The following is a 57,671-nucleotide window of genomic DNA, read 5'->3' on the forward strand; positions in this document are numbered from 1 at the left end:
AACAATCTCGAGCGCCAGGAAGTAGCCGAAGGAAAAGCCGTACACGGCAATAATACCGAACGCCAGGATCAAAAACGCCGTCCAGTGCGAAAAACAGAAAATGTTGGACGGAACCAGCCTTGTCCATGTGGAAGCGGTAAGAAATACAAACATTGTCATGGTCGTCAAGAAGCCGCGCAATAATGCTGCTTGAAAAAAGGATTGCCTCATTAGTTTATGGTTGATGAATATCAGCCGAAGTACATGTAGATTCCTGCGGGAGAGATAAAAGCTAAAGGTCTTGCAGGGGACGGCTTTTGCTTAAGAAGAGGCAGAAGTGCTGCCCCGCGGAAAGTGAAGTGTATGTCAGCGGTGAAAAGTCTTTTGGGACATTTACACTGCTGGCATTAGTGAATCATTGGTGTCGTTAATAGGAAGCAGAAATTTATATACGTGCGCTCAAGGAAAGCATGAGAAAGCCGCCGGCAGCTGCTGATTAGAAATGCGGCATTCCGCTGCATTTAACGTGATTTTACACAAGAGGTGAGACATAATGGATATGGCAGACATTCGAAATGAACTTTCCAATATGGCTAAGCGTTTAGCGGATTTCAGGGGGTCTCTTTGACCTGGCAGAGAAGGAAGAACGCATTGCCGAGCTGGAAGAGAAAATGACCGAACCCGGTTTTTGGGATAAGCCGGATGAATCAAAAAAAATCATTGATGAATCGAATACGCTGAAGGAATCAGTAAATGGTTTCAAAGAAATGGCGAACATGTACGATGATTTAGAAGTGTCTTATGAGCTTGTCAAAGAAGAAGATGACGCAGATTTGCAGGAAGAACTCGAAGAAGGCGTAAAGACGTTACAAGACAAAATCAATGTCTTTGAGCTGCAAATGCTTCTTAGTGAACCTTATGATAAAAACAATGCGATTCTTGAGCTGCACCCAGGTGCAGGCGGAACGGAATCACAAGATTGGGCAGAGATGCTGTTACGTATGTACAAACGCTGGGCTGACCAAAAAGGGTTTGGGGTGGAAACACTTGACTTTCTGCCTGGTGATGAAGCAGGTGTGAAAAGTGTGACTCTTCATATTAAAGGGCACAATGCATACGGGTACTTAAAAGCAGAAAAAGGGGTTCATCGTTTAGTAAGAATTTCACCATTTGATTCATCCGGTCGTCGTCATACCTCGTTTGTTTCGTGTGATGTGATGCCGGAGATGGATGATAATGTGGAAGTGGAAATCAACAGTGAAGACTTGAAAATTGATACCTACCGCTCAAGTGGTGCAGGTGGACAGCATGTGAATACGACCGATTCTGCGGTGCGTATTACCCACCTTCCAACAAACACCGTCGTTACATGTCAAAACGAACGTTCGCAAATTAAAAACCGGGAACAAGCCATGAAAATGCTGCGTGCAAAGCTTTACCAAATGAAGATAGAAGAGCAGCAGCGCGAATTAAATGAAATCAAAGGGGAACAAAAGGAAATCGGCTGGGGAAGCCAAATTCGCTCTTACGTATTCCACCCTTATAATATGGTGAAAGATCACCGCACAAATCTTGAAATAGGGAACACATCGGCGGTGATGGATGGAAACATTAATCCGTTTATAGATGAATATTTACGTGCAACAATGAACAATTCATCCTAGATGGCGAAGTGTTTTTGTTTTTTCGTAACAACAACATGACAAGACGCAATGAAAACTTGGCGGCTCATCGCCAAGTTTTTTCAGCAGCATCTTGTTTGGAAAAATGATCCAAATGTGGAATGGTCATTCTGTTTAGGGGGATAATAATATGGATTTGGAATTAAAAGGAAAAGCCGTTGTTGTGTTAGCATCAAGCAAAGGGTTAGGGAAAGCTTCGGCCCGGGAGTTTGCGTTAGAAGGGGCTAAGGTGATGCTGTGTGGCAGAAATCAAGAGGTATTGGAAAAAGCAGCGAAAGAAATTGAGACAGAAAGCGGCAGTCCTGTTTTTTGGGAAGTGTGTGAGGTGTCAAATCAGGAAGACATCGAAGCACTAATGGAAGCTGCAATGGATAAAATGGGGCGGATTGATGTGCTTGTGAACAACGCTGGCGGCCCGCCTGCGGGGAAATTTGTCGATATGAAAGACAATGATTGGCAGCAAGCGTTTGAATTGACATTGTTTAGTTTTGTGCGAGCTATTCGTGCAGCACTTCCTGAATTAAAAAAGAACGAAGGGCGTATTGTTAATATTGCTTCCAGTTCAGTAAAAGAGCCGCTTGACAGCTTGATTTTGTCGAATACATTTCGGATGGGGATTGCTGGATTATCAAAAAGTTTAGCAAGAGAACTGGCACCCGACGGTGTATTAGTTAATACAATTGGTCCTGGTCGTATTGCGACGGATCGTACAAAAGACTTAGATGAAAAACGTGCAGAAAAAAACGGTGTTTCTTTTGAAAAGGCAAGACAAGAGGCAGAATCCATGATTCCAATAGGCCGTTACGGCGCTCCGGAAGAGTTTGCTAAACAAGTGGTATTTCTTGGTTCATTTGCTAATACGTACGTTACCGGGCAAACGCTGTTGGTAGAAGGCGGGCTTGTCAAAGCGTATTAAAACGGCTCATTGATAAACAGCATTGTAAGCCCCAGCAGCAGGAGGAATGGAGATGAGAAAAAAAGACAAACGAAGAGAAGTGATGTCCAAAAAACAGCAGATGACACTGAATGTTTTTTACATTTTGCTGGGGTCATCTGTTGTGGCGGTCTCATACAATGTATTTCTTCTTCCGAATCGGATTGCATCTGGAGGGTTAAGCGGCTTTGCCACGATTGTGTATGAAGTAGCTGGTATAGAGCCTGCCATTACGCTGTGGTCACTAAACATACCGCTGTTTGCAGCGGGAATCCTGCTTTTGGGCGGCTTAACATATGGAGGAAAAACATTAGCCGGTACGCTTTTTCTTCCATTTGTAGTATACTTAACTAGAAATATCCAACCCGCTGTTGAAGATCCGCTCCTTGCTGCGCTGTTTGGCGGCATTGGTGTTGGGATAGGCCTAGGTTTAGTTTTTCGCGCACATGCATCGACGGGCGGAACCGATTTAGCTGCGCAAATTATTAACAAGTATACAGGCATTTCACTGGGTGCTTGCGTTTTTGTGATGGATGGTTTCATCGTTGCTGCCTCAGCCTTTGTATTCAGCTTTGAGTTTGCTCTTTATGCGTTAATTGGCTTGTTTGTAACCGGCAAAACAATTGATATCGTTCAAACCGGCCTTGGTTATGCCAAAGTGGCTTATATTATTACCGATAAACAGGCCGATGTGCTGCCGCTTTTATTGAACCAAGTAGACCGCGGTGTGACCACCTTGCATGCTCACGGCGGTTACACCAATAGAGAGCGGCCGGTGTTAATGTGCGTTGTAAACCGAAATGAAGTGACGAAGCTAAAGCAAGCAGTTCAGTCGGCTGATTCGCATGCCTTTGTTATTGTCACTAGTGCAACGGAAGTTCTTGGAGAGGGTTTTAAAAAAGAGACAGCCGGGTATACTAAGTGAGCGATATTGGAAAAATCATCTTAATTCATTGAAGTAGGAGGTCACATCATGAAAAAGTTCTTGATGGCAATCGCTGGAAGTGCTGTACTCGTACTTGGTGCTTGTGGTGGCGGCGGTGAAGACGACGCTGGAGAAGCAGGCGGCGACGGCGGTGGTGACACCGGCGGTGAAACGTACGATGCAGCAGCTGCTGAAGAAACATATCAAGCCAACTGTGCACAATGCCACGGGGAAAACCTTGAAGGCGCCAGTGGCCCGGCATTGCCAGGCGGTAATTCCCAAGAAGACATTGTTAGTATGATTGAAAATGGCGGCAGCGGTATGCCACCCAATATTGTTGAAGGCGACGAAGCAGAAAATGTTGCTGCTTGGCTTGCTGACCAGTAAGACAGACAAGCATGGGCCGGTAAATCATCCGGCCCAGCCGCTTTTTTGGCATGGGGCAGGAAAGAATAACATATGAACATACATGAAACATGGGTATTATCAATACGCTTATGCTGCAAAAAACCTGTACATGCCACGGAAGTAATCGCCCGCACTGAAAATACGTACACCAGGTAAGCATAGAAGCTAGTGTTTTTAGATTGAATGGAAGTGCCCAGCCGCTTTGGCATGCTTTGTATGAATGGGTTCAGCAAGCTGCCTCAGGGAGTATTTTTCAAAGAAAACAGTGACTTCTGAATGCCCCAACTTAGCAGAAGATTCTTCCCCTTAATCAATCTTCCTTCTTCAGGAGCGTTTGTGCTTCTCTTGTGAACAATGTGTAGCTTTTCCCTTCTTCTAGTTACATTCCTTTTCTTGAATTTTCCTATTTTAACGGTATATATGTGCTTTTGTGATAGATTTTTAGGCTTTTGAAATCAAAATGTAACAACTTTATAGCATTCATTCATTTGAAAAGATGATATAATGTGTTGGTGGAAGATGACAGGAAAGTATTTTATTTTACTTTTTTCTACATTTCGTTTATCAATACAATATTTTCTTTTATAGAGAAAGTGGACAACCCTCGTGATCCAGCCCCGAAATTGCCAGCTTCAGGAAGTGATATAAGTGATAGAAATGACCGACGTGTCAAAAACGTATGCAAACGGTGTAAATGCGCTGAATAACATTGATGTTTTGATTGAAAAAGGCGAGTTTGTTTACATCGTCGGCCCAAGTGGTGCAGGGAAATCCACCTTTATTAAAATGATCTACCGCGAGGAAAAGCCCTCTGATGGAAGGATTATGATAAATGGACATGATTTAACGACACTAAAAGAGAAGCATGTCCCGTATTTGCGCCGTAATATCGGCGTTGTATTCCAGGATTTTAAATTACTTCCAAAGATGACGGTTTTTGAGAACGTTGCATTTGCGCTTGAAGTCATTGAAGAGCCGCGCTCAGAGATTAAAAAGCGTGTGATGGAAGTGCTTGACATTGTCAAATTAAAAAATAAAGCTCGTTTTTTTCCTGATGAATTATCAGGCGGCGAGCAGCAGCGTGTATCAATTGCACGTGCGATTGTCAATCGTCCGCAAGTGGTCATAGCAGATGAACCAACCGGCAATTTAGATCCGGATACGTCCTGGGAAATCATGGATGTTTTAGAAGAAATTAACAAAAGAGGAACGACGATTCTTATGGCTACCCATAACAGGAGTATTGTAAACACAATAAAAAAACGGGTCATCGCTATCGAATCCGGCCGCATTGTCCGCGACGAACTTAGGGGGGACTACGGCTATGAAAGGTAGAACGCTTGTCCGTCACGGAAAAGAAGGGCTGAAAAATCTTGGCCGCAATGGATGGATGAGCTTTGCGTCAATCAGTGCTGTGACGATTATGTTAATCGTTGTCGGTGTGTTTCTGGCACTCATATTAAACATGAACCACTTTATGTCTTCAGTAGAAGAAGACGTTGAGGTGCGTGTATATGTAGACTTAACAGCCACCGAAGAAGAACAGAAGGAATTAGAACAGCACCTGCATGATTTAGAGCAAGTAGAACGTGTTACATATTTGGACAAAGATGAAGGGCTTGATCAGCTGATTAATAGTTTAGCAGAAGAAGACCAAGAAGCCTTTGAGTCACTTCGGGATGAAAATCCGTTAAACGATGCGTTTATTTTAGAGGCAGAGGAGCCGCAGTTGACAGAGCATGTTGCTCAGCAAGCGGAACAATTACCTCATATTGACCGAGTTGACTATGGAGAACAAGTAGTCGAACAATTATTTAACGTGACGAGTGTGATGCGCACAATCGGTATTGTTCTTGTTATAGGTTTAATGTTTACATCTATGTTCTTGATATCGAACACGATAAAGCTTACAATTGTATCAAGGCAAAAAGAAATTCAAATTATGAAATTAGTCGGAGCGACGAACGGTTTTATCCGGTGGCCATTTTTTGTTGAAGGACTTCTGCTTGGAGTATTAGGTTCAGTTATTCCGATTGCGGCAGTAGTGAGTGGGTATTCTTACCTGTACACACAGTTTGGCGAACGTTTGTCGTTAGATTTTGCCGAACTGCTGCCTGCATATCCGCTAATGCTGCAAGTGTCGCTCGTTTTGCTTGGCATAGGGGCTTTGATTGGTGTTTGGGGAAGTCTTATGTCTGTTCGTAAGTTTTTGAAAGTATAGAGGCTAGTTTGGTGATCAGAGGAGGAAACTTGGGGATGCGAAAAACCGTGATCAAAGGTCTTGCAGCTTGTTTTATTGCAGCTGCAAGCTTTACATATACCGATATAAACACCGCTTCTGCAAATGCTGAGCTTCGCCAGAAGTTGAGTGAAATCGAAGAAAAGCGCAGTAATAATGACATAGAAGCAGAGGAAACGAAGCAGGAAATTGCTGAGCTTAAAGATGAAATTCAGACTGTACAAGATGAAATCCGTGAACTTGATGATAAAATGACTGAAACCAGTGAGAAAATCAGGGAGAAAGAAGACGAAATAGAAGAAACAGAAGAACGAATTGATGAGCTTAATGATGAAATTGCTGAACTGGAAAAACGGATTGCAGAACGAGATGAACTGTTAAAAGACCGCGTTCGTGCAATGTACCAAAACGGCGGTTCGGTTGACTACTTGGAAGTATTGCTTGGTGCGAAAAGTTTCGGTGATTTTCTTGACAGAGTTTCTGCGATGAATACCATTGCGGAACAAGACAGGGAGATTTTAGAGGCTCATATTGCAGATCAAGAAGCATTGAAGCAAGCTAAGTCGGATGTAGAAGAAGAACTATCATCGCTTGAAACGAGTTTACAAGAGTTAGAGGATTTAAAAGAAACGCAAGAAAAACAAAGAAAAGAAAAGAATAATATTCTCGGTGATTTAGAAGAAGAGAGTGAACTGTTAGAAGACGCCCTGTTATCGCTTGAAGATGAAGACGCTCTTTTAGCAAAGCAAGAACAAGCAGCCGAGCAGGAGTTGGAAGCCTATAAAAAGCGAAAGGCGGCTGCAAAGCAAAACAGTCAGAGTGATACAAACAGTGCAAGTACAGACGTTCCTGCTGACAGCGGCGGAACAATGATGAGGCCGGCTACAGGATCTGTAACCTCCGAATATGGACCGCGCTGGGGCAGGATACACCATGGTATCGATATTGGCCAAGGCGGCCGTTCCAATGTACCGGTAGTCGCTGCAGCTAATGGAACAGTTGTGCAAGCCACATACATGAACGGATACGGCAATACAGTGATGATTTCTCACCGTATTGATGGCAAGCAGGTGACAACACTTTATGCTCACTTATCCTCTTCCAGTGTGTCAGCTGGGGATAGTGTGTCTAAAGGAGATAACATTGGTATCATGGGGAATACAGGAGCCTCAAAAGGGCCGCACCTGCATTTTGAAGTGCACGAGGGGCCTTGGAATGGTGCAAAGTCCAACTCTGTCAATCCGCGTCAATATGTGAATTTTTAATATGGTAGAAATGGAGACGTCCCATTTTGGCTGAAAGAGCTGAGATGGGACATTTTTGCACATAAGAAATGTACCGCTTGGTATCCAATGACAAGAAAGGATACATATTGGCATGGATGAATCACTAGATTGGCCGCCTGTATCTAAAGGATTAACATCAGCTGTGTTCTCTTCGCATGTTAGGATGTGGAAAATCAGCATATGAAGAAAACAGCAGTTTGCGGCATAAATACGAAGAGATAGGCGAAGGTAGGCAGCTACAGTTCAATTTTGTTTCCTTTTGCGTATTTTCCTTGTTCTCCATATTGTTTGTTCGTTTCATATGTTCGCGCTTCTCCGCGTTTTCCCATGAAAATCCCTCCTTTGTATGAATTGGTTGTACATTACCCACAAAGGATGACGTTTAAACAAGCGAACATGCGAAAGCCGGGGCAGCTATTCCTGTAACTCCCGGCTGGCGGTTTCACTAATGTATATTATGTGCACTTGTGATTCTGCATGTTAGGACAGCACATATTTTAGTTTTTCTATAACCATATCAATGTCGCGTTTTTCAGAATAGCGTCCAAGGCTGAAGCGAATCGCTCCTTTTCCAGTTTCCTCATCAACACCCATTGCTTCTAATACGTTAGACAGCTGAACGGTGTCGGCATGACAGGCAGCACCAGTAGAAGCCGCTAGTTCAGGAATCGCTTGTAAAATATCTTGGCCGGTACAGCCGATAAAGCTTACGTTCAATGTGTTAGGCAGGCGCTTTTCAGGGTGTCCATTCAAGCGGACGCGTTCTCCAAATGCTTTTTGCAGTTCCTTCCAAAACAAATCTCTAAGTTGTTGGATGTGACCGCTTCGGTTATTTGTTGCTGCGATTTCGCATGCTTGGCCAAGTGCACCAGCGAGAATGATATTTTCAGTTCCAGCTCGTCGTCCATTTTCATGACCGGCACCATGCATAAAGGAAGGCAGTGGTTTGTTTTTTCGCATGAACAGCGCACCTATCCCCTTAGGAGCATATAGTTTGTGGCCGGCAACGGTTAGATAGTCCACTCCTAGTGCATCGACGTCGGCAGGGATTTTGCCCAGTGATTGTGATGCATCGGTGTGAAACGCGATATCGTGCTGTTTAGCAATAGAAGATATAGTTTTGATTGGCTGGATGGTGCCTGTTTCATTGTTCGCGTGCATGATAGAAATCAGCACCGTATTTTCAGTGACAGCTTGTTCGATTTCTTTAGGGTCAACGACTCCGTATGTATCGGTAGAGACATAGGTGATGGATATACCTTGTTCTTCCAGGTAGCGGCACGGCTCAAGAATAGCTGGATGTTCTGCTTTAGTTGTAATAATATGGGGGTGCTGCTGACGGTATTGCTCGATGATGCTTTTTAAGACGTGATTATTGGATTCTGTCCCTCCGCTCGTGAAAATAATTTCATCGGTGGCAGCACCAATAAAAGCAGCGACTTGGCTTCGTGCTTTCTCTACTGCTGCTTTGGCAGGTTCACCTGCCCAATGAGAAGCAGAAGGGTTGCCATAGACATAATCTGTTAGTTGATAGATGACTTGTTTTACTTCAGGCGCAAGTGGTGTACTTGCGTTATAGTCCATATAAATGTGTGTCATGTTCATTCATTCCCCCTTGTTGTTACTGTACATCACTTGTTTTTCTGTCCGCAACAAAAAGTCGTTGACATACGCTGTGCAAAGCGGTTCTCAGCTTTTTTCTCTCCTGTTTTTATTTGTTGCATGCTTTTTTCATGCTAGAATAAAAGATAGCAAACTACTTCCAATAAATAATTGCTTGAAATACAGGCGCAGTATGTATGGCTGGCGATGAAACAGAGCTGAGGTGAAAGAGTGATATGAAATGGAAAGTGAAAGTAGCAACTCTTGTCATCGGGGCGGTATTAATCGCTGGAGCTGGCGGTGTATTTGCAGGGATGTCTATCAATGACGATACCAGTGATACGCGCTATGCTTCGGATGGCAGTGAGCATTCAGGTGCTGACACTAATGAGGATACGCTGCAAGACGGATTTGACAAGATGGAACAAGTGTACCAGACGATTACAGAACAGTATGTAGAAGATGTGGATGAAAGCGAATTGATTGAAGGAGCACTAAAAGGCATGGTGGAAGAGTTAGATGACCCCCATTCTGCCTATATGGACCAAGAAACAGCTTCAGAATTCAGTCAGTCTCTTGAGTCTTCTTTTGAAGGGATTGGAGCGGAAGTGAGCATGGTTGATGACGCTGTAACCATTGTTGCTCCATTTAAAGATTCGCCAGCAGAAAAAGCAGGCTTGCAGCCAAGTGATCAAATTTTACAAGTGGACGGAGAAAGCACAGAAGGAGACTCATTGAACGAAACGGTGTTAAAGATCCGCGGAGAGAAAGGCTCGACTGTGACGCTGACGGTGCAGCGCGAAGGAACGTCTGAACCGTTCGATGTCGAAGTCGAGCGTGATGAAATACCAGTAGAAACAGTATATTCCGAGACTTTTGAAGAAAACGGGCAAACTATTGGTTATTTAGAGTTAACATCTTTTTCAGAGAATACGGCGGCAGAATTTGAAGAGCACTTAACAGAGTTAGAGGAGTCCGGGATAGATGGATTAATTGTGGATGTTCGCGGTAATCCAGGTGGATTTTTAAACAGTGTCGAAGAAATTGGGAATCTCATTATTCCTGGCAATGAAACGGTTGTACAAATAGAAGACCCAAATGGAGAAAGAGTACAATCGGTGTCGACATTAAGTAATAAAAAAGATTATCCGATTGTTGGGTTGATTAATGAAGGCAGTGTGTCGGCTTCTGAAATTTTAGCTGCTGCTTTAAAAGAAGCAGGTGGATATGACTTGGTTGGACAGACAACATTTGGTAAAGGGACGGTCCAGCAGTCAATGCAGCTTGGTGATGGGAGTGAACTCAAACTGTCGATGTTTAAATGGCTCACCTCAGATGGGAATTGGATTAACGAGGAAGGTGTCGAACCAACGGTGGAAGTGACACAGCCAGATTACTTTTATTCACCTGCTCTGTCGATTGAAGACTCTCTGCAGCAGGATAATAATGCAGAACAAGTGAAAACAGCGCAAGAAATGCTGAAAGGATTGGGGCATGACCCAGGCCGTACGGATGGGTATTTTGATGAGCAGACTGTCTCGGCCGTAGAATCTTTTCAGGCCGAGCAAGAAGGTCTTGATATCACTGGTGTGATTGATGAAGAAACTGCCGGACGCCTCAACCAAGCATTGTTAGAATTGATTCGTGATCCGGCAAACGATAGACAACTCCATGAAGCACTAGATTTAGTAAGTGAACAAGCATCTTCGTGATGTGAAGCATCCCTGTGAAAGCCTTCATGGGGCCATCTAAAAGGAAGAAAGGAACCGTCTGTCAAAGGAGATGCTGCTAGTGATTGATTTTGGCTTTGAATTGTTAAAAGGGATCGGGCGCTTGTTTGCCCATCCGCTTACATATTTTATCCCCTTTATTATGTTTCTTATGGGCGTGATGCGTGTAAAACGGGAGCGTCATGCGTTTCATACGAGCGTGCGCGGCGCATTATTTGATGTCACTGTGCCGCTTTTACCTGGTGTACTTGCCGGGATATGTTTATCTGTATTTATTTTAGTGGCGGGAGTAACCGTTCCTGCTGCTTTTGTTCATTTAGTAGGAGTCATTACCGCCGTGTTTCTTCTGTTCGGCAGAATACGCTGGCTCTCACCCTCGTACACCATTGGTCTTGCGATGATATTGGCATTTTTCCTGCCCTCGTTTGAAAGTGATTACACTTGGCTCGATGAATTTTTTACTGAACTGGGGCAGGGGGATTATCGTCCGGTTGTTGTTTTGCTTGCGGTAACGTTGTTTATCGAAGGGATTCTGCTTTTAAAAGATGGAAAACGCCATACGTCCCCGCTCATTGTAAAAAGTTCCCGCGGGAAATGGATTGGTGCGCACTTGCTGCAGCGTATTTGGTTTATTCCGGCATTCTTTGTTGTGCCGGGAAGTGCGGTAGAGGCGGTGAATTGGTGGCCGGTTATACCCGTGAATGAAAGCGGATTTGCCCTTTTTCTCATCCCATTTGTGATCGGGGCAAAGCAGCGAATGTTTTATGCACTGCCTGCTCAAACGTTACAGCCCGTTGGCAAGTTTGTTATACTATTGTCTCTATTCATTGCGGTATGTGCTGTGTTTGCGTATTACGAGCCGCTCATCATCATGTATGCAGCCGTTGTAGCTATGCTGTTTAGAAGTATCCTGATGCTGTGGAGCAGGCGACAAGAACAAAATCACCCTCCGCTTTTTGCACTTCGCGAGCGCGGCATTCGTATTTTAGGCATTCTGCCGGAGTCGCCGGCAGAAAAAATGGCTCTGCAGCCCGGAGAAATTATTATGAAAGTAAACGGCCAGGAGGTAAATAACGAAGCGGAATTTTATCAAGCTTTGCAGAAAAACTCAGCGTACTGCAAGTTAGAAGTTGAAGATGAACAAGGAGAAGTTCGCCATACACAGTCAACGGTATATGATAATGAACATTATGAGCTGGGGCTGTTGTTTGTAAAAGAAGAAGAAGAAATAGTAACGACGATGGAGGCATAATGGGAAAAGCGGCAACGGCCGCTTTTCTTTTTTTTATGATTCCCATCCAAACGTTGAGATGCATAAATGCTGTACTTTGACTGTATTTGGTAAATAATAGAATGAAAAGAAAAACAGCGAATTGCTCCATCAGGGCTCGGTCACAAGCCAAAGGTGTAGCAAGAATGGATTATCGTGCTAAACCAACTGTTTATTAAAATTTAGAAATGCATGATGGTGATTGCGTCTGGCGTCAGCTGTCGATATGACTATAAAGGCGATAACAAAATGTAACAAAGCCTTCCTATGAAAAAAGAACGTATATTCGCATATTCGTTTGAATTGACTTCATATGTGGTATAATGTATAAGCGGTAATACAAGATGATTAGTGATGTGTAGAAGCGAGGGATGGGCTCATGAATGAAACGTTTGAATTAGTTTCCAAATATGATCCACAAGGAGATCAGCCGGAAGCCATTAAAGCATTAGTACAAGGCATTAATGAAGGAAAACGACATCAAACCTTGCTTGGAGCTACAGGAACAGGAAAGACATTTACTGTGTCAAATGTCATTAAAGAAATAAATAAGCCAACCCTTGTTATTGCTCATAACAAAACATTAGCAGGCCAGCTGTACAGTGAGTTTAAAGAGTTGTTTCCTAATAACGCCGTGGAGTACTTTGTCAGTTATTACGACTATTATCAGCCGGAAGCATATATCCCGCAAAACGATACGTATATAGAAAAAGACGCCAGCATCAATGATGAAATTGACAAATTGCGTCACTCGGCAACGAGCGCGTTGTTTGAGAGAAATGATGTCATTATTGTCGCGAGTGTTTCTTGTATTTACGGCTTAGGTTCGCCGGAAGAATACCGTGACCTCGTGCTGTCATTAAGAACAGGCATGGAAATGGAAAGAGACCACGTTCTCCGTGAGCTCGTGGATATTCAGTATGAACGAAACGACATTAATTTTGTCCGCGGAACGTTTCGAGTCCGCGGAGATGTGGTGGAAATATTTCCAGCCTCACGCGATGAACACTGTATCCGCGTGGAGTTTTTTGGTGATGAAATAGACCGTATAACGGAAGTGGATGCTCTTACGGGTGAAATTCTCGGTGAGCGCAATCACGTCGCTGTTTTCCCAGCTTCTCACTTTGTCACAAGAGAAGAAAAAATGCAAAAAGCGATTAAAAACATTGAAAAAGAGTTAGAAGAACAGCTAGCTTATTTCCGGGAAAAAGGCAGAGAGCTGGAAGCACAGCGCTTGGAACAGCGCACGAACTACGATATTGAAATGATGAAAGAAATGGGGTTTTGTTCAGGGATTGAAAACTACTCCCGTCATTTAACGTTTCGAAAGCCGGGGGAATCCCCCTACACACTGCTTGATTTCTTTCCAGATGACTTTCTCATTGTTGTTGATGAATCACATGTTACTCTCCCCCAAGTACGAGGCATGTACAACGGAGACCAAGCCAGGAAAAACGTGTTAGTAGATCATGGTTTTCGGCTTCCTTCAGCAATGGACAACCGGCCGCTGCAGTTTACGGAGTTTGAACAACGTGTAAAGCAAGCCATCTATGTATCGGCAACACCTGGTCCGTATGAAGAAGAACATTCACCGGAAATGGTCGAACAGATTATCCGGCCGACTGGATTGCTTGATCCAACCATTGATGTACGTCCAATCGAGGGACAGATTGACGATTTAATTGGTGAAATTAATGAACGAAAAGATGAGAAGGAACGCATTCTCGTTACAACGTTAACGAAAAAAATGGCAGAAGATTTAACGGATTATTTAAAAGAAGTCGGTATTCGTGTGAAGTACTTACATTCCGATATAAAAACGCTCGAGCGAATTGAAATCGTCCGTCAGCTGAGAATGGGTGAATTTGATGTGTTAGTCGGCATTAACCTTCTTCGGGAAGGGCTTGATATTCCGGAAGTATCCTTGGTGGCGATTCTCGATGCCGATAAAGAAGGTTTTTTGCGTGCGGAACGCTCATTAATCCAAACGATGGGACGGGCGGCGCGCAATGCTAATGGGCACGTCATTATGTATGCTGATAAAATGACAGATTCTATGGAAACGGCCATTTCTGAAACGAATCGACGCCGTGACATTCAACAAGCATACAATGAAAAACACAATATCACCCCGCAAACGATCCAAAAAGATATACCAGACTTAATTCAGGCTACCGTCACTTCCGAAGAGACGGAGGATTTTGATAAGCCGGCACTGGATAAGATGAGTAAAAAGGAACGTCAAAAAGTAATCGATGAACTAGAGGAAGAAATGAAACAAGCAGCCAAAGATCTTCAGTTTGAACGGGCTGCAGAACTTCGTGATATGCTGCTTGAATTAAAAGCGGAAGGATGACCTGTATGGACCTTGATCATATACAAATTAAAGGCGCTCGTTCGCACAATTTACAAAACATCGACGTGGCCATCCCACGAGATCAGTTCGTAGTATTAACTGGGTTATCTGGTTCAGGGAAATCTTCGCTGGCCTTTGATACGATTTATGCCGAGGGGCAGCGCCGTTACATTGAGTCGTTGTCGGCTTATGCCAGACAATTTTTAGGACAAATGGATAAGCCGGATGTTGATTCGATTGAGGGATTGTCTCCAACGATTTCGATTGACCAAAAAACGACCAGCCGCAATCCTCGTTCGACGGTCGGCACGGTAACAGAGATTTTTGACTATTTAAGGTTATTGTTTGCCAGAATCGGCAAACCAATATGTCCAAAGCACAACGTAGAAATTGCTTCACAAACTGTCCAGCAGATGGTTGATCGAATGACGGCATATCCAGAACGAACAAAGATGCAGATTTTAGCCCCGCTCGTAACCGGCAGAAAAGGGGAGCACGTCAAAGTGCTGGAAGACTTGAAACAGCGCGGCTTTGTCCGGGCGCGTGTGGACGGAGAAATGCGTGAAGTGGCAGAAGAAATTTCCCTTGATAAGAATAAAAAACATCATATCGAAGCTGTCGTTGACCGTGTGGTGATAAAAGAGGGTGTAGAAAGCCGGCTGGCTGATTCATTAGAGACAGCGCTTGAATTAAGCGGTGGAAAAGCTCTCATTGATGTTGTTGGGGAGGAAGAACTTCTATTTAATCAACATCATGCTTGTCCTTACTGCGGCTTTACGATTGGAGAGCTCGAACCGCGTTTGTTTTCGTTTAACAGCCCGTTTGGTGCTTGTCCAACGTGTGATGGTATTGGAAGCAAGCTTGAAGTAGACAAGGAGTTAGTCATTCCAGACTGGGACCGGACACTACGTGATCACGCGATTGCAGCTTGGAAGCCGACGAGTTCGCAGTACTATCCGCAGTTGTTGGAGTCAGTGTGCAGCCACTTTGGCATTGATATGGATGTAGCAGTGAAAGAGCTGCCTAAACAGCAAATGGACATTCTTTTACATGGAAGTGGACAAGAACGAGTGGCGTTTCGTTATGAAAATGACCGAGGCGCTGTGAAAGAACGCCACATTTATTTTGAAGGGGTACTGCATAACATTGCACGGCGGTACCGTGAAACATCTTCAGATTTTATCCGTGAACAAATGGAACAGTACATGACACGCAGTGCCTGCTCCACTTGCAAAGGCTATCGGCTCCGTAAAGAAAGCCTTGCGGTAAAAGTGGACAGCTGTCATATTGGAGAATTGGCAGAGCTTTCCGTTAAAGATGCCAAAACATTTTTTGAAGACCTGGAATTAGATGAAAAAGATCTGGCGATTGCGAATTTAATTTTACGCGAGATCAAAGACAGGCTCGGGTTTTTAATAAATGTCGGACTTGATTACTTAACGCTCAGCCGTTCGGCAGGAACTCTTTCTGGCGGGGAAGCACAGCGAATCAGACTGGCTACTCAAATCGGATCATCTCTTATGGGAGTGCTCTACATTTTGGATGAGCCGTCTATCGGGCTTCACCAGCGTGACAACCACCGCTTAATCCAAACACTCGAGCGTATGCGCGACCTTGGGAACACGCTTATCGTCGTGGAGCACGATGAAGACACGATGCTTGCGGCTGACCATATTATTGACATCGGCCCTGGTGCGGGCATGCACGGTGGACACATCACTGCTCAAGGTTCCCCGGAAGAAATCAAAGTGGATGAAAACTCATTAACAGGCCAATATTTGGCCGGGAGAAAATTCATACCACTGCCGGCTGAGCGCAGAAAGCCGCAAAAACGCTGGCTGAAAATAAAGGGAGCAAACGAAAATAACTTGCACGACACAAGTGTTGATATTCCGCTCGGACTGTTTACGGCTGTCACAGGTGTGTCTGGTTCTGGAAAAAGTACATTAATTAATGACATTTTGTATAAGGCGCTGTCGCAAAAACTGCATCGCGGCAAAGAAAAGCCGGGCCGCCATAAAAAAATTGAAGGCATGGATCAGCTGGAAAAAGTCATTGATATTGACCAGTCACCGATTGGACGAACACCCCGGTCAAATCCAGCCACGTATACAGGGGTGTTTGATGACATACGCGATGTGTTTGCGATGACCAATGAAGCCAAAATGCGCGGCTATAAGAAAGGGCGTTTTAGCTTTAACGTGCGTGGCGGCCGTTGTGAAGCGTGTAAGGGCGATGGAATTATCCGTATTGAAATGCACTTTTTGCCGGATGTGTACGTCCCTTGTGAAGAATGCCATGGAAAAAGGTATAATCGTGATACGCTTGACATACGGTACAAAGGGAAGAATATCGCAGATGTGTTGGATATGACGGTTGAAGAGGCCTTGGCGTTTTTTGAAAATATCCCGAAAATAAAACGGAAAATCCAAACGCTGTTTGACGTTGGCCTTGGTTATGTGAAATTAGGACAGCCAGCTACAACTCTATCCGGCGGGGAAGCACAGCGCGTTAAATTAGCTAGTCAGCTGCACCGCCGCTCCACAGGAAAGTCTCTCTATATACTAGATGAGCCGACGACCGGTTTGCATGTTGACGATATTGACCGGCTGTTGACCGTGTTACAAAGGCTGGTGAGAAATGGCGATACGGTTCTTGTCATCGAGCATAATTTGGACGTCATCAAAACGGTAGACTATATTATTGACCTTGGTCCAGAAGGCGGTGATAAAGGCGGCAAGCTGGTGGCATCTGGTACACCGGAAGACATCAGCAGCGTGCGGGAGTCCTATACCGGCCACTATTTAGCACCTGTCTTAGCAAGAGAAAGAAAGCGCATGGAAGAAAAGTTATCACAAGCGGAACAAGTTGCAGAATCCTCTTCATAACACACCCACGATGCTGCCTTGGTGCACATGGAAGAAAGGGATAATACATCATGAAGTCCTTTGTCTTTGTATTCCTGTGCGCAGGCAGCTTTTTCTCACAAAAATAGATGAGTACAGCACGTTGGCATGAATGATTGGTGCCTGCAGCATGCGAAGGGGAAGTTTAGATAAGTGAAAAAGCCGGCATACTGCTGTCACGGAATGCTTCATGTTTATAAAGTTTTCCCTTACACTTTAGGACAGTTAAGGTGATTCAAGGATAAGGGAAGCGGCGGCTTCTGCCACAGGAATTTGGCGGCGTACTGCGCTTTTTGCATCATGTTTTCCATTGTTTGTTGAAACGTCTTGTGTTAGCCGTTCGTACATAAGGGATAAGGATAGCCCCCTTAGATTATACAAAAGGAAGGGATACACTGTGGAAGAAGAGCGCAAACTAATTTTAAAAATGGTGGAAGAAGGAAAGATTTCAGCAGATGAGGGAGCGAAGTTATTAAAAGCGCTGCAGCAAGAAACAAACGAAGATGTATCCAATAAAACAACCAGTTCGGTCTCTGCATCAGAACAAGCTGACTCCACGTATGACAGAGCAGATGTGTCACAGCCTGAAACAACAAACGGCAGCCTTTCAACAAAAGTCAATTGGGAAGAAGGCAACAAGCGCTACGATGAATGGGAAAAGGAAAAGCAAAAAAAATCAGAGGCAACGACAAGCTTTACGGACTTTATTGATAATGCCATTCAAAAAATAAGAGAGCTGGATCTTGATTTTAATTTTGGCACGTATGAAAACGTCCGCCATATTTTTCAACATAAAAATATGACGCAGACCGTATTGGATATATCGTTAGAAAATGGATCTGTCGAGTTAACGCCCTGGAATGAATCAGATATAAAGATTGTTTGTGATGCAAAAGTGTATAAAGGGAAAAATCAGGAAGAAGCCCGTCAGGAATTTTTAAAAGAGACAACGTTCGAAACGGATGGCACGCAGTTGAACTTCTATACGAAAACAAAAGCAATGAAAGTAAATGCTGTCGTATATATTCCAAAAAAGGCCTACGAACGCGTGCAGCTGTACACGTTTAATGGCCATTTGAAAGGGGAATCACTAATAGCAGACAGTTTCTCCGGCAAAGCTGTAAATGGAAGCTTGACGATTACATCGCCAAATCATTTGCGATTTAGCGGGGAAACGGTAAACGGCCCAATTAAAATTCACGGTGGAACATTAGACATTGCTGACATTAAAACAATGAATGGTACGATTGAACTGGATACAGACATTCGGGATGTAGAAGCAGAGTCGGTAAACGGAACAATTGACAGCAAACTAGCCATCAGCCAGGACGCACGTGCGAGCTTATCTGCAACGACGGGAAGCATCTTTATTACATTGCCAAGCGATATTCGCACAGATGGACAGCTTCGCACCAATGTGGGAAACTATAATTATGCGTTGAGTGATATGGAAATTACAGAAGAAAAGAAAGATTTCATTCAAAAATCGCTGCAATTTACGTCGAACCACAGTGCCTCTCCACGCTTACGTTTAGATGCTGCTACAAAAACAGGCTCTATTTCGCTAAAACCGAGGCATATGTAAGGAGGATATACAGATGAAAAAACTGTACCGCAGCAAGCAAAACCGCATGCTCGCAGGTGTGTGCGGGGGGATTGCCAATTATTTTAATGTTGACCCCACATTAATTCGTATTATTACAGTAGTTATAGCAATTATCACGTGGGGGCTGCCTGTACCATTAGCCTACATTGTGCTTGCGATTATTATGCCAAATGAAGGAGATCATGCAGAGTAATGGGCTGCGTTCTTCCCTTTATCGTAAATGCGGTGACATTAATGGTTGTGGCAGGATTCTTTGACGGTTTTTACTTAGAAGGAATTGGCGCTGCCATTATGGCAAGCATCATATTAACGCTGATTAATTTGTTAATCCGTCCGCTGCTCGTTGTTTTCACCCTGCCAATTACCGTATTTACGCTTGGTTTGTTTATTTTTATTATAAATGCTGCTCTCCTTATGCTGACAGCGGGATTGATGGGAGATGCGTTTTCCATTTCTGGATTTGGCATGGCGCTGTTGGCTGCTGTCATTATTGCGATTTTGAATGTTTTTATTAACAATGTGATTCTTGATATGTTTCAAAAAAAATAAATGCATGGGCACGCTGTCTCTAAGAAGGCAGCGTTTTTTGGTTTCATCAGGATTTATCAGCATGTTTTCTCTTTTGATTGGACAGCGCTTTAGATTCTTTAAGGGCTGCAGGGAGCTTTTTCACTTCTAAAGCAATTTTTTGCCGTCTGAGAGGCTGTTTTGCTGCGGCGTTTTTGAGTGCTTGTGCTTTTCTAATGGAAGCACCCCATTCTTGGAAGATTCCACATTGTTTAAAAATCGTGCTACAATGATAAAAGTGTAAAAATTATGATGTTTCCTTTTTCCAAAAAGTACTGGATAGAGGAAGTGGCAGGAGGGTGACCAATGCCAAAAGTAACTGCAAATGACCTTGTCGAACACTTTAACCTGGAAGTGCTGGCAGGAGAAGATGAAGTACATCGTGCCATTACTACAAGTGATATATCCCGCCCTGGTATAGAGATGGCCGGTTTTTTCACGTATTATCCGGCGAAGCGTCTGCAGCTGTTTGGTCGTACGGAACTTTCTTTTTTTCAACAATTAACTAATGATGAAAAACAGGAAAGAATGGAAAAACTATGTACATATGACACACCGGGAATTATTATTTCACGAGGGTTGTCTGCCCCAAAAGAATTAATTGAAAGTGCAGAAAAAACAGGCGTTCCAATTATGCGTTCTGACGTGACAACAACACGACTCAGCAGTCAGCTTACGAACTACCTGGAAGCAAAGCTGGCAAAAGCAACAGCTGTACATGGCGTACTGGTTGATATCTACGGTATCGGTGTTTTGTTAACGGGAGCCAGCGGTGTCGGGAAAAGTGAAACGGCGCTTGACCTTGTGCGGCGCGGCCATCGTCTCGTTGCTGATGATTCGGTGGAGATACGGCAGCAGCATGGAAATACGCTAGTCGGACGCCCCCCTGAGTTAATTCAGCATCTCTTGGAAATTCGCGGACTAGGCATAATCGACGTCATGACATTGTTTGGCGCAGGAGCCGTTCGCCCGTTTAAACGGATAGCGCTGACGATTCATTTGGAATTGTGGGATGAAAATAAAGCATATGATCGTTTAGGGATTGAAGAAGCGACGATGAAAATTATTGATACCGAAATCCCAAAATACACAATACCAGTACGGCCAGGAAGAAACTTGGCAGTCATCGTGGAAGTAGCAGCGATGAATTTTCGATTAAAACGAATGGGGATTAATACCGCCCAGCAGTTTTCTGATAAGTTGACAGATGTTATTGAAGAAGGAGACCGAGAAGAATTTTAGAGGGAAGATAGGAGAGGAACGGTCATGATATATGCGATTCAGCCGCTTGATCGAGTTGCCTTTGAACTTGGGCCGCTGACGGTATACTGGTATGGAGTAATTATAGGTATCGGAGCACTCCTTGGGTTTTTGATTGCTAATAGAGAAGCAAATAAACGCGGACTGCCGAAAGATGTGTTTGCTGATTTGCTTATTTTTGCTATTCCAATTGCGATTGTATCCGCCCGGCTGTATTATGTCATTTTTAGATGGGATTATTACGGCGAGCATCCAGGTCAAATCGTTGCGATTTGGGAAGGCGGTCTTGCCATACACGGCGGCTTAATCGGTGCTGTTATCACGGCGATCGTGTTTTGCAAAAAACGCGGCATTTCTTTCTGGAAGCTGGCAGATATTGCGGCTCCAAGCATTATTCTCGCGCAGGCAATCGGCCGCTGGGGTAATTTTATGAATCAAGAAGCACATGGAGGGCCGGTGACACGAGACTTTTTAGAAAGCTTGCAGCTGCCTGAGTTTATTATTAATCAAATGTATATTGATGGAACGTATTATCATCCTACTTTTTTGTATGAATCTGTATGGAACCTTGCCGGATTTCTATTGCTGATCTTTTTGCGGCGTGTGAATTTGCGGCGCGGTGAATTGTTTTTAACGTACGTTATCTGGTATTCCGCAGGACGCTTTTTTATCGAAGGGATGCGTACCGACAGTCTTATGATCGGAGATATGCTGCGTACCGCACAAGTCATATCGGTCGTTCTCATCGTGACCGCTGTGGCGTTATGGATATACCGCAGGCAGACAGGACTCGCTCGTGCTCATTATTTGGATAATGATGGAGCCGGAGTTCCAAAAAAGAAAAAAGCAGCATCAAAACAAAAGAAACACAGCAAGAAAAAGAAATAAGGACATGCATGAATCCTTCCTTCTGACTCGGCTTTGACGAGCCGGGTTTTTCGTGCACAAACGGAGGAGATACGATGGAAACGTTGAAAAAAGGCTTGCTTGTCGGCTTTCAAACAACGTGGATGCTAGGGAAAATTATTTTTCCGATTACTTTTATCATCACGGTATTAAGTTACACGCCAGTGCTTGACTGGCTTGCCGGTTTGGTAGCTCCTTTCATGGGATGGGTCGGCCTGCCAGGGGAGGCGGCCATACCACTTGTTTTAGGGAACGTACTTAATTTGTACGCAGCGATTGGTGCAATTTTATCGATGGATTTAACAGTCAAGGAAGTCTTTATTCTCGCGGTAATGTTGTCATTTTCCCACAATTTATTTGTGGAATCAGCCCTTGCTGTGAAAGTCGGCATTCGTATGTCAGTCGTATTAGCGGTGAGAATAGGGCTGGCTGTTTTTTCTGCGTTCATGATTCATTGGCTTTGGCAAGGAGGTTCTGAACAAGCTCAGTATGGGTTTGTATCAGCAAGTGAGCAAACGACAGCGTCAACGATAGGAGGCATCATGTGGGATGGAGCCGCCAGTGCTTTCACTGGTGTCGTGCAAATCGCTGTGGTCGTTATTCCAATTATGATCTTTATTCAAGTGATGAAAGATTTAAAGTGGCTGCAAGTGTTCTCTTCCTGGATGACGCCGTTTACGAGAATGATGGGCATTCGCCCGAACACATCGACTACGCTTGCTTCTGGTATCGTATTTGGCCTGGCTTTCGGGGCAGGAGTAATGATGCAGGCCATTAAAGAAGACAATGTCAGCAAAAAAGATCTGTATCTTGTGTTTATCTTTCTTGTTGCATGCCACGCTGTAGTAGAAGATACGTTAATTTTCATTCCGCTTGGCATCCCAGTACTGCCGCTGCTCATTATTCGACTCGTCACAGCTGTGCTCTTGACAATGGCTGTAGCGTATATTTGGAACAGATCAGAAAAAAGGGGATATGCCCGCAAGGAGGCAACATATGACTATTAATACGGTTTTATTCGACTTTGACGGAACACTCGTAAATACCAATGAGTTGATTATTGCATCGTACCAACATGCGCTGGAGGGTTATGTCCCGCATCCATACAGCCGGGAAGATATTATCAGCTATATTGGTTTACCGTTATCCGACAGCTTTAAACAAATCGCTCCCGAACAGGCAGAGGAGTTAATGAAGCGGTATCAAAAGCATAATTTTGCTCATCACGATGAATTAATTGAAGAGTACGAAGGGGTTTTGGACACGGTGAAGCGGCTGTACGAGGAAGGGTACAAGCTTGGTGTGGTAACAACAAAGCGAAGACAATCGACGGAAAAAGGACTTCAGGCCTCAGGGCTGTCTCGTTATTTTTCCAGTGTTGTCACATTTAACGATGTAGAACACGTCAAGCCTGATCCAGAACCTATTGTGAAAGCGATGAATGAATTGCAGTCACAGCCGCAGGAATGTGTGATGGTAGGCGACAGCCAATACGATATTCTTGCTGGTAAAAACGCTGGTGTGCAAACAGCCGGCGTGGCATGGACGATTAAAGGAGAAGATTATTTGGCTTCCTATGAACCGGATGTGATGCTGAAAAAAATGCCGGATTTATTAACATATCTTGGAGAGCAGACAAGATGAGGCGAACCAAGCGGTATCCTGTATCGTCTGCTAATTCCCTGTGGCACATTTACAAGACCGTGCCGTTTCTTAAAGTGGTGAAAAACTTTATTATTATACAAATAGCGCGCTATACTCCGTTTATGTCCATGAAAAATTGGCTGTACCGCACCTTTTTAAAAATGGAGGTTGGAAAGACAACGTCTTTTGCGCTTATGGTGATGCCAGATATCATGTTTCCTGAAAAGATTCGGGTTGGCCATAACAGTGTGATTGGTTACAATACGACCATTCTGGCCCATGAATACTTAATTGAAGAATATCGAATTGGTTTAGTGGAAATTGGCAGCAATGTACTCATCGGTGCTAATTCAACGATTTTGCCCGGAGTAAAAATTGGAGATGGCGCTGTCATTGCAGCTGGTTCGGTGGTGCATAAAGATGTGGCACCAAATAGCTTTGTCGGCGGCAATCCGTTGCAGTTGATTCGTGAACACGCAGAAAAAGAAACTTCCCGCTAGCAGAAAACATTGTTCTAGCGGGAAGTTTCTTTTTCTATTAGCCGAATTCCCTTTTTCGAGGACGCTTGCGCTTTTCTTTATATGGCGCATGTTTCGGTTTCGATAAGAGAAAATAAAAAAAGGTCTGTGTTTCCTTCTATTGACGGAAAAGAAGAAGCGGTGTAAACTACACGATATATTCTTTATCTTATTAGTACATTAGCATACTAAAGTGGGACATAAACATAACAGTGAATAACTTATCAAGGAGAGACACGGAAGGAGCTTGCGCAATGAGCAAACCGTTTATGTTTGAAAAGCCAGTTGGAATGAGAGACACATTACCAGCTTATTACCAGACAAAAAACAAAATTAGACAACGTATGAAAAAGGAAATTGATAGTTGGGGATATGTACCAATCGAAACACCGGCATTAGAATATTATGACACCGTCGGTACAGCTTCTGCGATTCTAGATCAACAATTATTCAAACTCCTCGACCAGCAAGGCAATACCTTGGTTCTTCGTCCAGACATGACGGCTCCAATTGCCCGTGTGGCAGCTTCGAGTTTAAAGGACCAAGCGTTTCCGCTGCGCCTTTCTTATCACAGCCCTTTGTTTCGCGCACAGCAAAAAGAAGGCGGCAGACCAGCTGAATTTGAGCAAATGGGTGTAGAACTTGTTGGAGATGGCACCTCTAGTGCAGATGGGGAAGTCATCGCACTTATGGCGGCCACACTTAAAAAAGCCGGTTTGCAAGACTTTCAAATCGCGATTGGCCATATTGGCTACGTGAATGCGCTCTTGCTCGATGTCGTCGGAAGCGAGGAGCGTGCTGATACGCTGCGCCGTTACTTATATGAGAAAAATTATGTTGGATTCAAACAGCACGTCAAGAGCCTTCCGCTCTCTTCAATTGATGAAAAGCGCCTGCTTGGATTGCTGCAATTAAGAGGTGGTGCAGAAAAGTTAAATGATGCCCAAGAGCTTGTTCAAAATGGCGATGCTGCTCAAGCGCTTCATGATTTACACCAGCTCTTTGATGTATTAGAAGCCTATGGTGTAAGTGAGCATATTAAATTAGATTTAAACCTAGTCATGCACATGAGCTACTACACAGGAGTCGTATTTGAAGGCTATGGCAGCAAGCTCGGCTTCCCTTTATCGAGCGGCGGACGGTATGATGAGCTGCTGCAAAAGTTTCATCGTCCAGCACGTGCGACAGGGTTTGGCATTCGGTTGGATTTATTAGTAGAAGCGGTCGGAGAAACAGAAGGCCTGCCGCAGCAGACGTGCATCCTGTTTAGCAAAGAGCGCAGAAAAGAAGCAATTAAAGAAGCGGCACAACTTCGTGAAGACGGCCGGTCTGTTGTGCTTCAAGACTTACAAGGTGTAGAAAACGTGGACGAGTTAAGCGAAGCCTATGAAGAAGTGTATTATTTTATAGGAAAGAAGCAAGGAGGCAGCAGTCATGAGTGAACCACTAACGGTAGCGATGCCAAAAGGGCGTATCTTTGAAGAAGCAGTGGAACTTCTCCGTGAAGCAGGCTTTCCACTGCCCCCTGAGTTTGACGATTCCCGAAAATTAATTGTCGATGCGAATGAAGCAGACCTTCGTTTTATTTTGGCCAAGCCGATGGACGTGCCTACATATGTGGAGCACGGTGTCGCTGACCTTGGTGTGGCGGGGAAAGACACAATGATTGAAGAAGAGCGTGACGTATACGAAGTGCTCGACTTAAATATTAGTGAATGCTACTTAGCGGTAGCCGGCCTTCCTGGTTATGAGAAATCTGATATTAATCCAAAGGTTGCCTCGAAATATCCCAATCTTGCTACTCAATATTTTAAAGAACAAGGCGAACAAGTAGAAATTATTAAACTGAACGGCTCCATTGAGCTTGCACCGCTTGTAGGACTTGCAGACCGTATTGTTGATATCGTGTCGACAGGACGTACGCTACGGGAAAACGGTTTGGTTGAGTTAGAAACAATCGTACCTATTACGTCACGGCTTATCGTCAATCCTGTTAGTTACCGCATGAAAGACACACGCATCGATGACTTGGTTGAACGGCTTGCCAAAGTGGTAGAGGAGGATGACGAGTGAAAATTATCGATTTGACAGATGATGTGAGTTTAAAAAGAGATATAGAAGCAGGGACAGAAAAACAGCGGGAATCCGTAGACGCTATTATTCACCAAGTTCGTGACAAAGGTGATGAGGCACTGCGTGATTTAACGGAAATGTTTGACGGTGTTCGTTTGGATCACTTTTTTGTAACGCAAGAAGAAATTGAGGAAGCGTATCAAAACATTGATGATACCGTGTTAGAATCTTTGCGTCGTGCTGCTGGCAACATCCGCTCGTTTCACGAAAAACAGACTCGTCAATCTTGGTTTACGACAAGTGAAGATGGCACCTTACTGGGGCAGAAAATAACTCCGCTCGATTCTGCAGGTGTATACGTACCGGGCGGAAAAGCTGCGTATCCATCGACCATTATGATGAATGTGATTCCAGCACAAGTAGCAGGTGTGAAAGATATCGTGATGACATCTCCTCCAAATAAAGAGGGAAAACTTGCACCTGCTGTCCTCGCCACTGCAGCAGAGCTTGGCATTACTCATATTTTAAAAGCAGGCGGGGCCCAGGCGGTTGCTGCGCTTGCTTATGGGACAGAAAGTGTTCCTGCTGTCGATAAAATCACAGGCCCCGGCAACATTTTTGTAGCACTGGCTAAGCGCGAAGTGTTTGGCCAAGTTGATATTGATATGATTGCCGGGCCAAGTGAAGTCGTTGTTCTGGCTGATGATTATGCACGTCCGGATTATATTGCAGCGGACCTTCTTTCACAGGCGGAACACGATGAAATGGCCTCCGCTATTCTTGTGACAACATCGCAGGAAGTTGCGAAAAAAACAAGTATAGAAGTCGAAAAGCAATTGGCAGACTTGCCGAGAAAAGAGATTGCCCAAGCATCTGTCAACACACACGGAGCGATTTACGTCGCACGTTCTCTTCACGAAGCGATAGAAGCAGTAAACAAGCTTGCACCAGAGCACTTAGAAGTGTTGACCGAGCGTCCGTATGACGTCTTGGGCATGATTCGTCACGCTGGTGCGGTCTTTCTTGGTCCATTAAGTCCTGAGCCAATTGGTGATTATTTTGCCGGCCCGAACCATGTACTGCCCACAAATGGAACTGCACGGTTTTCCAGTCCGTTAAATGTGGACGACTTTACGAAAAAATCCAGTATTATTTCTTACAGTAAAGCAGCATTTTCCCGCGATGCAGATGATGTAGCAGCAATTGCACGACTAGAAGGATTAGAAGCACACGCGCGTTCCATTGACATTCGTAAAAAGGGGGAGAGCTAATGGTGGAGAGAAAAAGCCAGATCGAGCGAAAAACAGGCGAGACACATGTTCAGTTAGAAATGAACATTGATGGAGAAGGAAACAGCCAGATTGAGACGAATGTTCCGTTTATAACACATATGCTTGAGTTGTTTACAAAGCACGGCCATTTTGACTTAACGGTGGATGCTAAAGGAGATACCGAGGTGGACGATCATCATACCACAGAAGATATCGGTATTTGTCTTGGTCAAGTATTCAACGAAGCACTTGGTGATAAAAAAGGTATACGCCGTTATGGAAATTCATTTGTTCCAATGGATGAGACGCTTGCACAAGTAGTCGTGGACTTAAGCAATCGCCCCCACCTTGAATGCCGGGCCGAGTTTCCAAGTCAAAAAGTGGGCACATTTGATACCGAACTTGTGCATGAGTTTTTATGGAAGTTTGCTCTTGAAGCTCGAATGAACTTACATGTTATTGTCCACTACGGACAAAATACGCATCATATCATTGAAGCAATTTTTAAAGCGATGGCACGTGCACTAGACGAGGCGGCGCAGCACGATGAACGAGTAAAAGGAGTGCCGTCCACAAAAGGGATGCTGTAAATCAGGTGTATACGATTTGTCTTGAATGCAAGAGTGTCTTGATATGATACAGAAAGGAATGAGAGAGGCATGATTGGAATTATCGACTATGGTATGGGGAATCTGCATAGTGTCAGCAAAGCGCTTGAACGGCTTGACCTTTCTTATTTCTTGTCCGAAGCCCCAGCAGAGCTGGCAAAGGCAGAGGGGTTAATCCTGCCTGGAGTTGGTTCTTTTAAAGATGCGATGACATTATTAAAAGAAAAAGAACAGGAAGCATTTATTAAAATGTGGGTGCGTGATGGAAAGCCGCTTTTAGGCATCTGCCTTGGCATGCAATTATTATTTGAAGGAAGCGAAGAAAATGGCAGCACCGAAGGTCTTGGCTTTTTGCCAGGTTATGCGAAGCGTTTTACGGGTGAGGCGGAAAGCGGGGAAAACTACAAAGTTCCGCACATGGGCTGGAACAAATTGATGTTCCAACAGCCTGATCACCCATTATTACAAAACACAGAAGAAGGGCATGTGTATTTTGTACACTCCTACGTTATCGATACAAAAGAAGAAGATGTATTAATCGCAACAAGTGATTATTACCGGGAAGTGCCAGCGGTTGTTGGACACAAAAACGTGATGGGCACACAGTTTCACCCGGAGAAAAGCAGCCAGCTTGGCATGAAAATGTTGGAGAACTTTGGAAAAGTGGTTGCGGAAGGGAGCAAAAAGTATGAGTAAGTTTCATATTTATCCAGCAATCGATATTCGAGGCGGCAAGTGTGTCCGTCTTTTACAAGGAGATTATGCAAAAGAAACAGTATATGGGGATTCTCCATTTGATATGGCAGCACGTTTTGAAAAGGCCGGGGCAGAGTGGATACATATGGTTGATTTGGATGGTGCTAAAGAAAAACGTCGTGTCAATCACGAATCGGTCATTAAAGCAGCCAAAGAGCTTTCTGCCAACATTCAAGTAGGCGGGGGAATTCGTACAGCAGAAGATGTTGAATATTACTTAAACAATGGCGTGGACCGTGTAATTTTAGGAAGTGTGGCTGTTCAGCACCCTGAATTTGCTAAAGAAATGCTTCGTACCTATAAAGAAAAAATAGCGATTGGCCTGGATGCTAGAGATGGATATGTAGCGGTGAACGGATGGCTGGAAACTTCTGAGGTAACTGCTGTGGAGTTAGGCAAAAAGATGGCCGAATTTGGTGCACAAACATTTATCTTCACAGATATTGCCAAAGACGGTATGCTGTCAGGCCCGAATGTGACTGCTATTTGCGACTTAGCGAAAGCAACAGGTAAAAAGGTGATTGCCTCTGGTGGTGTGAGTAAGCCAGATGACATCAAAGAGTTGGCCGCGCACCGCGAAGAAGGGGTATCTGGTGTGATCATCGGAAAAGCCATTTACACAGGAAAAGTTGATGTGGACCAAGCACTAGCGGAGGTGGAGTGATCATGCTGACCAAGCGAATTATTCCATGTCTGGATGTTAAAGAAGGACGAGTAGTGAAAGGCGTACAATTTGTCGATTTAAGGGATGCTGGTGATCCAGTTGAATTAGCCGCTTTTTATGATGAACAAGGAGCGGATGAGCTCGTATTTCTGGATATCTCTGCTTCCCATGAAGGCCGTAAAACGATGGTAGAAGTTGTAAGAGAAGTAGCCGGGAAATTGGCGATACCATTTACGGTTGGTGGAGGAATTAATGCATTAGATGACATGCGCACGATTCTGCGTGCTGGTGCGGATAAAGTATCCTTAAATACGGCGGCCGTGAAACGCCCAGAATTAATTACGGAAGGATCCGATTATTTTGGGTCTCAGTGTATCGTTGTTGCGATTGATGCGAAATACGATGACGAGTTAGGGTCTTGGCGTATTTATACTCATGGCGGCCGGAAGCCGACTGATTGGGAAGTAACAGATTGGGCAAAAGAGGTTGTAAAGCGCGGCGCCGGTGAGATTTTACTAACCAGCATGGACCAAGACGGAGCAAAAACGGGCTTTGACCTTGCGTTGACCAAAAAGGTAAATGAAGCAGTATCCGTTCCAGTCATTGCTTCTGGCGGTGCGGGAGCCAAACAAGATTTTGTTGGTGTATTTGAAGATGCTCAAGCTGATGCAGCACTGGCTGCTTCGATTTTTCATTATAAAGAAACATCTGTAGAAGAAGTAAAATCTTATCTGCGTGAAAAAGGGGTGCGTGTTCGATGAACCTAGATGAGCTGACATTTGATGAAAATGGATTAATTCCAGCCATTGTTCAAGATGAAGTGAGTAAAGAAGTACTGACGCTTGCTTATATGAATAAAGAATCACTGCAAAAAACAATGGAGACAAAAGAAACGTGGTTTTACAGCCGTTCCCGCCAGGAGTTGTGGCATAAAGGGGAAACGTCTGGCAACACTCAGCGAGTGTCCGATATTCGCTATGACTGCGACAAGGATGCACTGGTCGTCAAAGTACTGCCAGCTGGTCCGGCTTGTCATAAAGGAACATACAGTTGTTTTAACGAGTCCTTATTAGACAATCATGCAGATCCGAAAGAGAATCGTTTCCACATTTTAAATGAACTTGAAAAAACCATTGCCAAACGTGAAGTCCAAATGCCGGAAGGGGCGTACACTACATACCTCTTTTCTGAAGGTGTGGATAAAATTCTAAAGAAAGTCGGAGAAGAAGCCAGTGAAGTTATCATTGCTTCGAAAAACCGCGATTACGACGAATTAAAATGGGAGAGTGCGGATCTGCTTTATCATTTGTTTGTATTGCTTCGTGAGCAAAAATTACCTCTCGATGCAGTATTAGAAGTGTTAGAAGAGCGCCACGGTAACAAGTAATCTCAAGAGAAGCTGTTCGATGGCAGGGGGATTTTCCCTAAACGAACAGCTTTTTTTCCTTTCTTTAGGATGATATACTAGCCATATTGTAACGGTGCTCCTAATGGAGGGGAAAGAAACCATGAATAGACAAAATAATTACCGTAAGGGACAGATTATCCCTTTTATACAAAATGGGGAATACTTTTTTAAACGGGGCGTCACGGCGTATCAAAACAACCAGCTGCAGCGCGCCGTTAAATATTTACGAAGAGCGGTCGAGCTAAATCCAGAACAAGGTGTATTTTATTGCCAACTTGCGGCTGTGTATGCTGATTTGGCTGACTATGAAAAGTCTAATGCACTGCTTTTGTATGTCCTTGATGAATTAGATGAAACGATGTATGAGTGCTATTTTTTTCTCGCTAATAACTATGCGTATCAAGGATTATTTGATCGAGCAAGAGAAATGGCAAACCTGTATTTGTCTTGTGCGCCAGAAGGTGATTTTACTGCAGATGCAGAAGATTTGCTTCAGCTGCTGAAACTAGAAGGTGTGGAAGACGACGAGGCTGAAGAAGAGTGGCTCCGGACAGGAGACGAGTTAATTATAACGTATGAAAAAGCGCTGCGTATGATAGAAGAAAACAAGTTATTAGAAGCAGAAAACTTGCTTGAAAATATCATTACGGATTATCCTTCGTATTGGCCTGCACACAGTCAGCTTGCTCAAGTACTTCATTTAAAAGGACAGACGGAAGAAGCGCTTGCTTATATTAAAGATATTTTACAGGAAAATCATTATGTGCCGGCAATGTGCCAGCTTGCCTTGTTTTATAAGGAACTGGGCCGGGAAACAGAAGCACAAGACACCACTCTTGTGCTGAAAAAAATGGTGCCGATGGATAAAGATCACTTACAGCGTGTTGCAATAACGTTATGCTGCTTAAGGGAGTATGAAGGAGCATATCATCTCTTTCGCACGCTGTTTCAACGGTTTTACCCTGAAGATAAAACCATCTTTTTTCAATACGGGGTAGCATCTTATCAAACCGGCCGGTATCAACAAGCCAAAAAATGGTGGAGACAAGCTGAAGTGAGAAATCATAATGGTGCTTCGCAGCTGTTGGCAAAAATGCAGGACGGCCTTTTAACAGCAAGTGATGTTATGCACGTGACGCATGAACAGTACCGATACTAAAGACGAAGCATAATATTGGACTTCTGTTTTTGACTTATTTACGATAAATACAAGAGTTGAGAAATCATTGTGAAACATGTATCACCGTTTAAGAACAGGGGATATTATGGATATGAAAGAGGAGTGAATCACCATGTCAGAAGAAAAAATTTATGATGTGATTATAGCCGGCGCCGGGCCGGCAGGAATGACCGCTGCGGTATACACCTCCCGTGCCGAGATGGATACGCTTATGCTTGAACGTGGTGTGCCTGGCGGACAGATGGCAAATACAGAAGATGTCGAGAACTATCCTGGATTTGACCACATTTTAGGACCAGATCTTTCCAATAAAATGTTTGAACACGCTAGAAAATTTGGAGCCGAATATGCGTATGGCGACGTGAAAGAAATCATTGACGGAAAAGAATATAAAACCGTTAAAGCCGGAAGTAAAGAATACAAAACGCGCTCTGTTATTGTGGCAACCGGAGCAGAGTACAAACAGCTCGGGGTTCCAGGTGAAAAAGAACTAGGCGGCCGCGGCGTTTCTTACTGTGCCGTGTGTGACGGTGCGTTTTTCCGCAATAAAGAAATCGTTGTTGTTGGCGGGGGTGACTCCGCAGTGGAAGAAGCCGTGTATTTAACTCGTTTTGCTTCTAAAGTAACGGTTATTCACCGCCGTGACCAGCTTCGTGCTCAAAAAATCTTGCAGCAGCGTGCGTTTACAAATGACAAAATAGAATTCAAATGGGATACGATTGTAAAAGAAATTAACCAAGAAAACGGCAAGGTAAGCAGTGTCACCTTAACAGATTTAAAATCAGGCGAGGACTATGATTTCGAAACAGAAGGGGTATTTATTTATATTGGTATGCTCCCGTTAAATGATGCTGTAAAAGGGTTGGATATCTTAAACGAAGAAGGATATATTGTGACCAATGAAGAAATGGAAACGAAAATTCCTGGCATCTTTGCTGCTGGCGACCTTCGTGAAAAATCACTTCGTCAAATTGTTACAGCTACTGGCGACGGTTCTGTCGCTGCTCAAACAGCCCAGCATTATGTAGAAGAATTGAAAAACAAAGTAGAAGCGTAATGTCATGCGTTTTTTACAATTTTAAATCGATTTTAACGATGTTGTAACAAGTGTGAAATAAATATTGCGTACAATATAAGTAGTAATTGACCCCCTTTTTATATATCCTGGTGCAGCGCAGGCGGATGCCTGTGCTCTTTTTTTATCTTTTTCGTTCTATAACGTTTGTGGGAGCTGTTGTCTCTCCCTCTCTCTGATTGGATGGCTCTTCAGCTGCTGCGCTTCCCGCTAATCAAATAATAAACAATAAAGCATGCAATATATCCCCTCAACATTTATATGAGAACCTATAAAAGAATCAATTGAAAAAATTGAGCGATTCCCCTCACTAATAGTATACTAATAAGAGTAAATGTGAGGTGATGAACATGCAGCGCGTGACTAATTGTGTTCTAATGGATAAACACCAAGTGCTTATGCTTCAGAAGCCAAGTCGACATTGGTGGGTTGCTCCAGGAGGGAAAATGGAGGCAGAAGAATCTGTACTGGATTCTGTTACCCGCGAATTTTGGGAAGAAACAGGCGTTACAGTGAAAAATCCGATGATCCGGGGCATTTTCACTTTTTTAATTATAGAAAAGGAAAAAACATTGTCAGAGTGGATGATGTTTACATTTGCTGCAACGGCATTTGAAGGTGCATTGTTAGATTCATCTCCAGAGGGCATGCTTGCCTGGCAGCCACAGGAAAAAGTACTCACATTGCCCATGGCAGAGGGAGACCGCCATATTTTACGCCATATATTAGAAAATCAGGGTATTCTGTATGGGACATTTCGGTACACATCCGATTACCAGCTCATTTCAAGTAACCTGCAAACAAGCGGCAGCGAGGGAATATGAATAAAGGGAAGGAGCATTCAACCATGGAAAAGCCTGGCGAAGAGATTCAAGTGGTTATTATTACAGGGATGTCTGGAGCAGGAAAAACGGTCGCTATGCAAAGTTTTGAAGACTTAGGCTATTATTGTGTGGATAATCTCCCGCCAGCTTTAATTCCAACATTTATAGAGTTGATTGAAAACTCGGGTGGGAAAATGGATAAAGTTGCATTAGTTATTGATTTAAGGGGACGTGAGTTTTTTGATCAATTGTTTGGAGCAATTGAACAGCTTCATAAAAAGCCGAATTTAAACACTCATATATTGTTTTTAGATGCGAAGGATAATATTCTCGTGCAAAGATATAAAGAAACCCGGCGCTCCCACCCGTTAGCTGCGGAAGAAGCTCCTTTAGAAGGCATTCAGCATGAAAGAGAAATCCTTGAAGATCTGAAAGGCAGAGCCAGACAAATTGTTGATACGAGTGACTTAAAGCCAAAACAACTTCGTGAGCGTATTATCCAATCGTTTACCGGGCCTGAAAAAGACGCATTTTCAGTTAATGTCATGTCGTTTGGATTTAAGTACGGCTTGCCTATTGATGCTGATCTCGTCTTTGATGTACGTTTTTTGCCGAATCCTCACTATATTGACCATTTGCAGCCAAAAACTGGTTTGGAAGTAGAAGTTTCGGATTATGTGTTAAAATGGTCGGAGACAAAAGAATTTTTAACGAAATTACTCGATATGCTGGAGTATATGCTTCCACACTATAAACGTGAAGGCAAAAGCCAGTTGATTATCTCCATCGGCTGCACAGGAGGCAAACACCGGTCGGTAACGCTGGCAGAGTACGTGGCAGACTATTTTGCTGACAGCTATGCGACGCATAAAAGTCACCGCGACATAGAGAAAGGAAAGAAAAGATAATCGTGGATAAGCCAAATATTGTTGTTATTGGCGGTGGGACAGGGCTCGCTGTTCTTTTAAGAGGATTAAAAACATTTCCTGTTCACATCACGGCGATTGTAACGGTTGCTGATGATGGCGGGAGCTCTGGAATACTTCGGAAAGAATTAAACATTCCGCCGCCAGGAGATGTTCGTAACGTGTTAGTAGCCCTGGCAGAAGTAGAGCCGATGATAGAAAAGCTGTTTCAGCACCGATTTGAAAATGGAAATGGTCTTTCGGGACATTCCTTGGGCAATTTGTTGTTAGCGGGTATGACATCCATCACGGGTGATTTTGCGCGCGGCATCAGTGAGCTTAGCACCGTGTTGAATGTGCGCGGAAAAGTACTGCCTGCTTCTAACCAGAGCATTGAATTGCAGGCGGAAATGACGGACGGCACGTTTGTAAAAGGGGAATCCAGCATTCCAAAATCAGGGAAGCGTATTAAACAGCTGTATGTTTCTCCGGAAACTGTCGATCCATTGCCCGAAAGCATTGAAGCTATTGAACAAGCTGATTTAATCGTACTTGGTCCTGGCAGTCTGTATACTAGTGTTATTCCAAATTTGCTTGTCCCAGGCATAGCTGACGCATTAAAATCGGCAAGCGCCAAAAAAGTGTATATTTGCAACGGAATGACACAAGCGGGAGAAACCGATCACTTTTCTGCTTCGGATCATGTTGGTGCTATTTGTGCACATGCAGGAGAAGGAGTGATGGACACTGTTTTTGTCAACAGCGGCAATATTCCGGTTGAAATTCTAAAACGGTATGAAAGCGAACGTGCTGCTCCTGTATACAGTGACGTCGAAAAAATTACAGAGCTTGGTTTACGTGTCATTCAAGGTGAGTTTATGCAGTTTCAACATAATCTTTTACGACACGATGCTATAAAAGTGTCACAATCGTTATTAACAGAACTATAAAGATGTGCAAATGAAGGCCGCTTCTGTAAAGATACGGCCCTCAAGAGGAAAAAGGGCGGTGAGGCAATCATGTCATCCTTTGCGGCTATGACAAAAAAAGAATTAACACAGCTAGATACCGATGATTGTTGTGCAAAGGCTGAACTAGCAGCACTCATACGAATGAATGGCTCGATTTCGTTTGGAAACAAAGAGCTGCTTTTGGATATTTCTACCGAAAATGCAGCAATCGCTAGACGTATTTATATGTTAATAAAAAAAGTATATCGAGATACGGTAGTAGAATTGCTCGTGCGAAAGAAAATGCGGTTGAAAAAAAACAACGTGTACCTCGTTAGAATTTCAGAAGACGCAAAGGCGATATTGAATGACTTGCACATTATGAAGGACGGATACCGCTTTATTCGTTCCATTGCATCAGAAATCATTCAAGATACATGCTGCAAACGAGCCTATTTGCGCGGGGCTTTCCTAGCAGGAGGATCTGTCAATCATCCAGAAACGTCTTCGTATCATTTAGAAATTTTTTCATTATACGAAGAACATAATAAAGCATTACGTGACTTATTACATGAATTTTACCTTCCGTCAAAAAGTTTGGAAAGAAAAAAAGGGTTTATCTTATATATTAAAGAAAGTGAAAAAATAACCGAATTTCTTAATGTCATTGGCGCCCATCAAGCGCTGCTTTATTTTGAGGATGTCCGTATCATGAAAGATATGCGCAACTCCGTGAACCGCCTAGTAAATTGTGAAACAGCGAACTTAAATAAAACCGTTGGGGCGGCGTTGAGGCAAGTAGAAAATATTCAGCTGGTTGATAATGAAGTTGGCTTGCAGAATTTGCCGGACAAAGTTCGTGAAATAGCGGAACTGCGTGTCAAACATCAAGATGTCACATTAAAAGAGCTGGGAGAAATGGTGCCAAGCGGTCCAGTAAGCAAATCAGGAGTCAATCACCGGCTTCGTAAAATCGATCAATTAGCAGAAAAAATCAGAAATGGTGAAACGGTATCATTCGAAAAAACGTAAAGATGGTGGATGGAGGAGATAAGAGTGACGGAAAACACAGTAGAAGTGAAATTGAGAACAGGATTGCAAGCAAGGCCTGCGGCTTTATTTGTTCAAGAAGCTAACCGCTTTCAATCCAACATTTATTTACAAAAAGATGAGAAAAAAGTAAATGCTAAAAGTATTATGGGGGTTATGAGCTTAGCTGTCCGCTCTGGCGGGACGATTCAAATTATTACGGATGGCTCTGATGAAGAAGAAGCACTTCAAGCACTGACAGAATACGTTCAAAAAGAAGAATAAAAAATTCCGGCCTTCGTGTGAGAAGGCCGGAATTTTTCTGTTATTTATAGAGCACTTCGTCAACCATGCCGTATTCTTTTGCTTCTTCGGCAGACATGAAGTTGTCACGGTCTGTGTCTTTTTCAATTACTTCAAGCGGCTGACCCGTACGTTCTGCTAAAATCTTGTTTAGCTTGGAGCGCATTTCAATAATGCGGCGGGCATGAATTTCAATATCGGATGCTTGTCCTTGAGTTCCGCCAAGCGGCTGGTGAATCATGACTTCACTGTTAGGAAGAGCGAAGCGTTTGCCTGGCTCACCTGCTGTGAGCAAGAAGGAACCCATAGAAGCTGCCATACCAACACAGATAGTGGATACTTGTGGCTTGATGTGCTGCATGGTGTCATAAATCGCCATCCCGGCTGTAATGGAACCACCAGGGCTGTTAATGTACAAGGAGATGTCTTTTTCTGGATCATCTGCTGCTAAAAAGAGCAGCTGTGCTACAACGGAATTGGCAATGTTATCATCGATCCCTGATCCAAGCATAATAATGCGGTCTTTTAAGAGACGGGAATAAATGTCATATGCACGTTCTCCACGGTTTGTTTGTTCAATTACTGTAGGTATTAAATTCATTTTATACATCCTCCTATCATATAATGCAATGCATCCAGCGCTTATCTGTGCTGTTGATTCCATCATAACTTAATGGTCAATAATGGTCAAATATTAGAGCAAGCTAACTGTACAACGTATTATACAGAAATTTTTCATGTGTTCCTATTAAAGTGCTGTACGTCTTGATAATTCGATATACGAATGACGAAACCCTGCATGTATCATATCCTTTTTTTTAGCATTTCAAACAACTTCCTTTTTTCTTTATGGGAGAAATAAGCTATAATAAAAGGAACACTTCCGTTATGGAGGAGGCCGGTATTATGTTTGGTCAAGAACGACTCGGTGAGGACAGACGCTTTGAAAAAGAAGAAAAAATGGCAGTGGAAGAAGCGGCAGCTGAATTAGAAAAAATGGCAGAAGCGCTTAGAAAATATGGCGAGCTTACTTTGACAAATAACAATGAACAAATAACCGTCAGCCCTTCCAATGAAGTACAAGTGACCGTGGATTATGTCAAAAAAGGCAAACATCATAAAAGTGGATTTTACTTTGAATGGTATACGTGATAGTCTGTTTGTCAGTTGACTCTGATGGAGTGAAAGAAAATAAACGTCCCAATATAAATGATAAAATGAATGATAAACAATTTGGAAAACGCTTACAGATGGAGAGGAGGGGGACGATATGAATATGGAAATGGGTTTGTTTCAACAGCAGGCGATGAAGTTAGTGATGACCCAGGAGCTGCGGCAAGCGATTTCTTTGCTGCAATATTCTACACTGGAATTATCAGAGTATTTGGAAGAGCAAGCACTGGAGAATCCTATGATGGAAATAGAAGAGCCGAGCCATGCCATGAAAGAAGATATCTCTTATCAAATGCCTGTCATGTGGAACGACGAGCCTTCAGAAGTACAGGAACAGGAAGAAGAACAAGCTTCATCTCCTTTTGATCGTATAAAAGATGACAGACAGCGGTTAGCAGATTACTTGGTCCAGCAGATTCGTTTTTTGTCCTGTTCAGAGCAGGAAAAACAAATGCTTATGCACATGGCTGGAAACGTTGGAGATAGTGGATATTTAGAAGGAACCTATGAAGATATGAAAAGAGTGTTTTCCATAAGTGAAACAGAATACGAAGATTGTGTTGCCATGCTTCAAGCATTGGAACCGGCAGGTATTGGCGCCAGGTCATTAAAAGAGTGCCTGCTTTTGCAGTTAGAACGTCAGGTGCCAAGAAACCATTTTGCTGAGTGGGTAGTTGAAAATCATATCGAAGAATTGGCTGCTCGTAAATGGAAGAAGGTAGCAAAACAGGCAGATGTGACGCTTCAAGATATCCAGCAAGTATACGATGATATTCAAAAGCTCGATCCATACCCAGGGTCAAGTTTTGCGGTGGCAGAACCCCCTGCTCACGTATATCCGGATGTCTATGTCGAACAGGATAAAGAAGGCTTAGTTGTTCGGTTAAACAACGACAGTCTTCCAAGAATCCGAATGAATCGTCAATACCGCCACCTGTTAGAAAATCCAGCAGAAGATGAAGCTACAGAGTATGCAAAGAAAAAGTATAAACAGCTTGTGTGGCTGTTAAAAAGCATTGACCAGCGTCAGCAAACAATACGTAACATAACCGAGGCAATCGTAAAGTTTCAACGAGAATTTTTCGAGTTTGGTCCGTCTGCTTTGAAACCGCTGACACTAAAAGATGTAGCCAATGAAGCAGATGTGCATGAATCAACGGTGTCGAGAACAACGACACAAAAATATGTACAAACGCCGCAAGGGCTGTTTGAGCTCAAATACTTTTTTACAGCTGGTTTGAATAGCGGATCTGGAGAACAGACGTCTACTTCTGTGATAAAGTCCATGCTGGAAAAGTTAGTAGAAGAAGAAGACAAACGAAAGCCTCTATCAGATCAAAAGATAGCAGATTACATCAAAGGAGATCACGACATTGCCGTTTCACGAAGAGCCGTGGCAAAATACCGCAATGAATTAAATATCCCTTCATCTTCCAAACGAAAACGCTATTAATAGGTGCGGTTAAAACAAACCGAAAGCAGGTTGCTCAACAGCCCGACAACAAGCTGTGAAAGTATAGGCAAAGTATCGTCAACACGCGGGATGCTCCCGCGGCAAGCGAAGGATGTTGGCGGAGCAATGATAGACATGATGAGGGGAAAACAAATAATCCGGAATGATTGTAATCAATCGTCCGGATTATTCTATGGCTCTTGTCCTTTTATTCCAGCCTCTTTTATACTTTCAGGCAGGCAAATATAAAAAGCAGGCACACTCTGTATAAAAAAGAATAGTATAAAATGATTGCCAAGGGGGAAGACCAAGTGATATGATGTTAACGAAAATGTTACATTGTTTTTTTATGCTTTTATCGGGACAAAAAATGTCACACCGGGACTTAAAATGACCCGGTCGATGGATGTGGTGGTTCATACATATGAGAAATGTCATTGAATTACAGAAAAAGCTTCTTCCGGACTTGCTTGATGTCATGAAAAAACGATACCGGATTTTGCAGTACTTGCGCTTGCGCCAGCCGGTTGGAAGGAGAACACTGGCACGTAGCTTAGATCTTTCTGAACGTGTCCTCCGCAGTGAAGTTATGTTTTTAAAAGAACAAAATCTTGTTCACATAGGCAGTGGAGGTATGACGTTAACAGAAGGAGGAGAGAATTTATTAGAAGGGTTGGAAGAGGTGATGAAGGACGTGTCGGGACTTTCTGATATGGAAAGTCAGCTGGCTTCTGAACTGAATGTCCAACAAGCAATTATTGTATCCGGGAATAGCGATCGTTATTCATGGGTAAAAAAAGAAATGGGAAGAGCATGTGTAAGACAAATGAAAGAACAACTTGAACCCCAAGACGTCGTTGCCGTGGCAGGAGGAACAACATTAGCTGCGGTCGCTGAGATGATGTCACCGGATGACAATGTCAGTTCGGTCTCATTTGTCCCTGCAAGAGGCGGATTAGGAGAAAAAGTGGAGATTCAATCGAATACGATTAGTTCCACCATGGCACAAAAGGCTCATGGCAATTACAGATTGCTGCATGTACCTGACCAGCTTAGCGATGAGACAAGAGAATCGCTTGTATTAGAACCGGGTATTAAAGAGCTGCTTCATTTAATCCGCCAGGCGAAGATGGTCATTCACGGTGTGGGAGAAGCCGAGACAATGGCTGCCAGGCGCAAAACAAAAGCGGAAACGCTTGAATCGCTGAAAGATAAACAAGCGGTTGCTGAAGCGTTTGGTTATTATTTTGACCGCACAGGCTGTATTGTTCACAAAGAGAATACAATCGGCCTGCAGCTGGATGATTTAAGCAGCAATCAAGTTGTGATGACAGTAGCAGGCGGTGCATCAAAAGCAGAAGCAATTACAGCATATATGAAGTACCGGCCAAGTGATGTGCTGATTACAGATGAAGGGGCGGCACAGGCTATGCTGCGAAAATAAAACAAGCCCCGGATGCTGAAGCATTATGACACCTTTATGCAGAACATCGTTTTCTACGGTTTTTCTGCTGGTGAAATAAATTATATATTTTCCTGACGAATATAAAGGAGGAGTTATCATGGCTACAAAGATTGGTATCAATGGATTTGGAAGAATTGGGCGAGTAGTATTTCGTGCAGCGTTAAGAAATGATGATGTTGAGGTCGTTGCGATTAATGATTTGACGGATGCACATATGCTCGCGCATTTGCTTAAATATGACTCTGTACACGGCAAGCTGGAAGAAGAAGTTTCGGTTAATGGGGATAACCTCGTTGTTGGAGGGAAAGAAATCCGCGTAACAGCAGAGCGGAATCCGGCAGACATTGGCTGGGGAGATGCAGGAGTGGAATTTGTTATCGAATCCACCGGCCGTTTTGTACAGCGTGATGATGCCGCCAAACACTTAGAAGCAGGTGCAAAAAAAGTAATTATTTCTGCTCCGGGTAAAGAAGTGGATGCAACATTTGTTATGGGGGTAAACGAAAATACGTATGACCCAGCAGCACATGATGTTGTTTCCAACGCTTCTTGTACAACAAACTGCCTGGCGCCGTTTGCTAAAGTATTACACGAAAAGTTCGGCTTAAAGCGTGGCATGATGACTACCGTTCACTCTTATACAAATGACCAGCAAATCCTTGATTTACCACATAAAGATTATCGCCGTGCCCGCGCAGCAGGTGAAAATATCATTCCAACGTCCACAGGAGCAGCTAAAGCTGTTGCACTTGTCCTTCCTGAACTAGAAGGCAAATTAAACGGCGGTGCCATGCGTGTTCCAACACCAAATGTTTCCCTTGTTGACCTCGTTGCTGAGCTTGATCAAAACGTTTCTGCAGATGACGTAAATCAAGCATTAAAAGAAGCGGCAGAAGGTGAACTAAAAGGCGTGCTCGGCTACAGCGAGGAGCCGCTTGTATCCGGTGACTATAATGGTAATGCTCATTCTTCAACCATTGATGCTCTTTCTACAATGGTCATGGAAGATAATATGGTGAAAGTTATTTCTTGGTACGACAATGAGTATGGGTATTCCAACCGCGTAGTAGACTTGGCTGCTTACATGGCAAAACAACAATAATGTCCATACTTGACAAGATGATTGCGGGGAGAAGAAGCCTATTTCTTACTCCCCTTTTTCATTCATAAAACGTGTGCATTTTATGGCTGGACCCATGTTACGATACAAAGGCATTGGGCAAACTATAAAAACGATTGGTAAATTACGCCATTCGGTAGTGAAGATTTTAAAAGGAAAAGGTATAATGAGTTATTGGAAAAGGAAAGGGAGGTTCAGCAATGAATAAAAAATCTATTCGTGACGTGAATTTAAGCGGAAAAACTGTGTTTTGCCGGGTTGATTTTAACGTTCCAATGAGTGATGGCCAAGTAACAGACGACACTCGGATTCGTGCAGCCCTTCCTACTATCGAGCATCTCATCGACCAAGGAGCAAAAATCATTCTCGGAAGCCACTTAGGTCGACCGAAAGGACAAGCAGTAGATGAACTGCGCTTAGGGCCGGTAGCGGTCCGGCTGGGAGAGCTGTTACATAAAGATGTGAAAAAAGTAGACGAGGTATTTGGGGAAGAAGCAAAGCATGAAGCAGCTCACCTTGCTGAAGGAGAAGTCGTTCTGTTAGAAAACTTACGTTTCGAAGCAGGAGAAGAAAAAAATGATGAGCAATTAGCTAAAAACATTGCTTCTTTAGCGGACGTTTATGTCAATGATGCATTTGGTGCTGCACACCGTGCCCATGCTTCAACCGAAGGGGTAGCACGCCACCTTCCATCAGTGGCAGGGCTGTTAATGGAAAAAGAGCTAGAAGTGCTGGGCAATGCTTTATCTGATCCAGACCGCCCGTTTACAGCAATTATTGGCGGTGCCAAAGTGAAAGATAAAATTGGTGTTATTGATCATTTAATCGACAAAGTCGACAACTTGATTATCGGCGGCGGGCTTGCTTATACATTTGTAAAGGCACAAGGACATGAAATTGGAAAGTCCCTTCTCGAAGAGGATAAGATTGATTTAGCTAAAAACTTCATGAAAAAAGCGGAGGATAAAGGTGTGAACTTTTACATGCCGCTTGATGTGAAAGTTGCGGATGATTTCTCTAATGACGCGAATACACAAATTGTCAATATTGAAGATATTCCAGCTGATTGGGAAGCGCTGGATATTGGTCCAAAAACGATGGATGCTTACAAAGATGTTATTCAATCGTCTAAGCTCGTTATTTGGAACGGACCGATGGGAGTATTTGAGCTGGAGACATTTGCTCATGGTACGAAAGCGATTGGAGAAGCACTCGCGGATGCAGAGAATACGTATTCTGTCATTGGCGGCGGTGATTCTGCTGCTGCAGTGGAGAAATTCGGCTATGCAGAGAAGATGAGCCATATATCTACTGGCGGTGGTGCTTCATTAGAGTTCATGGAAGGGAAAGTTCTTCCTGGTGTAGCTGCACTAGATGAAAAATAAACGAGACATATTAAGCAAAGGTGGAATATTTCATGAGAAAACCAATCATCGCTGGCAACTGGAAAATGAACAAAACACATCAAGAAGCGGTAGCTTTTATGGAAGAAGTAAGAGGAAATGTGCCATCTAAAAACGAAGTGGAAACTGTGGTCTGTGCGCCGGCACTGTTTTTGAAAGACATGCACGATAAAGCAGAAAGCAGTGATGTAGCAGTCGGTGCGCAAACAATGCATTTTGAAGAAGGTGGTGCATTTACGGGTGAGATTAGTCCGGCTGCATTACAGGACATGGGTATTGCGTACTCCATCATTGGCCATTCTGAACGCCGTGAGATGTTTAACGAAACCGATGAATCTGTAAACAAAAAAGTGCATGCCGCATTTCGACACGAAATTACGCCGATTATGTGCTGTGGAGAAACGTTGGAAGAACGAGAAAGCAGCCAAACGGAGCAGGTCGTTCGCACGCAAATCGAAAAAGGATTTGCAGGCCTGAGCGCAGAGCAGGCCAAACAAGTCGTAGTAGCTTATGAACCAATTTGGGCAATTGGAACAGGCAAGTCTTCTTCAGCAGAAGATGCGAATGAAACGTGCCAAACTATTCGCCAAGTAATCGCTGAACTATATGATGAACAAACAGCAGAAGCAGTGCGTATTCAGTACGGAGGAAGCGTAAAGCCGGAAAATATTAACAGCTATCTTGCACAAGAACATATTGATGGCGCATTAGTCGGTGGAGCTAGCTTGAAAACAGATGCATTTTTGCAGTTAGCGGAGGCAGGAAAGCATGAGTAATTCACCAGTAGCGCTCATTATATTGGACGGTTACGCACTGCGAGATGAGGAAAAAGGAAATGCTGTTGCCAAAGCGGACACCCCAAACTTTGACCGCTTTTGGAAGAACTATCCACACACTACGCTTAAAGCAAGCGGAGAAGCAGTCGGCCTTCCGGAAGGACAGATGGGAAACTCTGAAGTAGGCCATTTAAACATTGGTGCAGGACGTATTGTGTATCAAAGCCTAACGCGTATTAATAAAGGTATTGAAGACGGTCATTTTCGAGAAAACAAGGCCCTGAGCGGTGCTTGTGAGCATGCGAAAGAAAATGGCGGAAGCCTTCATATTTACGGACTTCTTTCTGATGGCGGTGTGCACAGTCATATTAAACATTTATTTGCTTTGATTGATTTAGCCAAAGAAAAAGGACTGGACCGTGTCTATATCCATGGGTTTTTAGATGGGCGAGATGTTGGACCGACAACGGCAAAAACGTATGTAGAAGAGTTGCAGCAGAAAATGAATGAAACCGGAGTAGGCCGTTTAGCGACATTGCACGGACGTTATTATGCAATGGATCGTGACCGGCGCTGGGAACGGGTGGAAAAATCTTACCGCGCGCTCGTTTACGGAGAAGGACCGCGTTTTAACAGCCCCGAAGAAGCAATTGAACATTCATACCAAGAAGAAGTGTGGGATGAGTTTTTTGTGCCAGCTGTATTTGAAGACGAATCCGGCCAGCCGGTCGCAACGATTAACGATAATGATGCAGTAGTATTTTTCAATTTTCGGCCAGACCGTGCCATTCAATTGTCTGAAGTATTTACGAGCGAAGAATTTACTGGATTTGACAGGGGAGAGAAATTCCCGGAAAACTTGCACTATGTAACCATGACCAACTACAGCGATACAGTGCAGGCAGAGGTAGCTTATCCGCCGCAAAACCTTGTTAATACGATGGGAGAAACCGTTGCTAAAGCTGGCTTGAAACAGCTGAGAATTGCAGAAACAGAAAAATATCCGCACGTGACGTTTTTCTTCAGCGGCGGGCAGGAAAAAGAATTTGAAGGGGAACAGAGGATTTTAATTGATTCTCCAAAAGTAGCAACCTACGATTTGAAGCCGGAAATGAGTGTATATGAAGTAACAGATGCACTCGTCAAAGAAATTGAAGCCAAGCGCCATGATTTTATTGTGCTTAACTTTGCGAATCCGGACATGGTTGGCCATTCCGGCAAACTAGATGCTACTATTCAAGCGGTAGAAGCAGTTGATGAATGCTTAGGAAAAGTTGTCGACGCCCTTCATGATAAAAATGGCCATGCTGTTATTACAGCCGATCACGGCAATGCTGATGAAGTAGTAACAGTAGAAGGCAAACCAATGACTGCACATACAACAAACCCTGTTCCGGTCATTGTAACGAAGAAAGATGCCAAGCTGCGCGAGGAAGGGATTCTCGCTGATCTTTCTCCAACAGCAGTGGATTTATTAGGAATCAAAAAGCCAGATGAAATGACAGGTTCGTCTTTAATAAAAAAATAATAAAGGAGTTGGATATAATGAGTATGATTACAGATATCTATGCAAGAGAAGTGTTGGATTCCCGCGGAAACCCTACAGTAGAAGTTGAAGTATTTACAGAAACAGGCGGGTTTGGACGAGCGCTTGTGCCAAGCGGTGCCTCTACCGGTGAATACGAAGCAGTGGAACTTCGCGACGGCGGTAACCGTTATATGGGAAAAGGTGTTTTGCAAGCAGTGGATAATGTTAATGAAGAGATTGCACCTGAAGTAATGGGAATGGATGTGACAGATCAAACAGGCATTGATGAACTGCTTCTGGATTTAGACGGTACAGACAACAAAGAGAAGCTGGGAGCAAACGCCATTCTTGGTGTATCAATGGCAGCTGCACATGCAGCAGCTAATGACCTTGGTATTCCCCTTTATGAATACTTAGGTGGATTTAATGCCAAAACACTTCCTGTTCCAATGATGAATATTTTAAACGGCGGAGAGCATGCCGACAATAATGTAGATATTCAAGAATTTATGATTATGCCTGTTGGTGCGGAAAACTTTCCACAAGCACTTCGCATGGGAGCAGAAATTTTTCATAACTTGAAAAAAGTATTAAAAAGCAAAGGATATAACACAGCAGTAGGGGATGAAGGTGGATTTGCACCAAATCTGGATTCAAACGAAGAAGCTCTCCAAACAATCGTAGAAGCGATTGAAAAAGCGGGATATACTCCTGGTGAGCAAGTTCAGCTTGCGATGGATGCTGCATCATCCGAAATATATGAAGACGGGAAGTATAACTTAAAAGGAGAAGGCGTTGTCAAAACAGCAGACGAAATGATCGATTTTTATAAAGATCTTTGTGAAAAGTATCCAATTGTATCCATTGAAGACGGTTTGGATGAAAATGACTGGGAAGGCTGGCAGAAACTGACCGAAGCAATTGGCGGTAAAGTACAGCTTGTTGGAGACGACTTATTTGTTACGAACACAAACAAACTCTCCCAAGGTATTGAACAAGGTGTTGGCAATTCAATCCTTGTAAAAGTAAATCAAATTGGAACGTTAACCGAAACATTTGATGCTATTGAAATGGCAAAACGCGCTGGTTATACAGCTGTTATTTCCCATCGTTCTGGAGAAACAGAAGATGCCACCATTGCAGATATTGCGGTTGCAACAAACGCAGGCCAAATTAAAACGGGCGCACCTTCACGCACAGACCGTGTAGCAAAATACAATCAACTGATCCGCATTGCCGATGAGCTGGGCAGCACATCCGTATATCCAGGCCAGCATGCGTTTTATAATATCAACAAATAATGAGAGGTAATGACTTGCAGCGCACTTTATTCCGTAAGTGCGCTGTATGTATATAAAATACCGAATTGCGATTTTTATAATGGTGTGATAGATTTATCATGTGGGATACGGACGTGGAGGTGTAATTTTTGGAAACCCTGTTGTATGTGTTGTTGATTATTACGTCGATTGCGTTAATAACTGTCGTTTTGCTGCAATCCGGCCGCAGCGCTGGGCTATCCGGGGCAATATCCGGCGGTGCAGAACAACTAATGGGAAAACAGAAAGCGCGAGGGGTTGAAGCTTTTTTAACTCGGGCAACTGTCGTACTAGCCGTTATCTTTTTTGTACTGACATTGCTGTTAGCGTATTTTCTATAAAATGAAACATGGTACGGTGAAAAAAGCAGCGGATGTTCCCGCTGCTTTTTTGTATGGGGTGAAAAACTTCTCGCTAGTAGGAGCCGGGACAGTACTGGACGAACCATCCGCTGCTCGTGCTATTCACGCAGGAGCCGGTTTTATTTTTGCACCCAATTTGAACATTGATGTTGTAAGAGCTGCTAAACGTTAGGGTGTAGCGTCTATTCCTGGTGTTATGACACCAACAGAAATAGTGAAAGCATATGAGAATGGAGCAGATATCGTAAAAATATTTCCAGCAGCGGCTGTTGGTGCAGGCGGATCGTTAATGGATAAGAAGGCTATCGAAGAAGGTAACTTTGACATACTTACTCAAAAAGCAAAGGAACTGTTTTCTGGTCTTAGAACAGAATAAAAATAAAGGGAAAGCATGCGCATCTGCAACGATGCTGCATGCTTTCGTTTTGAAAATTGAACATTTTACAGGTGGTATGTTTGAAAGGGAAAAAGGAATAGGGAAAATATCTCTCAGCATTTGTTTAGTGTACAAGTTAACGGGGTAAGTGTTGGTGTTGAAAAGGAAAGTGTCTGCAATTCCTATTTTGTTTTGATATCATTAGTTTTGAACTGTTATCCCGCTGTTTGTTAAAAAGCTTCAACAGAAAGCGTCTTCCGGCCGGAATAAGAACAGCTGCTGAGCATCAGGCGGAAACATAGGTATGTTCTTGATATGAACGATAAAATACTGACACGAAAAATAGCAGACAGGAGAGCAGAGAAGAATGACGACAGGCTGTTTATGTTTACACGGGTTTACTGGCTCGCCATGGGAACTCGAGCCGTTAGCAGAGCGGCTGAGAAAAAAGTATCGTTGGCTCGTTTATACGCCAGTGCTGCCAGGACATAACGAGAATGAAAACTTAAAGGAAGTGTCTTATAAGACATGGATTTATAAAGCAGATTTAGCGGCTAGAGAATTATTTTTACACTGTGATCAAGTATATGTGATTGGGTTTTCCATGGGCGGTATGCTGGCCAGCTATATTGCTGCACGTTATCCTGTCGCCAAAGTCGTATTGCTGGGGGCAGCTGCGCAGTACATTGGAGCAGGCCAGCTCATGAAAGATATGGCTGAAATGCTGGAGTCTGGTATCAAAGGACAAATGAAAAAGCATCCGTGGTATCCCATTTTTTATGAAAAAGTACATACGCCGCTCCATGCCGTACGCGAATTTCAGAAAGCCGTGAAAGCCGTGACGCCTTTTTTAAAAGACGTTACCGTCCCGGTATTTATTGGACAAGGTGTACAGGACGGACTGGTACCAAGACGAAGTGCGCAATTTTTATATGAAAAGATGACGATGCCTGTGAAAAAGCTGTATTTCTATGAGCAGTCCAAACATTTCCTCTGTCATGGGGCAAATAGCGAGCAAGTGATGGAAGATGTTGAAAACTTTCTTATTGATGATATTCCTGATGGGGAAATAGTATGGAAAAGTGCTTATTGAAAAATAATAACAACGAATAAAGAGAGAGAGAAAGGGGAACGTAAGATGAAAATTGTACCACCAAAACCGTTCAAATTTGAAGGAGGAAAGCGCGCAGTCTTGTTGCTGCACGCATTTACCGGGTCATCTGCAGATGTAAGAATGCTGGGCCGCTATTTGCAAAAACGAGGCTACACATGTCATGCCCCGATTTATACAGGGCATGGCGTGCCGCCGGAAGAGTTGTTCCAGAGTAATTCGTTTGACTGGTGGCAGGATGTGGAGAGAGCATGGCAGGAATTAAGAAACGACGGCTATGAAGAAATTGCTGTGGCTGGATTGTCGCTCGGTGGTTTAATGACATTAAAAGTCGCTTACACTTATCCAGTAAAGGGTATTATACCAATGTGTGCCCCAATGATTGTTTCTGAAAACAAAGACCGGTTGTACAAAGGGGTCCTGCGGTATGCTAAAGAATACAAGCAATTAGAGAACAAAGATGAAAAGCAGGTCGAAAAAGAAATGGAGGAATTTAAGGATCTGCCAACCGATACACTGTCATCGGTAAATGAGTTAATCGAAGAAGTGCGTGACTCGTTAGATATGATTTATGCACCGGCATTTATCGTACAGGCAGAAAAAGACGATATGGTGCCTCCTGAAAGTGCACAAGTCATTCATGATGAAATAGCTTCTGATGAAAAACACTTAAAATGGTACGAAGAATCGGGTCATGTCATTACGATGGACAAGGAAAGAGATCAATTACATGAAGATGTTTATCAGTTTTTAGAACAGCTGGATTGGGAAACAGATAAATAAAACCTGCATCAAGCAGCGGAAGGAGATGAAATAGGTGGATGAGGAAAAAAAGCAGCAATTAATACAGTTTTTTAAAGAAGAAGCCGCAAAACCAATGGCTGTCAGCGAAATCCAAGAAGAATTAGAGATGAATGGGGCGGAAGAAACAAAAGCATTAATGAAAGCCTTAAATGATCTCGAAGAATCCGGTGATATTGTTCGTACGCGCAGCAACCGCTACGGCATCCCGGAAAAAATGAACTTGCTGAAAGGCAGAGTGCAAAGTCACCAAAGAGGATTTGCATTTATACTGCCGGAGAATAAAGAGGAAGACGATGTGTTTGTACCGGCCGGTGACTTGAACGGAGCAATGAATCGTGACACTGTGCTTGTACGGGTGCAGCAAAAATCATCTGGTGCAAAACCTGAAGGCACGGTAGTGCGGATTTTAGAGCGGGGGACGACAAAGACTGTCGGGACCTATATTGATAACCGCTCCTACGGATTTGTCGAAGTAGATGACAAACACATTACAAATGATATCTTTATTCCGCAGGACGCTGAGAATGGCGCGGTAGACGGCCATAAAGTGGTTGTTGAAATTACAAAATATCCAGAAGGCCGTTTTAGTGCAGAAGGAAAAGTTGTTAATATCCTCGGGCACAAAAACGATCCAGGAGTAGATATTCTTTCGATTATTCATAAACATGGGCTGCCGGGAGACTTTCCAGAAGAAACCATTAATCAAGCACATCAAGTGCCCGACGAAATAAAACAAGAAGAAATTGAAAACCGCCGTGACCTTCGTGAGGAGACGATTGTAACAATTGATGGTGCTGATGCGAAAGACTTGGACGATGCCGTGCAGGTGAAAAAGCTGGAAAACGGTAATTACTTGCTTGGTGTACACATTGCTGATGTGAGTTATTATGTGACAGAAGGCTCGCCCATCGATGAGGAAGCATATGAAAGAGGAACGAGTGTTTACTTAGTAGACCGCGTCATTCCGATGATTCCGCATCGTTTGTCTAATGGCATCTGCAGTTTAAACCCGCAAGTAGACCGCTTAACACTGTCTTGTGAAATGGAAATTAATGAAAAAGGCGAAGTGGTCGATCACGATATTTTTGAAAGTGTTATCCGCACGAACGAGCGTATGACCTACGATGATGTTCGCTTAATTTTAGAAGAAAAAGATGAAGAAACACGCGAAAAATATAAAGAGCTGGTTCCATTTTTTGAACAAATGGAAGAGTTGGCAGCAATTTTGCGTAAAAAACGTTTCAGCCGTGGTGCGATAGATTTTGACTTCAAGGAAGCGAGTGTCAAAGTGGATGAAGACGGTAATCCAACAGACGTTGTGTTAATCGACCGCTCTGTGGCAGAACGATTAATTGAGGAGTTTATGCTTGCTGCCAATGAAACGGTCGCGGAACATTTCCATTGGATGAAAGTGCCATTTGTGTACCGGATACACGAAGATCCTGATTCGGAAAAGTTAGAGCGCTTTTTGGAATTTGTGACTAATTTTGGCTATGTTGTAAAAGGAAGTGCCAATACCGTTCATCCAAGTGCATTGCAAAAAGTATTGGATGAGGTAAAAGGAGAACCCGAAGAAGCGGTGATTAATACCGTTTTGCTTCGCTCGATGCAGCAGGCAAAATACGATCCTGAAAACGTTGGCCACTTCGGTCTTGCATCAGATTTTTATACTCATTTCACTTCCCCGATTCGGCGGTATCCGGACTTAATTGTCCACCGCTTAATTCGTGAGTATTTAGTCCATAAAAACATGGATGGAAAAACACAATCTGCTTGGAAAGACAAACTGCCGGATATCACACAACATGCATCTGAAATGGAGCGCCGCGCAGTGGATGCAGAGCGTGAAGTTGATGACTTGAAGAAGGCACAATTTATGGAAGACAAAGTAGGCGAGGAATTTACTGGCTTTATTAGCGGAGCGGCCAATTTCGGTTTGTTTGTCGAACTAGAAAATACGATTGAAGGTATGGTGCATATTAGTTATCTTACAGATGACTATTATCACTTCGATGACAAGCAATATGCCTTAATTGGGGAGAGAACCGGGAATGTCTTTCGAATTGGCGATGAAGTAGAAGTGCGTGTTATAAATGTTAATGTAGAGGAGCACGATATTGATTTTGAAATTGTCGGCATGAAAGGGTCGAAAAAGCGTACACGAAAAGACCGGCCGAAAGTCATTCAAGGCGGAAAAAGAAACAATGGCCAAAATGACGACAAAAATAAAACAACGGCCAAAAAAGGAAGACAAAAGCACAAAAATAAAAACCAGCGAAATAAACCTTTTTATGAAAACGTGCCAAAAAAGAAAGGGAAAAAACGATAGAAAAGGAGGCAGGCTGCTGTTTCTAAGAAGTTACAGCAGCCGCTGTCTTGTTGACGCTGTTTGAGAATGTTGCTACTATATAAGGATGACAATGACTTTTGAACGAGTATTTGATTTGTGACAGGGAAGAAAGGTGTTCGGGAGATGGCAGCAAAAACGGAAGGAAGAGTTCTTGCACAAAACAGAAAAGCCCGCCATGATTATTTTATTGAAGAAACGTTTGAAGCCGGAATTGTCTTGAAAGGTACGGAAATTAAGTCGATTCGGGCAGGGCGGGTGAATATAAAAGACAGTTTTGCAAAAATCGATAACAGTGAAATGTTTTTGCATAACGCACATATCAGCCCTTATGAACAAGGCAATCAATTCAATCATGATCCGCTGCGGACGCGGAAACTGCTCCTGCACCGGCGTGAAATTAATAAATTAATCGGAAAAAGCCAGCAAGCCGGCTATTCGATTGTACCATTGAAAGTGTATATCAAGCACGGTGTAGCGAAAGTGTTAATTGGATTAGCAAAAGGGAAAAAGAAATATGATAAACGCGAAGCCATCAAACAAAAGGACGCAAAACGTGATATGGAGCGCGCCATTAGGCGCCAAATGAAAGGTGAATAAAAGTATTTGCATTCGGGAGAGAATATGTTATAATAAAATGTCCAAAGGGAAAACAGAATAGTTCTCTTCCTCTTTTACATGGGGACGACACGGCTTCGACAGGGATAGGTCGAGCTTAAGTAGCGAGTCGAGCTGGGCAGTCTCGATAAAGGCCCACGCCAATAATAACTGGCAAATCTAACGAAAACCTCGCAGTAGCTGCGTAACAGTTGACTGCGGATCCCGCTCTCCATCGCCCATGTGGAGTGACCGGGGTCTCACTATGAAGTGGGCTACGCTGTCCGGCCGCCGTCTGAGGCCGGCAGAAGAGATTAATCAGACTAGCCTTGCAGCGGCCCGTCACTAGGCCAATGCAACGGCGAACCATAATATAGTGACTACGCTCGTAGAAGCTTAAGTGGCGATATTCCTGGACGTGGGTTCGATTCCCACCGTCTCCACCATACATAATAGTAAAACGAACGCTTGTTACTGTAACATAAAAAGCCTGAGCCAAACCCAATAAATGGAAAAAAGCGTGGTACTTACCGATGAGGTGATGTACCACGCTTTTTTGATTCGGCAACATCCAGTATAAGGAAATGAAAAAACTCACACGATACGCTGTTTATCTTTCGTCCATCATGGATAATAAACGTTGAAATACAGGATGATTATAGGAAATTGTAAATATCTTAACTAGAACGAAGAGCAAACTGCATGAAACTATACTTCGCATTATCTCCTTCTGGTCATTTGTTCCTCTATTTTTTCACCGTTTTCTAAAAGAGGAGAATACGAGGAAAAGCTTCCAAATGAGGCATAAAAACAGCATATAGCCGATCAAAGAATAAACATGATTCCAGTTGGTTCCGTGTTGAAACCATCCTAATTGTTCGGCGAAATGTTCCGCAAAAAATACCCCTGCACTAATAACAATGATGGTTGCCGCACGAACAAAGGGTGGAACTCGTTTTGCCACTAGTAGAAAGAGAACTGTGAACAGGGGAAGGAAAAATAACGTGAATACAATATTAATCGTAAATAGTTCAGGAAAGAGCCTGACTGGAAAATGATACATCCCTGCCCCAACGAAAATTAAATCTAAATAAGTTCCAACAAGCGCAGCAAATAGAGCTGTTGTTATATAGGCGTAAAGATGGCTACTCTCGTTTGAGAAAAATTGCTTTTTTTGCGATGATAGTACTCTCGATTTTCTCGATCGTTTTACAATAATGATCATATATGTCGCCACCTGTGAATTTTTCTTCTTCCATTAAATAATCAACAATTCTCCAATCATCAAACCAGTCGCCTTTTTCCGCTTCAGGGTGATCAATATTTTTCCAGGCAAATTGCAATGGAGGACTATAAATACGAGGTGCTCCTTTTTTTAGCTGGCATTCTTTGATTCTTCGCTGATAATGGCGGCCTGGCAGCATGTCGTTAATATCGTGAAAAAGATGGTTCCAATAGTCTTTTCGTGAACCGGTGTGAGGGTGGTGATTAGCCCAATGCAAAACACCTTGCAAGATGGTTGTTTGATGAAAAAGCAGGGAATACAAACGTTTGCCCAGCATAATCCTCTCATGAAGAGAGGAAAAGTGGCGCAGCGTATCTCCTGTTATGCTCGGCTTATCCGTCGTTTTATTCTTATGAAAGGGAAAGATGACATGGTTAAAACGCAGAAAATCATACAATTTAAAGCCTATTGTATTTAATACCGTTTTTTTGAAATGAGGATGTTGTATTACTCTTTTTTCTAAATAACTTTGTTCGTTAATGACGGTAGCAATCGCTAAAAGGTAGCGGTCACGATACTTCCAAAAATAATTCCACATCGTTTCCATAAATATGGAAACATCGAAAAACGGAAGAAGATAAAAAAGGTTGCTGCTGGTTTTTAAACTGTGCTGATACAGAAGAAATTGCGGATATACATCTTGAAAGATTAACCAGTTTCCGCGTTCTAAAAAGAAAAAGAAATGTTGTTGTTCTTTCTCAGACAGCAGTCTTGTGAGAAGATCTCCTTTTAAATCCGTCATGTACCAGCCGCCATTTCGCGATACCATATGACCTAATAATGCCCAGTGAATTTCAGGGTGTTGCAGAAAAAAATCAAAATATGCCTGTGTGCGTGTAACATTATTTACGTTCCATTGTTGTGTTGTTTCTTTAATGTATGTGATGAGCTTTCTTTCCCCGTTTGTCAATTTATATTCTGGAAAAGAACTTGGTTTATTTTTGTGTTTCTTTTTTAATGCTTCTTTTATTTCAGTATAAGATGGAGATTGTTTCTTCATTTTCTTCTTTTGTGACCAGCTGGTCTTCACCATTACCCTTCCTTTCCGTTCTGGAATATCCTTGTATAGAAAGGAATAAGTATTCAAAAAGATGTTAACAAGAGAGGGTAAGCGGTTATATGAAACAAATACAAGCGGAAATAAATCGACTCGTGAACATTTTGGTAAAGGAACAGAATCATGACGGTTCCTGGTCCTGCCCATTTGAAACAGGTATTGCAACGGATTGTTATATGATTATCTTATTACGCACATTAGAAATAAATGATGAAGATTTGATTTACGCACTGGTGCGTAGAATTCTAATGAAGCAGGAAAAAAACGGAGCATGGAAGTTATTTCATGACGAGGAAAAAGGGAATCTGTCGGCAACGGTTGAAGCTTATTATGCTGTGCTCTACTCCGGGTACCGGACCAAACATGATCAATCTATGTTCTTAGCCAAACAATTTATTTTAAAGAATGGTGGATTAAAGGAAATCAATATGTTCACCAAAGTGATGTTAGCTTTAACGGGCCGATATAAATGGCCGAGTCATTTCCCCATGCCGGTTGAGCTGATTCTTTTACCGACTTCTTTTCCAGTGAACTTTTTTGACTTTTCTGTGTATGCAAGATCAAATCTTACTCCTATATTCATAGCTGCGGATTATAGATTTAGCATAAAGACAGAACGTTCTCCGGATATATCTGATTTATTTTTAAATAGAAATGATCATGGCTGGGAAAGAGAGCTGCGTGGTTTGCAATCCTTACAGTCTCTTATTCGGCAGGGAATCGATAAGTTAGCAGGATATTCGCATGAGCTTCATGAGATAGCCTTAGAACACGCGGAGAAATATATGCTGCAGCGCATCGAACCAGATGGAACATTTTATAGTTATTTTAGCTCTACGTTTCTCATGGTTTTTGCTTTGATGGCTCGGGGATATCCGAAGCAGCACCCTGTCATTCGAAAAGCGGTTCAGGGACTAACATCGTATCAGACGACCATCGATAATCAAATGCATATACAATACACAACCGCAAATGTTTGGAACACAGCGTTAATTAGTTATGGTTTACAAGAAGCAGGAGTTCCGACTTCTTCAGAAACGATTCAAAAAGCCCATCAATATTTGTTGTCGAGGCAGCATTTTCTTTATGGTGACTGGGCTGTCCACAATCAAAACGTCATACCGGGAGGGTGGGGGTTTTCCGATATTAATACCATCAATCCTGATATAGATGATACAACTGCTTCCTTACGATCTTTGCGAACTCTTATTGTAAACGAACCAACTTATTCGCAAGCGTGGGACCGTGCTGTACAGTGGGTTGTATCCATGCAAAACAATGACGGCGGCTGGGCTGCGTTTGAAAAAAATGTCAATAAATCTTTTCTTTCTTGGCTGCCGGTAGAAGGAGGAGGGAAAATGTTACTAGACCCTTCTACTGCAGATTTAACAGGGAGAACACTAGAATTTTTAGGGAATGTCACTCATGTCGATCGTCATCATCCGTTTGTGAACAAGGGTATTCAATGGCTTCTGCGAAATCAGCGAAAGGACGGCTCATGGTATGGCAGGTGGGGGATTTGTTATATTTATGGGACGTGGGCTGCTTTGACAGGGTTATTAGCAGTAAACGTGCGTAAAAAGCATCCGTCTGTTCAAAAAGCGGTCCAATGGTTATACTCCATTCAAAATAAAAACGGCGGATGGGGAGAGTCTTGTAACAGCGATATAATGAAAAAATATGTTCCATTGTATGAGAGCACTCGAACTCACACTGCCTGGGCATTAGACGCACTTGTTTCAGCAGAAAATGAAGAGACACCCGAATTAAAACGCGGGCTCAAATTTTTGCTGGAAACTTCTGGGGAAAATGATTGGACAACGACGTATCCGAAAGGGCAAGGACTTCCAGGAGGGTTTTATATTCATTATCATAGTTATGAATATTTATTTCCTTTACTAGCGTTAAGTCACTACAAGAAAACATTTCATTATTAACGGATCGATTGAATGAAAGGGATGACAGGGTCTGGTATAAAGATGACTGAAGCGGCTGGGCATTGTGTAAATAAATGTACAATTTGACAGCAGCTTCTGTATTCTCACTATTATTTTTAGGAATTTCTTTTCTCATTATTTAATAATGATATAAAGAGGCAAGGTCAAATCCAAAACAAGTTATTCCAAAGTCAAACAACAAGATATGCAAGTATAGGCTAGGTGTCTTCAACATACGAAGACGCCCGTTGTCTGACCTCACTATCATCCCATGTCTAAAGACGGGCTTTCTCGTTCGGAAAATCTGTAAGGAATAATTTTTAAATGGATAGCAGTATGGGCTATCCATTTAAAACATGGCTGCTGTAGCATAAAATACATTTATGCAGAGGAAGCCGATGTAGGCGGAACGTGAATATCAGGTGAATGTTTTTGGTTTAATTTTGCAGCAGCATACATAGCTAGTTGGTGAAGGATAATCATTAATAAACCGCTGATGCGCTGGTCTGTGATGGCGGAAAATAGCCTTTCGTCTCCATGAACAGGCTGGTATATGCTGTATAACTCATGATTGGCAAAAAGGAGCAGAACACAAGCTGGCATGGTAACAAGCATCATGAAAGAAAAATATGTTTTCTTAGGGCGGCCCGTACCTTTCGTGATGAAGTGAAAAAGGGAAGGAAGCCACATCAAT

At 43.1% G+C, this 57,671-nt stretch carries 56 protein-coding genes and 1 other RNA gene (2 of these 57 running past the window's edge); 52 read left to right on the plus strand and 5 right to left on the minus strand.

What is annotated here, in order from left to right; translation table 11 throughout:
• The 8 genes from secA to BLT18_RS03970 all read left to right on the plus strand — a co-directional run.
• Positions 1–183, plus strand: partial view of a preprotein translocase subunit SecA gene (gene secA, locus BLT18_RS03935; protein WP_091271437.1) — the end only. 2,346 nt of this gene lie to the left of the window's left edge; 183 of the gene's 2,529 nt are visible here — the last part of the coding sequence; the start codon falls outside the window, past its left edge; its stop codon occupies positions 181–183.
• Between the two features lie 349 nt (positions 184–532).
• A protein-coding gene (prfB, locus tag BLT18_RS03940; RefSeq protein ID WP_139184703.1) for a peptide chain release factor 2 occupies positions 533–1,643 on the plus strand; the annotation gives its coding sequence in 2 pieces (ribosomal slippage) (positions 533–604 and positions 606–1,643; 1,110 coding nt in all).
• A gap of 148 nt (positions 1,644–1,791) precedes the next feature.
• Positions 1,792–2,577: an SDR family oxidoreductase gene (locus BLT18_RS03945; RefSeq protein ID WP_091271441.1), complete on the plus strand. Its 786-nt coding sequence runs from the start codon at positions 1,792–1,794 to the stop codon at positions 2,575–2,577.
• A gap of 52 nt (positions 2,578–2,629) precedes the next feature.
• Positions 2,630–3,520 carry a YitT family protein gene (locus BLT18_RS03950; protein ID WP_091271442.1) on the plus strand — a complete coding sequence of 297 codons (891 nt, stop codon included), beginning with the start codon at positions 2,630–2,632 and terminating at the stop codon, positions 3,518–3,520.
• 48 nt (positions 3,521–3,568) lie between these two features.
• Complete coding sequence (locus tag BLT18_RS03955) at positions 3,569–3,907, plus strand: c-type cytochrome (RefSeq protein WP_091271444.1); 339 nt, start codon at positions 3,569–3,571, stop codon at positions 3,905–3,907.
• Between the two features lie 669 nt (positions 3,908–4,576).
• Positions 4,577–5,263, plus strand: coding sequence for a cell division ATP-binding protein FtsE (ftsE, locus tag BLT18_RS03960; protein WP_091271445.1), 687 nt, complete (start codon positions 4,577–4,579; stop codon positions 5,261–5,263).
• Positions 5,253–6,149, plus strand: a complete 897-nt coding sequence (ftsX, locus tag BLT18_RS03965; protein ID WP_091271447.1) for a permease-like cell division protein FtsX — start codon at positions 5,253–5,255, stop codon at positions 6,147–6,149. The genes ftsE and ftsX overlap by 11 nt, the downstream gene beginning before the upstream one ends.
• Before the next feature lie 35 nt (positions 6,150–6,184).
• Complete coding sequence (locus BLT18_RS03970) at positions 6,185–7,432, plus strand: murein hydrolase activator EnvC family protein (protein ID WP_091271449.1); 1,248 nt, start codon at positions 6,185–6,187, stop codon at positions 7,430–7,432.
• 501 nt (positions 7,433–7,933) lie between these two features.
• Here the strand turns inward: BLT18_RS03970 and BLT18_RS03975 are convergent.
• Positions 7,934–9,052, minus strand: coding sequence for a cysteine desulfurase family protein (locus BLT18_RS03975; RefSeq protein ID WP_091271549.1), 1,119 nt, complete (start codon positions 9,050–9,052; stop codon positions 7,934–7,936).
• A gap of 239 nt (positions 9,053–9,291) precedes the next feature.
• Between BLT18_RS03975 and BLT18_RS03980 the strand changes: the two genes are divergently transcribed.
• The 27 genes from BLT18_RS03980 (at position 9,292) to BLT18_RS04110 (ending at position 36,846) form a co-directional block, all read left to right on the plus strand.
• Positions 9,292–10,767, plus strand: a complete 1,476-nt coding sequence (locus BLT18_RS03980) for a S41 family peptidase (protein ID WP_091271450.1) — start codon at positions 9,292–9,294, stop codon at positions 10,765–10,767.
• A gap of 79 nt (positions 10,768–10,846) precedes the next feature.
• A complete protein-coding gene (locus tag BLT18_RS03985) occupies positions 10,847–12,037 on the plus strand; it encodes a PDZ domain-containing protein (RefSeq protein ID WP_091271452.1) in 1,191 nt (396 codons plus the stop codon).
• 397 nt (positions 12,038–12,434) lie between these two features.
• The gene (gene uvrB / locus BLT18_RS03990) at positions 12,435–14,411 is read left to right on the plus strand and encodes an excinuclease ABC subunit UvrB (RefSeq protein WP_091271454.1); all 1,977 of its coding nucleotides are present in this window, start codon (positions 12,435–12,437) and stop codon (positions 14,409–14,411) included.
• Between the two features lie 5 nt (positions 14,412–14,416).
• A complete protein-coding gene (gene uvrA, locus BLT18_RS03995) occupies positions 14,417–17,299 on the plus strand; it encodes an excinuclease ABC subunit UvrA (RefSeq protein WP_091271455.1) in 2,883 nt (960 codons plus the stop codon).
• A 415-nt stretch (positions 17,300–17,714) separates the two neighbouring features.
• Positions 17,715–18,902 (plus strand): DUF4097 family beta strand repeat-containing protein, encoded by a 1,188-nt coding sequence (locus tag BLT18_RS04000; protein WP_091271457.1) that lies wholly within the window; start codon positions 17,715–17,717, stop codon positions 18,900–18,902.
• A gap of 13 nt (positions 18,903–18,915) precedes the next feature.
• Positions 18,916–19,116 (plus strand): PspC domain-containing protein, encoded by a 201-nt coding sequence (locus BLT18_RS04005; protein ID WP_175487362.1) that lies wholly within the window; start codon positions 18,916–18,918, stop codon positions 19,114–19,116.
• A complete protein-coding gene (locus tag BLT18_RS04010; protein WP_091271459.1) occupies positions 19,116–19,472 on the plus strand; it encodes a phage holin family protein in 357 nt (118 codons plus the stop codon). The genes BLT18_RS04005 and BLT18_RS04010 overlap by 1 nt, the downstream gene beginning before the upstream one ends.
• 324 nt (positions 19,473–19,796) lie before the next feature.
• Entirely contained in the window at positions 19,797–20,732 is a 936-nt protein-coding gene (hprK, locus tag BLT18_RS04015) for an HPr(Ser) kinase/phosphatase (protein ID WP_091271461.1), read from the plus strand.
• A 24-nt stretch (positions 20,733–20,756) separates the two neighbouring features.
• Positions 20,757–21,638, plus strand: a complete 882-nt coding sequence (gene lgt / locus BLT18_RS04020) for a prolipoprotein diacylglyceryl transferase (protein WP_091271463.1) — start codon at positions 20,757–20,759, stop codon at positions 21,636–21,638.
• A 74-nt stretch (positions 21,639–21,712) separates the two neighbouring features.
• Positions 21,713–22,663 carry a nucleoside recognition domain-containing protein gene (locus BLT18_RS04025; RefSeq protein ID WP_091271464.1) on the plus strand — a complete coding sequence of 317 codons (951 nt, stop codon included), beginning with the start codon at positions 21,713–21,715 and terminating at the stop codon, positions 22,661–22,663.
• Complete coding sequence (gene ppaX, locus BLT18_RS04030; protein WP_091271466.1) at positions 22,653–23,300, plus strand: pyrophosphatase PpaX; 648 nt, start codon at positions 22,653–22,655, stop codon at positions 23,298–23,300. The genes BLT18_RS04025 and ppaX overlap by 11 nt, the downstream gene beginning before the upstream one ends.
• Positions 23,297–23,800, plus strand: coding sequence for an acyltransferase (locus BLT18_RS04035; protein ID WP_091271467.1), 504 nt, complete (start codon positions 23,297–23,299; stop codon positions 23,798–23,800). Before ppaX ends, BLT18_RS04035 begins: the two co-directional genes overlap by 4 nt.
• A gap of 272 nt (positions 23,801–24,072) precedes the next feature.
• Positions 24,073–25,260: an ATP phosphoribosyltransferase regulatory subunit gene (locus BLT18_RS04040; protein WP_175487363.1), complete on the plus strand. Its 1,188-nt coding sequence runs from the start codon at positions 24,073–24,075 to the stop codon at positions 25,258–25,260.
• Positions 25,253–25,891, plus strand: a complete 639-nt coding sequence (gene hisG / locus BLT18_RS04045; RefSeq protein ID WP_091271469.1) for an ATP phosphoribosyltransferase — start codon at positions 25,253–25,255, stop codon at positions 25,889–25,891. The genes BLT18_RS04040 and hisG overlap by 8 nt, the downstream gene beginning before the upstream one ends.
• Positions 25,888–27,162, plus strand: a complete 1,275-nt coding sequence (gene hisD / locus BLT18_RS04050) for a histidinol dehydrogenase (protein WP_091271471.1) — start codon at positions 25,888–25,890, stop codon at positions 27,160–27,162. Before hisG ends, hisD begins: the two co-directional genes overlap by 4 nt.
• Positions 27,162–27,752: an imidazoleglycerol-phosphate dehydratase HisB gene (gene hisB, locus BLT18_RS04055; protein ID WP_175487364.1), complete on the plus strand. Its 591-nt coding sequence runs from the start codon at positions 27,162–27,164 to the stop codon at positions 27,750–27,752. Before hisD ends, hisB begins: the two co-directional genes overlap by 1 nt.
• A 69-nt stretch (positions 27,753–27,821) precedes the next feature.
• A complete protein-coding gene (gene hisH, locus BLT18_RS04060) occupies positions 27,822–28,466 on the plus strand; it encodes an imidazole glycerol phosphate synthase subunit HisH (protein ID WP_091271472.1) in 645 nt (214 codons plus the stop codon).
• Positions 28,459–29,190, plus strand: coding sequence for a 1-(5-phosphoribosyl)-5-[(5-phosphoribosylamino)methylideneamino]imidazole-4-carboxamide isomerase (gene hisA, locus BLT18_RS04065; protein WP_091271474.1), 732 nt, complete (start codon positions 28,459–28,461; stop codon positions 29,188–29,190). Before hisH ends, hisA begins: the two co-directional genes overlap by 8 nt.
• 2 nt (positions 29,191–29,192) lie before the next feature.
• Positions 29,193–29,951 (plus strand): imidazole glycerol phosphate synthase subunit HisF, encoded by a 759-nt coding sequence (gene hisF, locus BLT18_RS04070; protein WP_091271476.1) that lies wholly within the window; start codon positions 29,193–29,195, stop codon positions 29,949–29,951.
• Positions 29,948–30,577, plus strand: a complete 630-nt coding sequence (hisIE, locus tag BLT18_RS04075; RefSeq protein ID WP_091271478.1) for a bifunctional phosphoribosyl-AMP cyclohydrolase/phosphoribosyl-ATP diphosphatase HisIE — start codon at positions 29,948–29,950, stop codon at positions 30,575–30,577. Before hisF ends, hisIE begins: the two co-directional genes overlap by 4 nt.
• A 121-nt stretch (positions 30,578–30,698) precedes the next feature.
• The gene (locus BLT18_RS04080) at positions 30,699–31,757 is read left to right on the plus strand and encodes a tetratricopeptide repeat protein (protein ID WP_175487365.1); all 1,059 of its coding nucleotides are present in this window, start codon (positions 30,699–30,701) and stop codon (positions 31,755–31,757) included.
• Between the two features lie 133 nt (positions 31,758–31,890).
• Positions 31,891–32,835, plus strand: a complete 945-nt coding sequence (gene trxB, locus BLT18_RS04085; protein ID WP_091271481.1) for a thioredoxin-disulfide reductase — start codon at positions 31,891–31,893, stop codon at positions 32,833–32,835.
• 368 nt (positions 32,836–33,203) lie between these two features.
• A complete protein-coding gene (locus BLT18_RS04090) occupies positions 33,204–33,677 on the plus strand; it encodes an NUDIX hydrolase (protein ID WP_091271483.1) in 474 nt (157 codons plus the stop codon).
• Positions 33,678–33,700: 23 nt separating this feature from the next.
• A complete protein-coding gene (gene rapZ, locus BLT18_RS04095; RefSeq protein WP_091271485.1) occupies positions 33,701–34,585 on the plus strand; it encodes an RNase adapter RapZ in 885 nt (294 codons plus the stop codon).
• Positions 34,586–34,587: 2 nt separating this feature from the next.
• Positions 34,588–35,532: a gluconeogenesis factor YvcK family protein gene (locus BLT18_RS04100; protein WP_091271487.1), complete on the plus strand. Its 945-nt coding sequence runs from the start codon at positions 34,588–34,590 to the stop codon at positions 35,530–35,532.
• A 69-nt stretch (positions 35,533–35,601) separates the two neighbouring features.
• The gene (gene whiA / locus BLT18_RS04105) at positions 35,602–36,564 is read left to right on the plus strand and encodes a DNA-binding protein WhiA (RefSeq protein ID WP_091271488.1); all 963 of its coding nucleotides are present in this window, start codon (positions 35,602–35,604) and stop codon (positions 36,562–36,564) included.
• Between the two features lie 24 nt (positions 36,565–36,588).
• Positions 36,589–36,846, plus strand: a complete 258-nt coding sequence (locus BLT18_RS04110; RefSeq protein WP_091271490.1) for an HPr family phosphocarrier protein — start codon at positions 36,589–36,591, stop codon at positions 36,844–36,846.
• Positions 36,847–36,886: 40 nt separating this feature from the next.
• On the opposite strand, the gene clpP is transcribed toward BLT18_RS04110, so the two are convergent.
• Positions 36,887–37,465, minus strand: a complete 579-nt coding sequence (gene clpP / locus BLT18_RS04115) for an ATP-dependent Clp endopeptidase proteolytic subunit ClpP (protein ID WP_091271492.1) — start codon at positions 37,463–37,465, stop codon at positions 36,887–36,889.
• A 305-nt stretch (positions 37,466–37,770) separates the two neighbouring features.
• Here clpP and BLT18_RS04120 point away from each other — a divergent pair, with 305 nt between their 5' ends.
• The 16 genes from BLT18_RS04120 to ssrA all read left to right on the plus strand — a co-directional run bounded on the left by BLT18_RS04120 (position 37,771) and on the right by ssrA (position 53,144).
• The gene (locus BLT18_RS04120; RefSeq protein ID WP_175487366.1) at positions 37,771–38,016 is read left to right on the plus strand and encodes an amphi-Trp domain-containing protein; all 246 of its coding nucleotides are present in this window, start codon (positions 37,771–37,773) and stop codon (positions 38,014–38,016) included.
• Positions 38,017–38,134: 118 nt separating this feature from the next.
• Positions 38,135–39,490, plus strand: a complete 1,356-nt coding sequence (rpoN, locus tag BLT18_RS04125; protein WP_245705168.1) for an RNA polymerase factor sigma-54 — start codon at positions 38,135–38,137, stop codon at positions 39,488–39,490.
• A 424-nt stretch (positions 39,491–39,914) separates the two neighbouring features.
• Positions 39,915–40,934 (plus strand): sugar-binding transcriptional regulator, encoded by a 1,020-nt coding sequence (locus tag BLT18_RS04130; RefSeq protein WP_091271495.1) that lies wholly within the window; start codon positions 39,915–39,917, stop codon positions 40,932–40,934.
• Between the two features lie 118 nt (positions 40,935–41,052).
• Positions 41,053–42,057 carry a type I glyceraldehyde-3-phosphate dehydrogenase gene (gene gap, locus BLT18_RS04135; RefSeq protein WP_091271496.1) on the plus strand — a complete coding sequence of 335 codons (1,005 nt, stop codon included), beginning with the start codon at positions 41,053–41,055 and terminating at the stop codon, positions 42,055–42,057.
• Positions 42,058–42,275: 218 nt separating this feature from the next.
• On the plus strand, positions 42,276–43,460 hold the full coding sequence (locus BLT18_RS04140; protein WP_091271498.1) for a phosphoglycerate kinase: 1,185 nt from the start codon (positions 42,276–42,278) through the stop codon (positions 43,458–43,460).
• A 32-nt stretch (positions 43,461–43,492) separates the two neighbouring features.
• On the plus strand, positions 43,493–44,254 hold the full coding sequence (gene tpiA / locus BLT18_RS04145; protein WP_091271500.1) for a triose-phosphate isomerase: 762 nt from the start codon (positions 43,493–43,495) through the stop codon (positions 44,252–44,254).
• A complete protein-coding gene (gene gpmI, locus BLT18_RS04150) occupies positions 44,247–45,782 on the plus strand; it encodes a 2,3-bisphosphoglycerate-independent phosphoglycerate mutase (RefSeq protein WP_091271502.1) in 1,536 nt (511 codons plus the stop codon). The genes tpiA and gpmI overlap by 8 nt, the downstream gene beginning before the upstream one ends.
• Before the next feature lie 17 nt (positions 45,783–45,799).
• A complete protein-coding gene (gene eno / locus BLT18_RS04155) occupies positions 45,800–47,083 on the plus strand; it encodes a phosphopyruvate hydratase (RefSeq protein WP_091271504.1) in 1,284 nt (427 codons plus the stop codon).
• A gap of 128 nt (positions 47,084–47,211) precedes the next feature.
• Entirely contained in the window at positions 47,212–47,442 is a 231-nt protein-coding gene (secG, locus tag BLT18_RS04160) for a preprotein translocase subunit SecG (protein WP_091271505.1), read from the plus strand.
• 1 nt (position 47,443) lies between these two features.
• The gene (locus BLT18_RS18100) at positions 47,444–47,635 is read left to right on the plus strand and encodes a hypothetical protein (protein ID WP_175487367.1); all 192 of its coding nucleotides are present in this window, start codon (positions 47,444–47,446) and stop codon (positions 47,633–47,635) included.
• 24 nt (positions 47,636–47,659) lie between these two features.
• Entirely contained in the window at positions 47,660–47,839 is a 180-nt protein-coding gene (locus tag BLT18_RS18105; protein WP_175487368.1) for a hypothetical protein, read from the plus strand.
• 367 nt (positions 47,840–48,206) lie between these two features.
• On the plus strand, positions 48,207–48,932 hold the full coding sequence (locus tag BLT18_RS04170) for an alpha/beta hydrolase (RefSeq protein WP_091271507.1): 726 nt from the start codon (positions 48,207–48,209) through the stop codon (positions 48,930–48,932).
• Positions 48,933–48,977: 45 nt separating this feature from the next.
• Positions 48,978–49,733: an alpha/beta hydrolase gene (locus BLT18_RS04175; RefSeq protein WP_091271509.1), complete on the plus strand. Its 756-nt coding sequence runs from the start codon at positions 48,978–48,980 to the stop codon at positions 49,731–49,733.
• A gap of 34 nt (positions 49,734–49,767) precedes the next feature.
• Positions 49,768–52,083, plus strand: a complete 2,316-nt coding sequence (gene rnr, locus BLT18_RS04180) for a ribonuclease R (RefSeq protein ID WP_091271512.1) — start codon at positions 49,768–49,770, stop codon at positions 52,081–52,083.
• 144 nt (positions 52,084–52,227) lie between these two features.
• A complete protein-coding gene (gene smpB / locus BLT18_RS04185) occupies positions 52,228–52,701 on the plus strand; it encodes an SsrA-binding protein SmpB (RefSeq protein WP_091271513.1) in 474 nt (157 codons plus the stop codon).
• Between the two features lie 80 nt (positions 52,702–52,781).
• Positions 52,782–53,144, plus strand: a transfer-messenger RNA (tmRNA) gene (gene ssrA / locus BLT18_RS04190).
• Positions 53,145–53,452: 308 nt separating this feature from the next.
• On the opposite strand, the gene BLT18_RS04195 is transcribed toward ssrA, so the two are convergent.
• Complete coding sequence (locus tag BLT18_RS04195) at positions 53,453–53,923, minus strand: CBO0543 family protein (protein ID WP_091271515.1); 471 nt, start codon at positions 53,921–53,923, stop codon at positions 53,453–53,455.
• Positions 53,844–55,016, minus strand: a complete 1,173-nt coding sequence (locus tag BLT18_RS04200) for a DUF2515 family protein (RefSeq protein WP_091271517.1) — start codon at positions 55,014–55,016, stop codon at positions 53,844–53,846. Before BLT18_RS04200 ends, BLT18_RS04195 begins: the two co-directional genes overlap by 80 nt.
• 86 nt (positions 55,017–55,102) lie before the next feature.
• Between BLT18_RS04200 and shc the strand changes: the two genes are divergently transcribed.
• Positions 55,103–56,977 (plus strand): squalene--hopene cyclase, encoded by a 1,875-nt coding sequence (shc, locus tag BLT18_RS04205; RefSeq protein ID WP_091271519.1) that lies wholly within the window; start codon positions 55,103–55,105, stop codon positions 56,975–56,977.
• A 381-nt stretch (positions 56,978–57,358) separates the two neighbouring features.
• On the opposite strand, the gene BLT18_RS04210 is transcribed toward shc, so the two are convergent.
• Positions 57,359–57,671, minus strand: the final stretch of a protein-coding gene (locus BLT18_RS04210; protein ID WP_175487369.1) for a cytochrome c oxidase assembly protein. The gene runs 455 nt beyond the window's last position; the window shows 313 of its 768 coding nt (coding positions 456–768); its start codon lies off the right edge, out of view; it ends in the stop codon at positions 57,359–57,361.

The organism is Alteribacillus persepolensis, from assembly GCF_900099605.1.
GTDB classification, from domain to species: Bacteria; Bacillota; Bacilli; order Bacillales; family Marinococcaceae; genus Alteribacillus; species Alteribacillus persepolensis.

Coding starts and splice junctions, on each gene's coding strand:
- BLT18_RS03945 (WP_091271441.1), top strand. CDS start 1,792: ATGGATTTGGAATTAAAAGGAAAAGCCGTTGTTGTGTTAGCATCAAGC.
- BLT18_RS03950 (WP_091271442.1), top strand. CDS start 2,630: ATGAGAAAAAAAGACAAACGAAGAGAAGTGATGTCCAAAAAACAGCAG.
- BLT18_RS03955 (WP_091271444.1), top strand. CDS start 3,569: ATGAAAAAGTTCTTGATGGCAATCGCTGGAAGTGCTGTACTCGTACTT.
- ftsX (WP_091271447.1), top strand. CDS start 5,253: ATGAAAGGTAGAACGCTTGTCCGTCACGGAAAAGAAGGGCTGAAAAAT.
- BLT18_RS03970 (WP_091271449.1), top strand. CDS start 6,185: ATGCGAAAAACCGTGATCAAAGGTCTTGCAGCTTGTTTTATTGCAGCT.
- BLT18_RS03975 (WP_091271549.1), bottom strand. CDS start 9,052: ATGACACACATTTATATGGACTATAACGCAAGTACACCACTTGCGCCT.
- BLT18_RS03980 (WP_091271450.1), top strand. CDS start 9,292: ATGAAATGGAAAGTGAAAGTAGCAACTCTTGTCATCGGGGCGGTATTA.
- uvrB (WP_091271454.1), top strand. CDS start 12,435: ATGAATGAAACGTTTGAATTAGTTTCCAAATATGATCCACAAGGAGAT.
- uvrA (WP_091271455.1), top strand. CDS start 14,417: ATGGACCTTGATCATATACAAATTAAAGGCGCTCGTTCGCACAATTTA.
- BLT18_RS04005 (WP_175487362.1), top strand. CDS start 18,916: ATGAAAAAACTGTACCGCAGCAAGCAAAACCGCATGCTCGCAGGTGTG.
- BLT18_RS04010 (WP_091271459.1), top strand. CDS start 19,116: ATGGGCTGCGTTCTTCCCTTTATCGTAAATGCGGTGACATTAATGGTT.
- hprK (WP_091271461.1), top strand. CDS start 19,797: ATGCCAAAAGTAACTGCAAATGACCTTGTCGAACACTTTAACCTGGAA.
- lgt (WP_091271463.1), top strand. CDS start 20,757: ATGATATATGCGATTCAGCCGCTTGATCGAGTTGCCTTTGAACTTGGG.
- BLT18_RS04025 (WP_091271464.1), top strand. CDS start 21,713: ATGGAAACGTTGAAAAAAGGCTTGCTTGTCGGCTTTCAAACAACGTGG.
- ppaX (WP_091271466.1), top strand. CDS start 22,653: ATGACTATTAATACGGTTTTATTCGACTTTGACGGAACACTCGTAAAT.
- BLT18_RS04035 (WP_091271467.1), top strand. CDS start 23,297: ATGAGGCGAACCAAGCGGTATCCTGTATCGTCTGCTAATTCCCTGTGG.
- BLT18_RS04040 (WP_175487363.1), top strand. CDS start 24,073: ATGAGCAAACCGTTTATGTTTGAAAAGCCAGTTGGAATGAGAGACACA.
- hisG (WP_091271469.1), top strand. CDS start 25,253: ATGAGTGAACCACTAACGGTAGCGATGCCAAAAGGGCGTATCTTTGAA.
- hisB (WP_175487364.1), top strand. CDS start 27,162: ATGGTGGAGAGAAAAAGCCAGATCGAGCGAAAAACAGGCGAGACACAT.
- hisH (WP_091271472.1), top strand. CDS start 27,822: ATGATTGGAATTATCGACTATGGTATGGGGAATCTGCATAGTGTCAGC.
- hisA (WP_091271474.1), top strand. CDS start 28,459: ATGAGTAAGTTTCATATTTATCCAGCAATCGATATTCGAGGCGGCAAG.
- hisF (WP_091271476.1), top strand. CDS start 29,193: ATGCTGACCAAGCGAATTATTCCATGTCTGGATGTTAAAGAAGGACGA.
- hisIE (WP_091271478.1), top strand. CDS start 29,948: ATGAACCTAGATGAGCTGACATTTGATGAAAATGGATTAATTCCAGCC.
- BLT18_RS04080 (WP_175487365.1), top strand. CDS start 30,699: ATGAATAGACAAAATAATTACCGTAAGGGACAGATTATCCCTTTTATA.
- trxB (WP_091271481.1), top strand. CDS start 31,891: ATGTCAGAAGAAAAAATTTATGATGTGATTATAGCCGGCGCCGGGCCG.
- BLT18_RS04090 (WP_091271483.1), top strand. CDS start 33,204: ATGCAGCGCGTGACTAATTGTGTTCTAATGGATAAACACCAAGTGCTT.
- rapZ (WP_091271485.1), top strand. CDS start 33,701: ATGGAAAAGCCTGGCGAAGAGATTCAAGTGGTTATTATTACAGGGATG.
- whiA (WP_091271488.1), top strand. CDS start 35,602: ATGTCATCCTTTGCGGCTATGACAAAAAAAGAATTAACACAGCTAGAT.
- clpP (WP_091271492.1), bottom strand. CDS start 37,465: ATGAATTTAATACCTACAGTAATTGAACAAACAAACCGTGGAGAACGT.
- BLT18_RS04120 (WP_175487366.1), top strand. CDS start 37,771: ATGTTTGGTCAAGAACGACTCGGTGAGGACAGACGCTTTGAAAAAGAA.
- rpoN (WP_245705168.1), top strand. CDS start 38,135: ATGAATATGGAAATGGGTTTGTTTCAACAGCAGGCGATGAAGTTAGTG.
- BLT18_RS04130 (WP_091271495.1), top strand. CDS start 39,915: ATGAGAAATGTCATTGAATTACAGAAAAAGCTTCTTCCGGACTTGCTT.
- gap (WP_091271496.1), top strand. CDS start 41,053: ATGGCTACAAAGATTGGTATCAATGGATTTGGAAGAATTGGGCGAGTA.
- BLT18_RS04140 (WP_091271498.1), top strand. CDS start 42,276: ATGAATAAAAAATCTATTCGTGACGTGAATTTAAGCGGAAAAACTGTG.
- tpiA (WP_091271500.1), top strand. CDS start 43,493: ATGAGAAAACCAATCATCGCTGGCAACTGGAAAATGAACAAAACACAT.
- gpmI (WP_091271502.1), top strand. CDS start 44,247: ATGAGTAATTCACCAGTAGCGCTCATTATATTGGACGGTTACGCACTG.
- eno (WP_091271504.1), top strand. CDS start 45,800: ATGAGTATGATTACAGATATCTATGCAAGAGAAGTGTTGGATTCCCGC.
- BLT18_RS18100 (WP_175487367.1), top strand. CDS start 47,444: ATGAAACATGGTACGGTGAAAAAAGCAGCGGATGTTCCCGCTGCTTTT.
- BLT18_RS18105 (WP_175487368.1), top strand. CDS start 47,660: ATGACACCAACAGAAATAGTGAAAGCATATGAGAATGGAGCAGATATC.
- BLT18_RS04170 (WP_091271507.1), top strand. CDS start 48,207: ATGACGACAGGCTGTTTATGTTTACACGGGTTTACTGGCTCGCCATGG.
- BLT18_RS04175 (WP_091271509.1), top strand. CDS start 48,978: ATGAAAATTGTACCACCAAAACCGTTCAAATTTGAAGGAGGAAAGCGC.
- smpB (WP_091271513.1), top strand. CDS start 52,228: ATGGCAGCAAAAACGGAAGGAAGAGTTCTTGCACAAAACAGAAAAGCC.
- BLT18_RS04195 (WP_091271515.1), bottom strand. CDS start 53,923: ATGATCATTATTGTAAAACGATCGAGAAAATCGAGAGTACTATCATCG.
- BLT18_RS04200 (WP_091271517.1), bottom strand. CDS start 55,016: ATGGTGAAGACCAGCTGGTCACAAAAGAAGAAAATGAAGAAACAATCT.
- shc (WP_091271519.1), top strand. CDS start 55,103: ATGAAACAAATACAAGCGGAAATAAATCGACTCGTGAACATTTTGGTA.